General features: G+C 72.1%; 53 protein-coding genes, 1 other RNA gene and 2 riboswitches (2 of these 56 cut by a window edge). Of the genes, 25 read left to right on the top strand and 29 right to left on the bottom strand.

What is annotated here, in order from left to right:
• Positions 1–1644, top strand: partial view of a DHA2 family efflux MFS transporter permease subunit gene (locus tag ACIRS4_RS24695; RefSeq protein WP_404199760.1) — the 3' portion only. It extends 396 nt beyond the left edge of the window; the window shows 1644 of its 2040 coding nt (coding positions 397–2040); the start codon falls outside the window, past its left edge; the stop codon is at positions 1642–1644.
• Positions 1645–1660: 16 nt separating this feature from the next.
• On the opposite strand, the gene ACIRS4_RS24700 is transcribed toward ACIRS4_RS24695, so the two are convergent.
• Entirely contained in the window at positions 1661–2173 is a 513-nt protein-coding gene (locus ACIRS4_RS24700) for a GNAT family N-acetyltransferase (RefSeq protein WP_404199763.1), read from the bottom strand.
• 102 nt (positions 2174–2275) lie between these two features.
• Here ACIRS4_RS24700 and ACIRS4_RS24705 point away from each other — a divergent pair, with 102 nt between their 5' ends.
• A complete protein-coding gene (locus ACIRS4_RS24705; RefSeq protein WP_404199766.1) occupies positions 2276–2971 on the top strand; it encodes a hypothetical protein in 696 nt (231 codons plus the stop codon).
• Positions 2972–2976: 5 nt separating this feature from the next.
• Positions 2977–3708, top strand: coding sequence for a hypothetical protein (locus tag ACIRS4_RS24710; RefSeq protein ID WP_404199769.1), 732 nt, complete (start codon positions 2977–2979; stop codon positions 3706–3708).
• A 38-nt stretch (positions 3709–3746) separates the two neighbouring features.
• Here ACIRS4_RS24710 and ACIRS4_RS24715 read toward each other — a convergent pair whose 3' ends face one another.
• Positions 3747–4166: a DUF1992 domain-containing protein gene (locus ACIRS4_RS24715; protein ID WP_404199772.1), complete on the bottom strand. Its 420-nt coding sequence runs from the start codon at positions 4164–4166 to the stop codon at positions 3747–3749.
• Positions 4167–4267: 101 nt separating this feature from the next.
• Here ACIRS4_RS24715 and ACIRS4_RS24720 point away from each other — a divergent pair, with 101 nt between their 5' ends.
• Complete coding sequence (locus tag ACIRS4_RS24720) at positions 4268–4660, top strand: hypothetical protein (protein ID WP_130437003.1); 393 nt, start codon at positions 4268–4270, stop codon at positions 4658–4660.
• A gap of 21 nt (positions 4661–4681) precedes the next feature.
• On the opposite strand, the gene ACIRS4_RS24725 is transcribed toward ACIRS4_RS24720, so the two are convergent.
• The gene (locus ACIRS4_RS24725) at positions 4682–5353 is read right to left on the bottom strand and encodes an O-methyltransferase (RefSeq protein ID WP_404199775.1); all 672 of its coding nucleotides are present in this window, start codon (positions 5351–5353) and stop codon (positions 4682–4684) included.
• Between the two features lie 211 nt (positions 5354–5564).
• Entirely contained in the window at positions 5565–6734 is a 1170-nt protein-coding gene (locus ACIRS4_RS24730; RefSeq protein WP_404199778.1) for a steroid 3-ketoacyl-CoA thiolase, read from the bottom strand.
• A 171-nt stretch (positions 6735–6905) separates the two neighbouring features.
• Here ACIRS4_RS24730 and ACIRS4_RS24735 point away from each other — a divergent pair, with 171 nt between their 5' ends.
• Positions 6906–8141, top strand: coding sequence for a cytochrome P450 (locus tag ACIRS4_RS24735; protein ID WP_404199781.1), 1236 nt, complete (start codon positions 6906–6908; stop codon positions 8139–8141).
• Between the two features lie 26 nt (positions 8142–8167).
• On the opposite strand, the gene ACIRS4_RS24740 is transcribed toward ACIRS4_RS24735, so the two are convergent.
• The 7 genes from ACIRS4_RS24740 to ACIRS4_RS24770 all read right to left on the bottom strand — a co-directional run bounded on the left by ACIRS4_RS24740 (position 8168) and on the right by ACIRS4_RS24770 (position 15424).
• Positions 8168–8869, bottom strand: a complete 702-nt coding sequence (locus ACIRS4_RS24740; RefSeq protein ID WP_404199784.1) for a YoaK family protein — start codon at positions 8867–8869, stop codon at positions 8168–8170.
• Between the two features lie 310 nt (positions 8870–9179).
• Complete coding sequence (locus ACIRS4_RS24745) at positions 9180–9599, bottom strand: transglycosylase SLT domain-containing protein (protein ID WP_404199787.1); 420 nt, start codon at positions 9597–9599, stop codon at positions 9180–9182.
• A gap of 292 nt (positions 9600–9891) precedes the next feature.
• Positions 9892–10761: an ECF transporter S component gene (locus ACIRS4_RS24750; protein ID WP_404199790.1), complete on the bottom strand. Its 870-nt coding sequence runs from the start codon at positions 10759–10761 to the stop codon at positions 9892–9894.
• Positions 10722–12413 carry an ABC transporter ATP-binding protein gene (locus ACIRS4_RS24755; protein ID WP_404199793.1) on the bottom strand — a complete coding sequence of 564 codons (1692 nt, stop codon included), beginning with the start codon at positions 12411–12413 and terminating at the stop codon, positions 10722–10724. Before ACIRS4_RS24755 ends, ACIRS4_RS24750 begins: the two co-directional genes overlap by 40 nt.
• Positions 12410–13555: an energy-coupling factor transporter transmembrane component T gene (locus ACIRS4_RS24760; protein ID WP_404199796.1), complete on the bottom strand. Its 1146-nt coding sequence runs from the start codon at positions 13553–13555 to the stop codon at positions 12410–12412. The genes ACIRS4_RS24755 and ACIRS4_RS24760 overlap by 4 nt, the downstream gene beginning before the upstream one ends.
• On the bottom strand, positions 13548–14186 hold the full coding sequence (locus ACIRS4_RS24765) for an SCO2322 family protein (RefSeq protein ID WP_404199799.1): 639 nt from the start codon (positions 14184–14186) through the stop codon (positions 13548–13550). Before ACIRS4_RS24765 ends, ACIRS4_RS24760 begins: the two co-directional genes overlap by 8 nt.
• Positions 14183–15424, bottom strand: coding sequence for a prenyltransferase/squalene oxidase repeat-containing protein (locus ACIRS4_RS24770; RefSeq protein WP_404199801.1), 1242 nt, complete (start codon positions 15422–15424; stop codon positions 14183–14185). Before ACIRS4_RS24770 ends, ACIRS4_RS24765 begins: the two co-directional genes overlap by 4 nt.
• 136 nt (positions 15425–15560) lie before the next feature.
• Positions 15561–15639: riboswitch (cobalamin riboswitch) on the bottom strand.
• A 147-nt stretch (positions 15640–15786) separates the two neighbouring features.
• On the opposite strand from ACIRS4_RS24770, the gene ACIRS4_RS24775 reads away from it, so the two are divergent.
• Complete coding sequence (locus tag ACIRS4_RS24775) at positions 15787–16479, top strand: phosphotransferase (RefSeq protein WP_404199804.1); 693 nt, start codon at positions 15787–15789, stop codon at positions 16477–16479.
• Positions 16480–16488: 9 nt separating this feature from the next.
• On the opposite strand, the gene ACIRS4_RS24780 is transcribed toward ACIRS4_RS24775, so the two are convergent.
• The gene (locus ACIRS4_RS24780) at positions 16489–17547 is read right to left on the bottom strand and encodes an MBL fold metallo-hydrolase (RefSeq protein ID WP_404199807.1); all 1059 of its coding nucleotides are present in this window, start codon (positions 17545–17547) and stop codon (positions 16489–16491) included.
• 134 nt (positions 17548–17681) lie between these two features.
• Positions 17682–17903: a hypothetical protein gene (locus ACIRS4_RS24785; RefSeq protein ID WP_404199810.1), complete on the bottom strand. Its 222-nt coding sequence runs from the start codon at positions 17901–17903 to the stop codon at positions 17682–17684.
• Positions 17904–18095: 192 nt separating this feature from the next.
• Between ACIRS4_RS24785 and ACIRS4_RS24790 the strand changes: the two genes are divergently transcribed.
• Positions 18096–19553 carry an aldehyde dehydrogenase gene (locus ACIRS4_RS24790; protein WP_404199813.1) on the top strand — a complete coding sequence of 486 codons (1458 nt, stop codon included), beginning with the start codon at positions 18096–18098 and terminating at the stop codon, positions 19551–19553.
• Positions 19554–19557: 4 nt separating this feature from the next.
• Complete coding sequence (locus tag ACIRS4_RS24795; RefSeq protein ID WP_358799873.1) at positions 19558–19830, top strand: ferredoxin; 273 nt, start codon at positions 19558–19560, stop codon at positions 19828–19830.
• A 122-nt stretch (positions 19831–19952) separates the two neighbouring features.
• A riboswitch (TPP riboswitch) is annotated at positions 19953–20076 on the top strand.
• Positions 20077–20109: 33 nt separating this feature from the next.
• On the opposite strand, the gene ACIRS4_RS24800 is transcribed toward ACIRS4_RS24795, so the two are convergent.
• Complete coding sequence (locus ACIRS4_RS24800) at positions 20110–20781, bottom strand: TetR family transcriptional regulator (RefSeq protein WP_404199817.1); 672 nt, start codon at positions 20779–20781, stop codon at positions 20110–20112.
• A gap of 215 nt (positions 20782–20996) precedes the next feature.
• On the opposite strand from ACIRS4_RS24800, the gene ACIRS4_RS24805 reads away from it, so the two are divergent.
• Genes ACIRS4_RS24805 through ACIRS4_RS24815 form a run of 3 tightly spaced genes read left to right on the top strand, consistent with a single transcriptional unit; the run spans position 20997 to position 24243 of the window.
• Complete coding sequence (locus ACIRS4_RS24805; protein ID WP_404199820.1) at positions 20997–22448, top strand: glycosyltransferase family 4 protein; 1452 nt, start codon at positions 20997–20999, stop codon at positions 22446–22448.
• Positions 22442–23176, top strand: a complete 735-nt coding sequence (locus ACIRS4_RS24810) for a class I SAM-dependent methyltransferase (protein ID WP_404199823.1) — start codon at positions 22442–22444, stop codon at positions 23174–23176. Before ACIRS4_RS24805 ends, ACIRS4_RS24810 begins: the two co-directional genes overlap by 7 nt.
• Positions 23173–24243: a prenyltransferase/squalene oxidase repeat-containing protein gene (locus ACIRS4_RS24815; protein WP_404199825.1), complete on the top strand. Its 1071-nt coding sequence runs from the start codon at positions 23173–23175 to the stop codon at positions 24241–24243. The genes ACIRS4_RS24810 and ACIRS4_RS24815 overlap by 4 nt, the downstream gene beginning before the upstream one ends.
• A gap of 53 nt (positions 24244–24296) precedes the next feature.
• Here the strand turns inward: ACIRS4_RS24815 and ACIRS4_RS24820 are convergent, their stop codons facing one another.
• The 4 genes from ACIRS4_RS24820 to ACIRS4_RS24835 form a co-directional block, all read right to left on the bottom strand.
• On the bottom strand, positions 24297–24590 hold the full coding sequence (locus ACIRS4_RS24820) for a hypothetical protein (protein WP_404199828.1): 294 nt from the start codon (positions 24588–24590) through the stop codon (positions 24297–24299).
• Positions 24591–24631: 41 nt separating this feature from the next.
• Entirely contained in the window at positions 24632–25642 is a 1011-nt protein-coding gene (locus ACIRS4_RS24825) for an LLM class F420-dependent oxidoreductase (protein WP_404199831.1), read from the bottom strand.
• A 113-nt stretch (positions 25643–25755) separates the two neighbouring features.
• Positions 25756–26544, bottom strand: coding sequence for a hypothetical protein (locus tag ACIRS4_RS24830; RefSeq protein ID WP_404199834.1), 789 nt, complete (start codon positions 26542–26544; stop codon positions 25756–25758).
• A gap of 104 nt (positions 26545–26648) precedes the next feature.
• On the bottom strand, positions 26649–27608 hold the full coding sequence (locus ACIRS4_RS24835; RefSeq protein WP_404199837.1) for an N-acetylmuramoyl-L-alanine amidase: 960 nt from the start codon (positions 27606–27608) through the stop codon (positions 26649–26651).
• A gap of 251 nt (positions 27609–27859) precedes the next feature.
• Here ACIRS4_RS24835 and ACIRS4_RS24840 point away from each other — a divergent pair, with 251 nt between their 5' ends.
• Together ACIRS4_RS24840 and ACIRS4_RS24845 are read left to right on the top strand one after the other, a co-directional pair.
• On the top strand, positions 27860–29599 hold the full coding sequence (locus ACIRS4_RS24840) for an MFS transporter (protein WP_404199840.1): 1740 nt from the start codon (positions 27860–27862) through the stop codon (positions 29597–29599).
• Between the two features lie 132 nt (positions 29600–29731).
• Positions 29732–30382, top strand: coding sequence for a class I SAM-dependent methyltransferase (locus ACIRS4_RS24845; RefSeq protein WP_404199843.1), 651 nt, complete (start codon positions 29732–29734; stop codon positions 30380–30382).
• Between the two features lie 77 nt (positions 30383–30459).
• Here ACIRS4_RS24845 and ACIRS4_RS24850 read toward each other — a convergent pair whose 3' ends face one another.
• Complete coding sequence (locus tag ACIRS4_RS24850) at positions 30460–32811, bottom strand: LPXTG cell wall anchor domain-containing protein (protein WP_404199846.1); 2352 nt, start codon at positions 32809–32811, stop codon at positions 30460–30462.
• Between the two features lie 219 nt (positions 32812–33030).
• Between ACIRS4_RS24850 and ACIRS4_RS24855 the strand changes: the two genes are divergently transcribed.
• Positions 33031–33963: a hypothetical protein gene (locus ACIRS4_RS24855; RefSeq protein ID WP_404199849.1), complete on the top strand. Its 933-nt coding sequence runs from the start codon at positions 33031–33033 to the stop codon at positions 33961–33963.
• A 15-nt stretch (positions 33964–33978) separates the two neighbouring features.
• On the opposite strand, the gene ACIRS4_RS24860 is transcribed toward ACIRS4_RS24855, so the two are convergent.
• Positions 33979–34611: a response regulator gene (locus ACIRS4_RS24860; protein WP_404200129.1), complete on the bottom strand. Its 633-nt coding sequence runs from the start codon at positions 34609–34611 to the stop codon at positions 33979–33981.
• 92 nt (positions 34612–34703) lie between these two features.
• A complete protein-coding gene (locus ACIRS4_RS24865) occupies positions 34704–36008 on the bottom strand; it encodes a sensor histidine kinase (protein ID WP_404199852.1) in 1305 nt (434 codons plus the stop codon).
• A 339-nt stretch (positions 36009–36347) separates the two neighbouring features.
• On the opposite strand from ACIRS4_RS24865, the gene ACIRS4_RS24870 reads away from it, so the two are divergent.
• From ACIRS4_RS24870 to ACIRS4_RS24880, 3 genes are all read left to right on the top strand, one after another.
• Complete coding sequence (locus ACIRS4_RS24870) at positions 36348–37244, top strand: MaoC/PaaZ C-terminal domain-containing protein (protein ID WP_404199855.1); 897 nt, start codon at positions 36348–36350, stop codon at positions 37242–37244.
• 92 nt (positions 37245–37336) lie between these two features.
• Entirely contained in the window at positions 37337–38419 is a 1083-nt protein-coding gene (locus ACIRS4_RS24875) for a Zn-dependent alcohol dehydrogenase (RefSeq protein ID WP_404199858.1), read from the top strand.
• A 13-nt stretch (positions 38420–38432) separates the two neighbouring features.
• Positions 38433–39377, top strand: coding sequence for a 3-oxoacyl-ACP reductase (locus tag ACIRS4_RS24880; protein ID WP_404199861.1), 945 nt, complete (start codon positions 38433–38435; stop codon positions 39375–39377).
• 94 nt (positions 39378–39471) lie between these two features.
• Here the strand turns inward: ACIRS4_RS24880 and ACIRS4_RS24885 are convergent, their stop codons facing one another.
• Together ACIRS4_RS24885 and ACIRS4_RS24890 are read right to left on the bottom strand one after the other, a co-directional pair.
• Positions 39472–39651, bottom strand: coding sequence for a hypothetical protein (locus ACIRS4_RS24885; RefSeq protein ID WP_404199864.1), 180 nt, complete (start codon positions 39649–39651; stop codon positions 39472–39474).
• Positions 39652–39748: 97 nt separating this feature from the next.
• Entirely contained in the window at positions 39749–40954 is a 1206-nt protein-coding gene (locus ACIRS4_RS24890) for a hypothetical protein (protein ID WP_404199867.1), read from the bottom strand.
• Positions 40955–41261: 307 nt separating this feature from the next.
• On the opposite strand from ACIRS4_RS24890, the gene ACIRS4_RS24895 reads away from it, so the two are divergent.
• From ACIRS4_RS24895 to ACIRS4_RS24905, 3 genes are read left to right on the top strand one after another with little or no spacing between them, the layout of a single operon-like run.
• Positions 41262–42116 (top strand): Nif3-like dinuclear metal center hexameric protein, encoded by an 855-nt coding sequence (locus ACIRS4_RS24895; RefSeq protein WP_404200132.1) that lies wholly within the window; start codon positions 41262–41264, stop codon positions 42114–42116.
• Complete coding sequence (locus tag ACIRS4_RS24900; protein ID WP_404200135.1) at positions 42113–42856, top strand: zinc ribbon domain-containing protein; 744 nt, start codon at positions 42113–42115, stop codon at positions 42854–42856. Before ACIRS4_RS24895 ends, ACIRS4_RS24900 begins: the two co-directional genes overlap by 4 nt.
• A 2-nt stretch (positions 42857–42858) precedes the next feature.
• On the top strand, positions 42859–44490 hold the full coding sequence (locus tag ACIRS4_RS24905; protein WP_404199870.1) for a bifunctional RNase H/acid phosphatase: 1632 nt from the start codon (positions 42859–42861) through the stop codon (positions 44488–44490).
• A gap of 18 nt (positions 44491–44508) precedes the next feature.
• Here ACIRS4_RS24905 and yaaA read toward each other — a convergent pair whose 3' ends face one another.
• The 3 genes from yaaA to ACIRS4_RS24920 form a co-directional block, all read right to left on the bottom strand.
• Positions 44509–45291, bottom strand: coding sequence for a peroxide stress protein YaaA (gene yaaA, locus ACIRS4_RS24910; RefSeq protein WP_404199873.1), 783 nt, complete (start codon positions 45289–45291; stop codon positions 44509–44511).
• Between the two features lie 66 nt (positions 45292–45357).
• The gene (locus tag ACIRS4_RS24915; RefSeq protein WP_404199876.1) at positions 45358–45942 is read right to left on the bottom strand and encodes a hypothetical protein; all 585 of its coding nucleotides are present in this window, start codon (positions 45940–45942) and stop codon (positions 45358–45360) included.
• Positions 45943–45962: 20 nt separating this feature from the next.
• The gene (locus ACIRS4_RS24920; RefSeq protein ID WP_404199879.1) at positions 45963–46715 is read right to left on the bottom strand and encodes a MerR family transcriptional regulator; all 753 of its coding nucleotides are present in this window, start codon (positions 46713–46715) and stop codon (positions 45963–45965) included.
• 157 nt (positions 46716–46872) lie between these two features.
• Between ACIRS4_RS24920 and ACIRS4_RS24925 the strand changes: the two genes are divergently transcribed.
• The 4 genes from ACIRS4_RS24925 (at position 46873) to ACIRS4_RS24940 (ending at position 51833) form a co-directional block, all read left to right on the top strand.
• Entirely contained in the window at positions 46873–47448 is a 576-nt protein-coding gene (locus tag ACIRS4_RS24925; protein ID WP_404199881.1) for a Uma2 family endonuclease, read from the top strand.
• Between the two features lie 29 nt (positions 47449–47477).
• Positions 47478–47879, top strand: an RNA gene (rnpB, locus tag ACIRS4_RS24930) — RNase P RNA component class A.
• Between the two features lie 943 nt (positions 47880–48822).
• Positions 48823–49695, top strand: a complete 873-nt coding sequence (locus tag ACIRS4_RS24935; RefSeq protein WP_404199884.1) for a hypothetical protein — start codon at positions 48823–48825, stop codon at positions 49693–49695.
• 38 nt (positions 49696–49733) lie between these two features.
• Complete coding sequence (locus tag ACIRS4_RS24940; protein WP_404199887.1) at positions 49734–51833, top strand: AIPR family protein; 2100 nt, start codon at positions 49734–49736, stop codon at positions 51831–51833.
• Positions 51834–51860: 27 nt separating this feature from the next.
• Here ACIRS4_RS24940 and ACIRS4_RS24945 read toward each other — a convergent pair whose 3' ends face one another.
• The 3 genes from ACIRS4_RS24945 to ACIRS4_RS24955 form a co-directional block, all read right to left on the bottom strand.
• On the bottom strand, positions 51861–53477 hold the full coding sequence (locus tag ACIRS4_RS24945) for a protein kinase (RefSeq protein ID WP_404199890.1): 1617 nt from the start codon (positions 53475–53477) through the stop codon (positions 51861–51863).
• A gap of 80 nt (positions 53478–53557) precedes the next feature.
• Positions 53558–53749 carry a hypothetical protein gene (locus ACIRS4_RS24950; RefSeq protein ID WP_404199893.1) on the bottom strand — a complete coding sequence of 64 codons (192 nt, stop codon included), beginning with the start codon at positions 53747–53749 and terminating at the stop codon, positions 53558–53560.
• Between the two features lie 9 nt (positions 53750–53758).
• Entirely contained in the window at positions 53759–54607 is an 849-nt protein-coding gene (locus ACIRS4_RS24955) for a helix-turn-helix domain-containing protein (protein WP_404199896.1), read from the bottom strand.
• A gap of 251 nt (positions 54608–54858) precedes the next feature.
• Here ACIRS4_RS24955 and ACIRS4_RS24960 point away from each other — a divergent pair, with 251 nt between their 5' ends.
• A protein-coding gene (locus tag ACIRS4_RS24960; RefSeq protein WP_404199899.1) for an ATP-binding protein crosses the window boundary here: on the top strand, positions 54859–55257 show its 5' portion. The gene runs 15 nt beyond the window's last position; the window shows 399 of its 414 coding nt (coding positions 1–399); the start codon lies at positions 54859–54861; its stop codon lies beyond the right edge, outside the window.

The raw sequence follows: 55257 nt of genomic DNA on the forward strand, positions 1-55257 counted from the left end.
GCGATCGTCGGCGACATCGTCGCGCCCCGGGACCGCGGCCGCTACCAGGGGCTGTTCGGAGCGGTCTTCGGCGCGACCAGCGTCCTCGGCCCCCTCCTCGGCGGTCTGTTCACCGAACACCTCAGCTGGCGCTGGGTCTTCTACGTCAACCTGCCCGTCGGCGTCGTCGCCCTCGCCGTCATCGCGACCGTCCTGCGCATCCCCCGCAAGGCGACCGAGCACGTCATCGACTACCTGGGCACCTTCCTCATCGCCGCCGTCGCCACCTGCCTGGTCCTCGTGGCCTCCCTCGGCGGCACCACGTGGGGCTGGAGCTCGCCGCAGATCGTCGGACTCGCCGTGCTGGGCGTCCTGCTGGTCGTCGCGTTCGTGGCCGCGGAGCGCCGCGCCGCCGAACCCGTCCTCCCCCTCAAGCTGTTCCGCATCCGCACCTTCACCCTCTCCGCGGTCATCAGCTTCATCGTCGGCTTCGCCATGTTCGGCGCGATGACCTACCTGCCGACGTTCCTCCAGGTCGTCCAGGGGGTCTCGCCCACCCTGTCCGGCGTGCACATGCTGCCCATGGTGGTCGGCATGCTCCTGTCGTCCACCGTGTCCGGCCAGATCGTCAGCCGCACCGGCCGCTGGAAGGTGTTCCCGGTCGCCGGCACCGCCGTCACGACCGTCGGCCTGCTGCTCCTGCACCGGCTGGACGAGGGCAGCTCCACGGCCGAGATGAGCACCGTGTTCTTCGTCTTCGGCCTCGGTCTCGGCCTGGTGATGCAGGTCCTCGTCCTCATCGTGCAGAACGCCGTCTCGTACGAGGATCTCGGCGTCGCCACCTCCGGCGCGACCTTCTTCCGCTCCATCGGAGCGTCCTTCGGCGTCGCCGTCTTCGGCACGGTGTTCGCCGGCCGCCTCGGCGACAAGCTCGCCGACGCCTTCCGGGGCGTCGCCCTCCCGGCCGGCGTCTCCGTCGACGCGCTGGAGGCCGACCCGCGGGGCATCGCCGCACTGCCGTCCGCGCTGCGCCCGCCGGTGCTGCACGCCTACGCGTCCTCCATCACCGACGTCTTCCTGTACGCGGCACCCGTGGCCCTCGTCGGCTTCGTCCTCGCCTGGTTCCTCAAGGAGGACCCCCTGCGCGGCTCGGTCACCGCGCCGGACGTGACGGAGACCCTCGCCAGCAACCCCGTCGAACGCTCCTCCTACGACGAGGTCTGCCGGGCCCTGTCCCTGCTCGGCACCCGGGAGGGCCGCCGCGAGATCTACCGCACGATCACCGTCCGGGCCGGCTACGACCTCCTCCCGGTCGCCAGCTGGATGCTTCTGCGCATCCGCAGGTACGGCAGTGTCGAGCCGTCGCAGCTCGCCGAGCGCAGCTCCGTCCCGCTCGCCGTGATCCTGAACGGCACCCGGCAGATCGAGGAACGCGGGCTGGCCCGGCGCGAGGGCCTCGACCTGGTCCTCACCGACGACGGGTGGGGGGTCGCCCGCCGGCTGGCCGGGGCCCGCGAGGAGTCTCTCGCCGAACTGCTCGGCGACTGGTGGGGCCCGGACCGCCCCACCGACCTGACCCGCCTGGTGAAGGAGCTGGGCGGCGAACTGTGCGGATCGGACCGCGAACAGCCGCACGACGAGCGGCCGGTGACACGGCCGGCGTAAGGGCTGTCCCGTAGCCTCAGCGGAGGTCCTTGGTGAACCAGTGCTCGGCGTACTGGTCGTCGTTGTGCGGCTCGGTCTCCGCGTATCCGAGCCGGGCGTACAGGGCGCGGGCCTCGACCAGGTCGCCGCGGGTGTCGAGGATCATCCGGGTCGCCCCGAGCGCGCGGGCGCTCTCCTCGGCGGCGGCGACCAGCAGGGCCGCGCCGCCCCTGCCCCGGGCGCCGGGCACCAGGAACACCCGCGTCAGCTCGGCCGTCGCCGCGTCCAGCAGCCGTACGCCCGCGCTCCCGGCCGGCGCGCCCTCGTGCCGCGCGACCAGCAACAGCCCCTGCGGCGGCGTCAGTCGGTCCCCCTTGTCGGCGGCGATCTGCCGCTCCAGCTCGGCCGGGTCGGTCCGGCGCCCCTCGTGCAGCAGATACCAGCGGTCGCTGACCTCGGTGTAGTAGTCCCGCCACAACGCGGCGGCGACGGGGGAGTCCACGGGCTCCGGGGCGATGGTCCAGGGGGTCGCGACGGTCATGCCCGTCATTGTCGTGCCGCCGGGCGGCTTTGCTTGCCGTTTGTACGACGCCTTCCGGGCAACTCGGAATCGTGAACCGGCCCGCGGGGCCGACCACATCGGAAGGCAACCATGTCCACAGGCGTGATCATCGCTCTGATCGTGATCGTGGCGGCCGTCATCGCCGTCGCGGCCGTCCTGGCCGTGCGGTCCCGAGGGCCGCACGGAGGACGCAGCCTGAAGCAGCGCTTCGGGCCCGAGTACGACCGTGCCGTGGCCCGGCACGACGGAGACGTCAAGGCCGCCGAGCGGGAGCTCGGCACCCTCGTGGAGCGGCACGGCGAACTGCAGGAGCGTCCGCTGGAGCCCGCCGAGCGCGAGCGGTTCGAGGCCCGCTGGACGGCCGCGCAGGAGCGCTTCGTCGACTCGCCCCGTGAGGCGGTCGCCGAGGCCGACCGGCTGGTCTCGGAGGTGGCGGGCGCCCGGGGCTTCCCTGACGGCTCGCAGTACGACGAGCAGGTCGCCGCGCTCTCCGTGCACCACGCGCAGCATGTGAACGGCTACCGGCACGTGCACCACGTGGCGCGCTTCCACGCCGACGGCGGCGCGCGCAACGGCCAGGCCCCCGGCACCGAGGACCTTCGGTCCGCCATGGTCGAGGCCCGCGCCCTCTTCGACGACCTGGTGAAGGAGGGCCGGCACGGGGCCGGCCGTCACCGTGCGCCGGCCGGGGTGACGCAGGGCCGGGAGACCCACGCGCGGGACGAGCACCGCTCCGGCCTCCACCTGCCGCGAGGCTTCCACCGGCACCAGACGAAGGAGAGCTGAGAGGAATGCCCGACGTGACTTCGAGCGGCGATGACCGCAACCAGCCGACCACCCCGGAGCAGACCGGACGGCCCCGGGTGAACCCGGCGACGCCCGTCAGCCCCGTGGACCCCGTCCACAAGGACACCGATCCCGGCACGGGCACGGCCGACCCGACGACCGGCCGGGACGCACGGGACACGCGGGACGCACGGGACACCCTCCCGGGCGGGACCCCCGGCGTGACCGGCGCCGGCGCCGGCGCTGAAGAGCGCACCGGCATCGAACACCGCACCGGCACTGACGAGCGCACCGGGACCGACGAGCGCGCCACCGCCGACCGGCGCACCGACGCGGACGCCGACACGACCCGCACCGGGACGCCGCACACGCCGTCGGCCCGGCCGCGCTCCGCCGCTGCCGACGGCTCGCACGGCCCGCAGGGCTCCCCGCTGCTGCCGAACGAGGAGTGCGACGAGCTCGCCTCCCGGCTGCACCACGCGGTCGCCGGGTTCGTGGACCGGCCGCGTGACGCCGTCGAGGAGGCCGATCACGTCCTGGAGGAACTGGCCGCCCGCTTCACCGACGCCGTCAACAGCCGCCGCCGTACCCTGCGCGGCTCCTGGCAGCTCGCCGAGGGCGGCGACGCCCGGGGCGGCAGGAAGGGCGACACCGCCGCCACGGCCGTCGACACCGAGCAGCTCCGCCTGGCCCTTCGGGACTACCGCGAACTGACGGAGCGGCTCCTGCACGTGTGAGCGCGGATGCGACGCGCGTGCGTGTCGTGCACGACGCGTCAGCTGTTCTCCGAAGCCGCCTCCCGGCGCTCCCGCCACTGACGTACGACCGCTTCGACGTCGTACGGCCGCATCCCCAGCGGGGGGCCGGGCGGCGGCTTGAACATCATGTCGCGGAGTTTGACGTTGACGTCCGTGATGATCTTCCGGACGAGGCGTTCCGAGGGGGCGGCGTACGCCGCCGCGAGGGCGTCCTCCGCCTCCTTGCGCAGCGCGAGCGCCGGCGGAAGCACCGAGAGCCCCTCGCGCGCCATCTTGCGCTTGATCCACCACAGTTCGTCGTACGACGTGTCGGCGCCGGACTCCAACGGCTTTCCCGCGCCCGGGAGTTGATCGAACTCACCCCGGAGTTGCGCGTCCCGGATCTGCTTGTCGATCCAGGAGTCGAACGGAACACCGGGTGGCTTTCGCTCGGTCATGCGTCCATTGTGCCGGACGCGGCGGGGCCGGGCGATTTAGTATGCGGCCGCTGTGCAAGGTCACTTGCACGCCCCTGTCGGACACCTCACGAGGAGCGCACGTGCTCGAACTCACCATGGCCACCGTCTCGGGGACGGAAGAGGGTGCCACGGCCGGCATGCTCATGGCCGACGCGCCCAGCGAGCCGGGGGCGGTGCTGCGGGTGGGCCGGGACAAGTCCGTCTGCCGCCTCGTGACGCCCGAGGACTGGCTGTTCGTCTCCCGGGTCCATCTGGAGTTCCTCTGCGGACCGGAGGGCGTCTGGCAGGTCAGCTGGCTGCGCGGGTCCCAGCCGGACCCGTCCTCCGAGGTCCGGCTGGTCGTCGGCGAGTACGCCCAGACCATCCCCTACGGCGGCACGGTGCAGCTGCCGCGGGGCGGCGTCGGCGAGATCGTCGTCGTCGACCGCACCGGGCCGCGCAGCGTCAACGTCGGCTTCTTCCACGAGGCGTAGTCGCGGGGAGCCCCGGCAGGGCTACGCCAGCACGCGGGCCAGCGCGAACCCGTCGTAGCCCTTCGCCCCCACCGTCTGGACCGCGGTGCCGCTCAACCTCGGGTGCGAGCCGATGAGTTCGATCGCGGCGCGGGTCCCGCGGACGTCGTCCGCGTCGCTGGCCGCGTCGACGACCCGGCCGCCGCGCACCACGTTGTCCAGGACGATGAGACTGCCCGCGCGGGTCAACTTCAGCGCCCATTCGAGGTAGTGGGGGTTGTTGACCTTGTCGGCGTCGATGAAGACCAGGTCGAACGGGGGCGGGTTCTCGTCGGCGAGCAGCGGCAGTGACTCCAGGGCCGGGCCGACCCGCACCTCGACCTGCTTGTCGAGGCCCGCGCGGGCGATGTTGCGGGCGGCGACCTCCGCGTACTTCGGGTTGTACTCCAGGGAGATCAGCCGGCCGTCGGCCGGCAGGGCGCGGGCCAGCCAGATCGTGCTGTACCCGCCGAGGGTGCCGATCTCCAGGATCGCGCGGGCCCCCTGGATCTCGGCGAGCAGCTGGAGCAGCTTGCCCTGCGCGGCCGTGACGCTGATCGGCGGCAGCTCGGCGGCGTCGCTGTCACGCAGGGCCGCGGAGGTGACCTCGTCGTCCGGGGCGAGGTGGTCGGTGAAGTAGGCGTCGACGGCGTCCCATACCTGCGACTCGCTCATGCGCTGCTCTGCCTCTCGTGAGAACTCGACACGTGACATCTACTTAGGAACCCTAACGACTCCGTCAACGCCTCACACCGCGTCAGGGTTCCGGGTGATCGAGATCCAGCCGTCCCGCCGCCCCCGGATGTCAGCCGTTCGGCGGCGCGGGACGAGCCGGGGCGGGGCGGCCGACCCGGCCGCCCCGCCCCGTTCCACTTCCGGCGTGGCATCACATCCGCTGGATGATCGTCCCCGTGGCCAGGCCGCCGCCCGCGCACATCGTGATGAGGGCGAACTCCTTGTCCGTGCGTTCCAGTTCGTTCAGGGCCGTGGTGATCAGGCGGGCGCCCGTCGCTCCGACCGGGTGGCCCAGGGCTATCGCGCCGCCGTTGACGTTGACCTTCGACATGTCCTGATCGAAGACCTTCGTCCAGGACAGCACCACGGACGCGAAGGCCTCGTTGATCTCGACGATGTCGATGTCCTTCAGGGACATGCCGGCCTTGCCGAGCACCGCCCGTGTCGCGTCGATGGGGCCGTCCAGGTGGAAGTGGGGGTCCGCACCGACCAGGGCCTGGGCCACGATCCGCGCCCTGGGCTTCAGCTTCAGGGCGCGGGCCATCCGTTTGGACGCCCACATGATCGCCGCCGCGCCGTCGGAGATCTGGGAGGAGTTGCCGGCCGTGTGCACCGCCGTCGGCATGATCGGCTTCAGTCGGGCCAGGGCCTCCGGGGAGGTGTCGCGCAGGCCCTCGTCGCGGTCGACCAGTCGCCACATGCCCTGGCCGGCGGCCTGCTCCTCCTCCGTCGTGGGGACCTGGACCGCGAAGGTCTCGCGCTTGAAGCGCTCCTCCGACCAGGCGTTCGCGGCTCGCGTCTGGCTGAGCAGGCCCAGCGCGTCGACGTCGTCGCGGCTCAGCCCACGGTGCCGGGCGATACGTTCCGCCGCCTCGAACTGGTTCGGCAGGTCGACGTTCCACTCGTCGGGGAACGGCTTGCCCGGGCCGTGCTTCGAGCCCGAGCCGAGCGGCACGCGCGACATCGCCTCCACCCCGCAGGAGATCCCCACGTCGATGACGCCCGCCGCGATCATGTTGGCCGTCATGTGCGACGCCTGCTGCGAGGAGCCGCACTGGCAGTCGACCGTCGTGGCCGCCGTCTCGTAGGGCAGGCCCATCGTCAGCCAGGCCGTGCGGGCGGGGTTCATGGACTGCTCGCCGGCGTGGGTCACGGTGCCGCCGACGATCTGCTCCACGGCGTCGGCGGGGATGCCGGTGCGGCCGAGGAGTTCGCGGTAGGTCTCGCCGAGGAGGTAGGCGGGGTGAAGATTGGCGAGCGCGCCGCCGCGCTTGCCGATGGGGGTGCGGACGGCTTCCACGATCACGGGTTCGGCAGCCATGGGTGCGGATCCTCCCGGAACTAGTACGTGTTCTAGTTCTGCTCTGTGCAGTCTGCGGACGTGACGTACGTCACCGCAAGGGTCTTGCAAGCTTCAGGGCCCTGAACTACCGTCTCCGCACCCTGTTTCTGATGAACCGTCAGATGACCGGTCCGACGGCTGGAGCTGCCCATGCACTGTCCAGCGCTTCCCGACGGGTTCGACTTCACCGACCCCGACCTGCTGCAACACCGCGTTCCCCTGCCAGAGTTGGCCGAGTTGCGCCGGGCCGAACCGGTCCGCTGGATCCCCCAGTCGGCGAACGTGGCCGGCTTCCAGGACGAGGGTTACTGGGCGGTGACCCGCCACGCCGACGTCCGGTACGTCTCCACCCACCCCGAGCTCTTCTCGTCCACCGTCAACACCGCCATCATCCGTTTCAACGAGCACATCCGGCGTGACTCCATCGACGCGCAGCGGCTCATCCTGCTGAACATGGACCCCCCCGAGCACACCAGGGTGCGGCAGATCGTGCAACGCGGGTTCACGCCACGGTCGATCCGCGCGCTGGAGCAGCGGCTGCGGAACCGGGCGGCCGACATCGTCGCCGCCGCCCGCGAACTCGAGGGCCCCTTCGACTTCGTCGCCTCCGTCGCCTGCGAACTGCCCCTCCAGGCCATCGCGGAACTGATCGGCATCCCCCAGGGCGACCGGACCAAGATCTTCGACTGGTCCAACAAGATGATCGCCTACGACGACCCCGAATACGCGATCACCGAGGAGGTCGGCGCGCAGTCCGCCGCCGAACTCATCTCGTACGCCATGACCATGGCCGCCGACCGGAAGCAGTGCCCGGCGCACGACATCGTCAGCACCCTCGTGGCAGCCGAGGACCAGGGCAACCTCAACTCCGACGAGTTCGGCTTCTTCGTGCTGATGCTCGCCGTCGCAGGCAACGAGACCACCCGCAACGCCATCACCCACGGCATGCACGCCTTCCTCACGCACCCCGAGCAGTGGGAGCTCTACAAGCGGCAGCGGCCCTCCACCGCCGCCGAGGAGATCGTGCGCTGGGCCACACCCGTCTTCGCCTTCCAGCGCACCGCCACCCAGGACACCGAACTCGGCGGGCAGACGATCAGGAAGGGGGAGCGGGTCGGGCTCTTCTACGCCTCCGCCAACCATGACCCCGAGGTGTTCGACCGGCCCGAGGAGTTCGACGTCACCCGAGACCCCAACCCCCACCTGGGCTTCGGCGGGGGCGGGCCGCACTTCTGCCTGGGCAAGTCGCTGGCGGTGCTGGAGATCGACCTGATCTTCAACGCCATCGCCGACGCCATGCCGGGGCTGCGACTGGTCGGCGATCCACGGCGGCTGCGGTCCGCCTGGATCAACGGGGTGAAGGAGTTGCCGGTCACCCTGGGGTGACGCCCCCGAAAGGGCCCGGGTTCGGCTCAGTCCCTGCCCGACGCCGTCACCGCGAGCGCCGCCGACGCCAGGGACGCCAGCAGCAGCGGGACGCCCATGCCGTGGTGGAGCACCAGCCACGCGCCCAGCACCGCCCCGGCGAACAGCGCGGAGACCGCCGCCGTGCGACGCCGGGTGCGGCCGCCGCTGCCGCCGGCGACGTGGGACTCGGCGGCCAGGCCCGTCAGGGTCATCGTCACGACGGTGGTCGTGGTCAGGGCCGGCACGTTCAGTTCGCGGACGGTCGCGTTGCGCAGGCCCATCGCGAAGGCGGTCGTCGCGATGAGCGCGTACGTCGTGCCGGTCGCCCCCTGCGGCGCGGTGAACGCCACGGCGGACGCTGCGCCGAGGAGGACCGCCTCCACGCCCAGCGTCCAGCGCGCGAAGGCGCGACGGGAGCCGTCCCCGGCGCGCCTGGCGACGCGGCCCCCGATCACCGCGCCCAGCAGGAAGCAGGCCAGCGAGGTCGCCGAGTGGTGGACCGAGAAACCGGGTGCGCCGGCGGCGGCGAAGCCGAGGATGACGACGTTGCCGGTCATGTTCGCGGTGAAGACGTGCCCGAGGCCGAGGTAGCTCACCGCGTCGATCAGACCGCTCACCCCGGTGAGCGCGAGCAGCACGACGACCAGGCGCAGGCCGCGGGCTTCGGGATCCTCGCCCGTGGCGGACCGGGGCTGCTCGGTGGTCATCGCTCCAGTGGACCATGGGCGGGCGAGGGCGGGGCGGGAGCGCGCGGCGGAGCGGGCCGGGAAACGCGGAAGGCGGCGGCCCCGGGGGATCAGGGGGCCGCCGCCGCTCAGGGGTGCCGCGCGGGGGCGTGCGGGTGGCGCTTGCGCCGGTCCGTCAGTGCGGCTGTGCCGCCGGTGCGGGACGGGCGCGTGCGGTGGTTCCGTGCGCCCGGCGTCCGTGTGTGGCGGGCTGCCGCAGGGTCGGTGCCGGGGTGGGGCCGACGCTTGCGTCCGGTTCGCCCGGCGGGTGCCGTCGCTTTGTCCGGGTGGCTCAGTACCAGCCGTTGGCCTGCCAGAAGGACCACGCGCCGACCGGGCTGCCGTAGCGGGAGTTCATGTAGTCCAGGCCCCACTTGATCTGGGTCTCGGCGTTGGTCTTCCAGTCGGAGCCGGCCGAGGACATCTTGGAGCCGGGGAGGGCCTGGACGAGGCCGTAGGCGCCGGAGGAGGAGTTGGTGGCGTCGACGTCCCAGTTGCTCTCGTGCTGGACGATCTTGCTGAACGCGTCGAACTGCGCGGCGTCCGGGATCATCTTGTGCGCGATCGCCTGGGCCTCGGCGGCCGAGGGCGCGGCGGGGGCCGCCTGGGCCGGCGCCGCGGTCAGGGCCATGCCGGCGGTGGCGGCGGCCACGGCGACGGCGGTGAGGGTCTTCTTCGGGGAGGCGATGCGGCGGATGACGGAGACGGGCACGGAGAACCTTCTTCTTCGGGGACTGACGGCGTCGCGGCCGGCGGCGGAACCGTGGGTGAGCGGCGACCGGCACGCGTCGGCGCCGAGGCCCGGAGGCTCGTCGGCGCCGTGCGACGTCATCCAGAGAAACAGGCCCGGAAGGTGCCCGCAATGACCCCTTTTACTAGTGGTGGCCGCATGTGGGTGTGCCCCCGTGGTGGAGGTGCGGCGCTCCCTGTGCAGGTCGGAAACGGTCTCTGCGTGTGCATGGCATCCGGTATGTCCGACTAAAGAGGATCGTAGGTGATCCGCGTCATGTGGGCCGGTTCACCGGCCCCCGGTCCTCGAATGTGACCGCGGTCTCGAACGCGGCCCGCCGGGTGGCCCTCCGCAGCGCCCTGAGCACCGCCGGACCGAGGGTCACGGTCAGGACGACGGTGACGATCGCGCGGCCGAGATCCCAGCCGAGGGACGTCGCCAGGCAGTAGGCGGCGAAGGAGGCCAGGTTCTCCGCGACGGAGGCCGCCGGGTCGAACGCGATGGTCGTGGTGCCCGCGCCCAGGAAGGGCCAGCCCTGCATGTTCATCGCCGTGCCGTAGGCGAAGGCCGCCAGGAAGCCGTAGCCGGCGAGCAGCGCGAGCTCCGCGCGCCCGCGCAGCCCGTCCCGGCCAGGGAGCAGGCCCGCGCCCATCGTGAACCAGCCCATCGCCAGCATCTGGAACGGCATCCACGGCCCGACCCCGCCCGTGAGCAGCGCCGACGCGAACATCGTCACCGAGCCGAGGACGAAGCCGAAGCCCGGCCCGAGGACCCGGCCGCTCAGCACCATCAGGAAGAACATCGGCTCGATGCCCGCCGTGCCCGCGCCGATGGGACGCAGCGCGGCGCCCGTCGCCGCCAGCACTCCCAGCATCGCGACGGCCTTCGCGCCGAGCCCCGACTCCGAGATCGTCGCCGCGACCACCGCGACCAGCAGCGCCAGCAGGCCCGCGAACAGCCACGGCGCGTCCTGGGCGTGGGCGTTCACCGTGGAGTCCGGCGGGGCCAGGAAGGGCCAGGTGAACGCGACGGCGCCGACGGCGCTGACGAGCACCAGCGCGAGAAGGGAACGCGGGCCCAGCCGGACCGCGCGGGCCTGCCGGGTCACCTGAGCGCCTCCCGCACCTGCGTCACCGTGAGCCACGGCTGCGGGGCCAGCACCTTCGTCACCTGCGGGGCGAAGGACGGCGAGGAGACCACCACCTCCGCCGTCGGACCGTCCGCGATCACCTCGCCCTCCGCCAGCAGCACCACCCGGTGCGCCAGCTCGGCGGCGAGCTCCACGTCGTGCGTGGCCAGCACGATCGCGTGACCGGCCGCCGCCGACTCCTTCAGCACGGCGACCAGGCGGGCCTTGGCCGCATAGTCCAGGCCGCGGGTCGGCTCGTCCAGGAGGAGCAGGGGCGGCCGGGCGGTGAGGACGACCGCGAGCGCGAGGGTGAGGCGCTGCCCCTCGGAGAGATCGCGGGGGTGGGCGTCGTCCGCGATGCCCGGCAGCAGCCCGCAGACCAGGGCGCGGCAGGTGCCGGGGGCGGCCTGCGCGTCCCGGTCGGCCGCCGCGCACTCGGCGGCGACCGTCTCGGCGTAGAGGAGGTCACGCGGCTCCTGCGGGACCAGGCCGACGCGGCGCACGAGATCGCGGGGCGCGGTGCGGTGCGGGACCGCGCCGCCGGCCCGCACCGTCCCCGCGGACGGCTCGACCAGGCCGACGAGGGCGCTGAGCAACGTGGACTTCCCGGCGCCGTTGCGGCCCATGAGGGCGACGGTCTCGCCCGGGGCGATGGCGAGATCCACGTGACGGAGCGCCTGCACCCGGCCACGGCGGACGGCGAGGCCTACGACCTCGGCGGGAGCGCCCGCGGGCAGGGGAGCGTCGGCGGGCTTGCGCCGGCGCCACCACGGCGGCGCCGAAGGGGACCGGCGCGGTGGCGGCTCGGGCCCCTCGGGGGCCGTCCCGGCCGCCGTGCCTTCCGGTTCCCGGTCCGCGAGGCGTTCACGCAGGCCGAGGGCGCGGCGGCGGGCGTCGCGGACCGTCAGGGGGAGCGGGGACCAGCCGGCCAGCCGGCCGAGGCCCACCACCGGCGGGAACACCGGGGACACGGCCATGATCTCCGCCGGCGCGCCCAGGACGGGGGCCGCGCCGGGGGCGGGCAGCAGGGCGACCTGGTCGGCGTACTGCAGGACGCGTTCCAGTCGGTGTTCCGCCAGCAGCACCGTCGTGCCGAGGTCGTGGACGAGGCGCAGGAGGACGGCGAGGACCTCCTCGGCGGCGGCCGGGTCGAGCGCGGAGGTCGGCTCGTCCAGGACGAGGACGCTCGGGTGCGGGGTGAGGACCGAGCCGATCGCGACCCGCTGCCGCTGGCCGCCGGAGAGGGTCGCCAGGGGGCGGTCGCGCAGGGCGGCCAGACCGAGCAGGTCGAGGGTCTCCTCGACACGGCGGCGCATCACGGCCGGCGGGAGGCCCAACGACTCCATGCCGTAGGCGAGTTCCTCCTCCACGGTGTCGGTCACGAAGTGGGCGAGCGGATCCTGGCCCACCGTGCCGACGACGTCGGACAGCTCACGCGGCTTGTGGGTGCGGGTGTCGCGGCCGGCGACCGTGACCCGGCCGCTCAGCGTGCCGCCGGTGAAGTGCGGGACCAGACCGCTCACCGTGCCCAGCAGCGTCGACTTGCCGACTCCCGACGGGCCCGCCAGCAGCACGAGTTCACCCTCGGGCACGGTGAAGTCGACGTCCCGCAGGGTGGGTTCGGGGGCTCCGTCGTACGTCACGGAGACGTTCTCGAAGCGGATCACGACGGTTGCTCCTGGCGTGGTGCGGGGGCGAGGAAGGCGGGGAGGAGGCCGACGAGGACCGCCGCCGCCGGCCACAGCGGCAGGGTGGGCGCGGTCAGCGGCACCACGCCCGGACGCAGGCCCTCCGGGTCCGTGGCGGCGGCCGCGAAGAGGAGCGCGGCGACGGCCGCCCCGGACCCGGCGACCAGACACGCGCGCGGGGTCCAGCGGTCGGGGCGGTAGCGCGTACGGGGGGAACGGCGGCCGCCGAGGCGGAGACCGGCCAGGGCGGCGACGAGACCGGCGAGCAGAAGAGGGAGGCCGTACACCCCGCCGACGGCCGTCAGCAGACCGTACGTCCCCGCGCACACCCCGAGCAGGCCGCCCAGGGTGAGGGCGGTGGTCGTGCGGCGGACGGCGGCGGGGACCTCGGCGGTACGGCCGTAGCCGCGGGCGTCCATCGCGGCGGCGAGGGCGACGGAGCGCTCCAGGGCGCCTTCGAGGACGGGCAGCGCCACCTGCAGCAGGCCGCGCAGACCGCTGTCCGGCCGGCCGCGCAACCGGCGTGCGGAGCGCAGGCGCTGGACGTCGGCGATGAGATGCGGGGCGAAGGTGAGCGCCACGACGGCGGCGACCCCCGCCTCGTACAGCGCGCCGGGCAGGGACTTCAGCAGGCGGGACGGGCCGGCGAGGGCGTTCGCCGCGCCCACGCAGATCAGGAGCGCGGCCAGACGCAGTCCGTCGTACAGCGCGAAGAGCACACCCTCGGCGGTGACCCTGCCGCCGAGGCGGATGCCCTGGGCCCAGTCGGGCAGCGGGACTTCGGGCAGGGTGACGATCACGTGCGTGCCCGGGACGGGGGAGCCGAGGGCGACGACGAAGAGGAGCCGGATGAGCAGAACGGCGAGGGCCAGGTGCAGGAACGCGGAGTAGCTGCGGGACCAGGGGGTCTGGGGGCGGCAGGTGAGGACGACATAGGCGGAGGTGGTGAGCAGGAGGGCGAGGAGGAGCGGGTTGGTGGTGCGGGTGGCCGCGGTGCCGAGGGCCAGGGACCACGACCACCAGGCGCCGGGGTGGAGTTGAGCGGGGGTTCGCTGCCGGGGAGTGGACCCCGGGGCCGGGGGCCGCTCGTCCCGGCGCTGCGGAACGCCGCCGCTACGCATGCCCGCGCCGCCGGGACTGCCACACCGCCGCGCCCGCCAGGGCGGCTATGAGGGCGCCCCCCGCGTACAGGCCCAGGGACGGGCCCTTGTCCTGAACGGGCTTCCCCGAGGGGGCGGGGCTGGTCCCGCGGGCGGTCACCTGCTCCCCGCAGCCCGTCCTCGGGTAGCCGGTGATCGCGCAGAGCAGGGCGTTGGCGTCGTAGCGCAGGGGCTTGGCGACCGCGGCCAGGGCTTCCGCCGTCGAGGCGTCCCCCGGGACGCGGGCACAGGCCGTTCGGGGGTGCGGCGGGGTTTCCCCGGAAGGGGCGTCCGCCGGCGTGCCGAAGTCGACGACCAGCGCCACCCGCTTGGCGCCGTCGCGCGGAGGCGTCGTGGCGCAGATCGCCGCGAAGGACGCCGTCCCGCGCGGCCGGGAGGCGTCCGCCGAGTCCGCGCTGACGGCGAAGCGGAAGCCCTGGACGTCGCCGTCGGCGGGGCGGGCGGTGGAGGGGCCCTGGGTGGCGTAGGTCCACCGGTCGCCGGTGCGCTCCCAGAAGGACCAGTAGCGGTAGCCGGCGGCCTGGGCCGGCCCGGAACCGGCCAGGCTCCACAGCAGCGCGGCCGCCACGAGGGCGGCGCAGCGCCGTATCACGGCCGCTGCTTCCGGCGGCCGCTGATCAGGAAGCCGATGCCGATGCCGGCGACGAGGAAGACGCCGACGGTCCACAACACGCCGTAGCCGTCGTCGGAGTCCTCGCCCTTCGCGTCGTCCTCGGCCTTGTCGCCCGGTTCGTCCGTCGCCGTCTTCCCGCTGTTCTCGGCAGGCTGCGGCGCCGGGCCCGTCGCGTTCAGGGCGGCGACCAGGTCCGTGCCGCCGAAGACGCGCGGGTCGCTGCCCGTTGCGTGGGCGGCGAAGATCAGCTGGGCATAGGCGGCGGGACCGCTCTGCTTCGCCCAGGCGGCGGAGTTCTTCTCGAGCCAGGCGAGAGGCTTCTCCGCCTGCTCCGCGCCGCCCTGGGCGGCGAGGGCGACGACCGCGTCGGCGGTGTTGCCGTAGTCCGGCTGGTTCTCGGCGCCGGGGAGCACGGACATCAGGTGGTTGTCCTTGGCGACGGACTTCGCCAGGTACGCCGCCCCGCTCGCCGCGGCCTGCTGCGCACTCGCGCGGCCCGTCCCGGCGCAGACGGCGTCGCTCTTCCGGCCGGCTCCGGGGGCCATGCCCAGGCCGAGTGCGCCGAGGACGCCGGCGGCCGTCGCGTCCGCGTTGGCGGTCAGCTTGCCCTGCTTGTCGGGCTGGTAGGCGAAGGCGCCGCCCGCGTCACAGGGGAGCGCGAGCTTCAGCAGGGCGTCGTAGGGGGAGTGGCCGCCCTTGACGACCTCGGCGGGCTTCTCGCCGGCCGCCGTCAGCGCGCCGATGACGACGGAGGTGGAGTTGGCGTCGCTCGCGCCGCCGGGGGCGTAGCCCCAGCCGCCGTCGGCGTTCTGCGCCGACTTCAGCCAGCCGACGGCCTTGTCCACCTCCGTGTCGTGCCCGCCGAGCGCGGCGAGGGCCTGGACGGCGGCGGCCGTGCTGTTGCTGTCGACCATCAGCTTGGCGTCGCACGGCTTCGCGGGGTCGGCGCGGAACGCGGCGAAGGCGCCGGTGGCGCATTGCTGGCCGGTCAGCCAGTCCACTGCCTTGTCCGCGGGCCGCACACCCACGGTGTCCTGGGCGAGCAGCGCGAGCGACTGCCGCCAGACGCCGTCGTACGTCGGGTCGGCGTCGCCGTACAGGCCGGACGGGATCACCGGCGTCGGGGACGGCGAGGGGGACGCGGCCATGGCGGGCGTGGCGGCGCACGTCAGTGCGGTGGCGGCGGCCAGGACCGCGGCGCTGCGGCGGACGTTCATGGTCGGCGGGTTGCCTCTCCCTGTGGGGAGCCGGGCAGCGCGGGACATCCCGGCGGCTCGGCTCCGTGAACCTCGACGGTGCCGCACGCCGGCGGGACGCCGACGCACGCGAGCCTCACTTGCCCGTCCGAGGCGATCCGGCTCACCGGCCCCCGCGTGCGACTTGCGTCCGGGACGGTTCACGGTTGCGGGGTCAGCGCCGGATTTACACCGGCTTTCCCCCGTACGGGTGTGATGACGACGCGGCTACTGTACTCGGCGGTACGAATGCCCCCGCGGGGTGGCTGTCGCGGGCAGGTGTCTCGGCCGGTGACGGCCGCCGGGCGGGTGGGGGCGACACGGACGGGCGAGAGGGCGGGGCGATGAGGACCACGGGGGGCGCGCCGGGCCGACTGCTCGGCTCGGGCCGTACGGCCGACGTGTACGAGATCGACGCGGCGTGGGTGCTGCGCCGGGAGCGCGCGGGGTACGGGGACGCGGCGGCCGAGGCGGAGATCATGGCGCACGTGCGCGCCCACGAGTTCCCGGCGCCGGCCGTGCGGGCCGCCGACTCGGGGAAGCGGGACCTGGTGATGGAGCGGTTGGACGGCCCGACGATGCTCCAGGCTTTCGCGGCGGGGGAGTTGGGCGCGCAGGAGGCGGGAGCGATCCTCGCGCGGCTGCTGCGCGAGCTGCACGGCGTCCCGGCCCCGCGCACTGCGGGCGCCCGCGTCCTGCATCTGGATCTGCACCCCGACAACGTGATCCTGACCGGCGACGGCCCCCGGGTCATCGACTGGTCCACCGCGCGGGAGGGCGACCCGGCGCTGGACTGGGGGATGTCGGCGGTGATCCTCGCCCAGGTCGCCGTCTCCGCCGAGCCGATCGCGGCCCCGGCGCGCGCGATGCTGGGCGCGCTGCTCGTCGACCCGTCCGATCTCACGGAGGAAGGGCTGACGGAGGCGTCGCGGCGACGGGCGGACAACCCGACGATGCGCGCCGAGGAGATCGAACTGCTGGGTGCAGCAGGCTCGTTGGTCCGCTCCCTGGCCTCCCTGGCCTCCCTGGCTCCCTGAAGGCGCCCCTCACACCGCCGCGTACGTCACCGGGTCGCTGCCCGTGACGGGTTCCGCGCGGCCCTGCTTCACCAGGCGTCGCAGATGGGCCTCGGCCTCCGAGACCGCGATGTTCCGCGACCCGTGGGGGATCTGCTCCCAGGGCCGGTTCCACTCCATGCGTTCGGCGAGCTGCCAGGGGGTGAGGGGTTCGGCGAGGAGGGTCAGGAGGCCGGTGAGGCGGTCCTCGTGGTGGGTCAGCAACTCCCTCACCCGGGACGGTGCGTCGGTGAAGGCGTGCTGGTGGGCGGGGAGGATCTCGGCGGGGGCGAGGCGGCCGACGCGTTCCAGGGAGTCGAGGTAGTCGCCGAGGGGATCGGTGACCGTGGCGTCGTCGGGGTCCTCGTACAGGCCGATGTGCGGGGTGATCTCGGGGAGCAGATGGTCGCCGGAGAACAGCCGCCCCTTCCCCGGAAGCCGTGCGGGGTGCTCCTCCTCCAGGTGGAGGCAGACATGGCCGGGGGTGTGGCCCGGGGTCCAGATCGCGCGCAGGCGGCGGCCGGGCAGGTCGAGGAGCTCGCCGGGGACGATCTCCCGGTCGGGCAGGGCGGGACGCAGGCCGGGCAGGGTGCGGCGGGAGGAGCTGCGCAGGGGCGCCACATGCTCCTCCGGGGCTCCCGCGGCCTCCAGCTTGTCCGTCATGTAGGTGAACCAGCGCTCGGGGCGCGTCGAGCGGGTCCGGCGCACGATCGAGGCGTCGGCCGCGTGCATCGCCACCCACGCGCCGGACGCTTCCCGCACCCGCCCGGACAGGCCGTGGTGGTCGGGATGGTGGTGGGTGATGACGACCCCGTACAGCTCGCCGACGGAGGTGCCGCAGGCGCCCAGCCCGGCGGTGAGGGCGTCCCACGAGGAGGGGTCGTCCCAGCCGGTGTCGACCAGCACCGGACCTCGGTCGGTGTCGACGACGTACACGAGGGTGTGGCCCAAGGGGTTGTCAGGAATGGGCACTTGAAGGGAGCGGACACCCCCGCCGTGATCCCTCGTCGACGGCGCCCCCGGATTCCGACCGCCCTGGCTGCTGCGCATCGCACCCTCCGTCCCACGGCCACGGCCCACTATAACTAGAACCGGTTCCAATGGGTGCCCAAGTCGACCGACGTGGTGGTGGGTCGGTGCGCGATCCGGATGGATGTGCGTGTGAGCCGGGTGCGGCGGCGGTCTCAGAGCTTGGTCATCTTGGTGTACGGGCTCAGAATGCGCCGCTGCTCGGAGCCGAAGTCCACGAGGGCCGCGATTCCGTCCTCGAGGCCGATCACCCGGCCGAGGCCGTGCACGTCGTGGGTGACCTGGTCGCCCATGGCGAAGTGCTTGGGGGCCGGAACGACCGGGGCCCTGAAGGGGCTGGTGGGCAGGTGACGCTTCGGTGCCGCAGACTTTGTCATGGTTCAGTATGGGCCCGCGCGGCCGCCGCCCGCTGTGGTCTGCGGCACAGATTGGCATCAGGGTGGTCACGGTCCGCCCTCGACGGGCCCCGCGTCCTTGATCGTCGGGAAGGCGCTGCTCAGCCCCGTGGACTCCTTCAACCGGAACTGGTATCAGTTTCTGAAACACCGTCAGAAACGAAGGCAGTCGCCATGGCCGAGTTCCTGGAACACCGACAGCTGTTCATCGGCGGGGAGTTGACCGACCCGCTCGGCGAGGACGTCATCGAGGTGATCTCCCCGCACACGGAGGAGGTCATCGGGCGGGTCCCGCACGCCTCGCGGGCGGACGTGGACCGGGCGGTCGCGGCGGCGCGGCGGGCCTTCGACGAGGGCCCCTGGCCCCGGATGTCCCTCGACGAGCGGATCGCGGTCGTCTCCCGCATCAAGGACGGGATCGCCGCCCGCCACGACGAGATCGCCCGCGTGATCTCCTCCGAGAACGGCTCCCCGTACTCCTGGAGCGTCCTCGCCCAGGCGCTCGGCGCGATGATGGTGTGGGACGCGGCGATCACCGTCGCGCGGGACTTCCCCCACGAGGAGCGGCGCGACGGCGTGCTGGGGAAGATCCTCGTGCGCCGGGAGCCGGTGGGCGTCGTCGCCGCCGTCGTCCCCTGGAACGTCCCGCAGTTCGTGGCCGCCGCCAAGCTGGCGCCCGCGCTGCTCGCCGGCTGCACGGCGGTGCTGAAGCCGTCCCCCGAGTCGCCGCTCGACGCCTATCTGCTGGCCGAGATCACCCGGGAGGCCGGGCTGCCGGAGGGCGTGCTGTCGATCCTCCCCGCCGACCGCGAGGTGAGCGAGTACCTCGTCGGGCACCCCGGCGTGGACAAGGTGTCCTTCACCGGGTCGGTGGCGGCCGGCCGGCGCGTGATGGAGGTCGCCGCCCGCAATCTCACCCGCGTCACCCTGGAGCTCGGCGGCAAGTCGGCGGCGGTCGTCCTGCCCGACGCGGACCTCGCCACCGCCGTCCCCGGAATCGTCTCCGCGGCCTGGATGAACAACGGCCAGGCCTGCGTCGCACAGACCCGCATCCTCCTCCCGCGCTCGCGCTACGACGAGTTCGCGGACGCCTTCGCCGCGGCCGCGAGCGCCCTCGTCGTCGGCGACCCGCTCGACCCGGCGACCCAGGTCGGCCCGCTGGTCGCGCGCCGCCAGCAGCAGCGCAACCTCGACTACATCCGCATCGGCCAGGAGGAGGGCGCGAAGGTCCTCACGGGTGGCGGCCGACCGCCCGGCCTGGACCGCGGCTGGTACGTCGAGCCCACCCTCTTCGGCGACGTCGACAACACGATGCGCATCGCCCGCGAGGAGATCTTCGGCCCGGTCATCTGCCTTCTCCCCTACGGGGACGAGTCCGAGGCCCTGAAGATCGCCAACGACTCCGACTACGGGCTCAGCGGCAGCGTGTGGACGGCCGACGTCGAACACGGCATCGAGGTCGCGCGCCGGGTCCGTACCGGCACGTACTCGGTGAACACCTTCAGCCTGGACATGCTCGGCCCGTTCGGCGGCTACAAGAACTCCGGGCTGGGGCGCGAGTTCGGACCCGAGGGGTACGGCGAGTACCTGGAGCACAAGATGATCCACCTGCCGGCCGGCTGGGAGGGCTGAGGCGATGGGCGCCCCCGCCGCGAGAGCGGATTCGAGCGTGGGCGCGGGCGACCGCTGGCACGTCGAGGTCGACCGCTCCCTGTGCATCGGCTCCGCCCAGTGCCTCCACCACGCGCCGGGCGGCTTCCGGCTGGACACCGCCCGGCAGTCCCACCCGGTCGACCCGGACCCGGACGCGAACGAGCGGGTGCTGGAGGCGGCCGAGAACTGCCCCGTGGAGGCCATCGCGATCACGCTGCGGGAGAGCGGGGAGGCGGTGTTCCCGCCCGAAGAGTAAAAAGTCCGCTTCGGGGGGTTTCATTCCTGTCCGGGAGTTCTATCCTGTTATTGGCCTACGGGACGAGTGAGGGAGTCCGACCGGAGTAGCCGACTCGGGCGTGACGCCGAGGCATTCGCCGAGGCATCCGCTGGGGCCGACATCGACGGTAGGGCTGAGAGGCCGAACGGCAGCAGTAGGGCCGGACGGCGACCCCCAGCACCTGATCCGGTTCATACCGGCGAAGGGAACCCGTCTCGTAGGTCCTTTCGTGTGCCCGCACCTCCTGCGGCGAGGGTGCTAGTCCCCGTTCTCCGCGGCCGGGCCCATGACCTCGGGCAGGTCGATCAACCGGCACACCGTTTCGATGTCGATGCGCACCTGGGCGATGGAGGCCCGGCCCGAGAGCCAGGTGATCAGGGCCGAGTGCCAGGTGTGCTCGATGACCCGGACGGCGGAGAGCTGCTCGGGGGTGGGGCGGGCGAGGCCCATCGCGTCGAGGATGATCGCCGTGGTCTGGCGGGAGACCTGGTCCACCTCGGGGGAGACGCTGCGGTCGGCGAAGGTGAGGGCGCGGACCATCGCGTCGGCCAGATGGGGCTCACGCTGGAGGGCGCGGAAGGCCCGCATCAGGGTCTCCGCGACCCGCTGCGCCGGGGTGTCGCCCCCCGGGGGCTTCTTGCGCAGGGTGCCGTGCATGCGTTCCAGCTGGTCCTGCATGGTGGCGACCAGCAGGTGCACCTTGGAGGGGAAGTAGCGGTAGAGGGTGCCCAGGGCGACCTGGGAGGACTCCGCGACCTCCCGCATCTGCACCGCGTCGAACCCGCCCCGGCTGGCCAGCTGCGCGCTCGCGTGCAGGATGCGCCGGCGGCGGGCCTCCTGTCGCTCCGTCAGCGGCGGGGAGGGGGGCTCGCCCGGGCGAGCGGAGCCGTGGGGGGAGGAGTGGCGCTGGGTGCTGGCTTCCGCAGGCATGGTGCTGGTCCCGTTCCGTGACAGTCGGTGAAGGCTGTGATCACACAGCAGAACCAGGGCCTCCGGTCGTGGTGTGAATCACCTGATCCACTGCTCCCAGGGTCCTTACCTGCCGGTAGATTCAGAGCCTCCCGAACGATCAAGTCTGAAACTTGTTCTAGATTAGCGTCCCGACGTAGTCTCGCGGGACAGTGCAGGCAGAAGGGGGCCCCGGAGTGACCGCTGAGGCCAGTCAGGCGGGGCCCGCACCGGCCCTCGCCGCGGACGGCGGGCGACCGCTCGACATCGCGCTCCTCACCTATAAAGGAAACCCGTTCTGCGGCGGCCAGGGCGTCTATGTCCGCCACCTCTCGCGCGAACTGGTCCGCCTCGGCCACCGCGTCGAGGTCATCGGCTCCCAGCCCTACCCGGTGCTCGACGCCCTCGACGTCCTCGGCGAGGAGCACGCCGGCCGGCTCTCCCTGACCGAGCTGCCCAGCCTCGACCTCTACCGCCAGCCGGACCCCTTCCGCACCCCCGGGCGCGACGAGTACCGCGACTGGATCGACGCGCTGGAGGTCGCCACCATGTGGACCGGCGGCTTCCCCGAGCCGCTGACCTTCTCCCTGCGGGCCCGCCGTCACCTGCGCGCCCGGCGCGGCGAGTTCGACGTCGTGCACGACAACCAGACGCTCGGGTACGGGCTGTTGGGCGACGTCGGCGCGCCGCTCGTCACCACGATCCACCACCCCATCACCGTCGACCGGCAGTTGGAGCTCGACGCCGCCGAGGGCCTGCAGCGGCGTTTGTCCGTGCGCCGCTGGTACGCGTTCACCAGGATGCAGAAGCGCGTCGCGCGCCGGCTGCCGTCCGTGCTCACCGTCTCCGGCACCTCCCGTCAGGAGATAGCCGACCACCTCGGCGTCCGCGGCGAGCGCATCCACGTCGTGCACATCGGCGCCGACACCGACCTGTTCTCCCCGGACCCGTCCGTGCCCGTCGTCCCCGGCCGGATCGTGACCACCTCCAGCGCGGACGTGCCGCTCAAGGGCCTGGTCTTCCTCGTCGAGGCGCTGGCCAAGGTTCGCGCCGAACACCCGCACGCCCACCTCGTCGTCGTCGGCAAGCGCCCCGAGGAGGGGCCCGTCGCCCAAGCCGTCGAGCGCTACGGCCTCGAAAGCGCCGTCGAGTTCGTCAAGGGCATCTCCGACGCCGAACTCGTCGACCTGGTCCGCTCGGCCGAGGCCGCCTGCGTGCCGTCCCTGTACGAGGGGTTCTCCCTGCCGGCGGCCGAGGCCATGGCGACCGGGACGCCGCTCGTCGCCACCACCGGCGGAGCGATCCCCGAGGTCGCCGGGCGCGACGGCGAGACCTGCCTGGCGGTCGCGCCGGGCGACTCCGGCGCGCTGGCCGCCGCCCTGAGCCGGCTCCTCGGCGACTCCGCGCTGCGGGCCCGCCTCGGCGCGGCCGGCCGCGCGCGCGTGCTGGAACGGTTCACCTGGGCGCGGGCCGCCGAGGGGACGGTGGTCCGCTACCGCGAGGCCGTCGAGCGCGCCGCAGGCGGGCGTCCACCGCGCTCCGCCGCCCTCGACCCGACGGCGGCGGTCCGCGCGGCCGGCGCGGGCCGTGCCACCGCCGCCGAAGCTGTTGACGTTGTATCCGATCGCGAAAGCAGGGCCACGTGCTGACCGTCGACTTCTCCCGGTTCCCGCTCGCCCCGGGCGACCGAGTCCTGGACCTCGGCTGCGGGGCGGGCCGGCACGCCTTCGAGTGCTACCGGCGCGGCGCGCAGGTCGTGGCGCTGGACCAGAACGCCGAGGAGATCCGCGAGGTCGCCAAGTGGTTCGCGGCGATGAAGGAGGCCGGCGAGGCCCCCCAGGGCGCCACCGCCACCGCCATGGAGGGCGACGCGCTCGCGCTGCCGTTCCCCGACGAGTCCTTCGACGTCGTCATCATCTCCGAGGTGATGGAGCACATCCCCGACGACAAGGGCGTGCTCGCCGAGATGGTCCGGGTCCTCAAGCCCGGCGGCCGCATAGCGATCACCGTCCCGCGCTACGGGCCCGAGAAGGTCTGCTGGACGCTGTCCGACGCCTACCACGAGGTCGAGGGCGGTCACATCCGCATCTACAAGGCGGACGAACTCCTCCAGAAGATCCGCGAGGCGGGGCTGAAGCCGTACGGCACCCACCACGCGCACGCGCTGCACTCGCCGTACTGGTGGCTCAAGTGCGCGTTCGGCGTCGACAACGACAAGGCGCTGCCCGTGCGCGCGTACCACAAGCTGCTGGTCTGGGACATCATGAAGAAGCCGCTGGCCACCCGGGTCGCCGAGCAGGCGCTGAACCCGCTCATCGGCAAGAGCTTCGTGGCCTACGCGACCAAGCCCCACCTCCCGGCGGTGGACGCGCGGTGACCACTCCCCGGACAGAACACCTCGTCCTGCCCGGGGTCCTGACCGCCGGGCAGGCCGCCGCGACCGTCCGCGGCATCCTCGCCGAGCAGCGGGAGGACGGTGCGATCCCGTGGTTCCGGGGCCACCACCTCGACCCCTGGGACCACACCGAGGCCGCCATGGCCCTCGACGCGGCCGGTGAGCACGAGGCAGCCGAGCGGGCCTACGACTGGCTCGCCCGGCACCAGAACGAGGACGGCTCCTGGTACGCCGCCTACGCCGACGGCGACTTCGCCGACGTCACCGACCGGGGCCGGGAGAGCAACTTCGTCGCCTACATAGCCGTCGGCGTGTGGCACCACTACCTGTCCACCGGCGACGACACGTTCCTGGACCGCATGTGGCCGGCCGTCTACGCCGCCGTCGAGTACGTGCTGGATCTCCAGCAGCCGGGCGGGCAGATCGGCTGGCGGCGCGACGACGACGGCACGGCGACCGCGGACGCGCTGCTGACCGGGTCGTCCTCCGTCCACCACGCGCTTCGGTGCGCCCTCGCCATCGCCGAGCAGCGCGAAGAGCCGCAGCCCGACTGGGAGTTGGCGGCCGGTGCGCTGCGGCACGCCATCCGGCTGCATCCGGAGCGGTTCCTGGACAAGGGGCGCTACTCCATGGACTGGTACTACCCGGTGCTGGGCGGGGCGTTGACCGGTGCGGAGGCCAAGTCCCGTATCGAGGCGGACTGGGAGCGGTTCGTCGTGCCCGGCCTCGGTGTGCGGTGCGTCGTGCCCAACCCGTGGGTGACGGGCGGTGAGTCGGCCGAACTCGCCCTCGCGCTGTGGGCGATGGGCGAGTCCGACCGGGCGCTGGAGATCCTCCAGTCGATCCAGCATCTGCGGGACGCGGAGTCGGGCCTGTACTGGACGGGGTTCGTCTTCGAGGACCGGGCCGTCTGGCCCGAGGAGTTGACCACCTGGACGGCGGGGTCGCTGCTGCTGGCCGTCGCCGCGCTGGGCGGCCACGAGGCCACCTGCGCGGTGTTCGGCGGCGAGCGGCTGCCGACGGGGCTGGACCCGGACTGCTGCGGTTAGCGGCCGCCCCGCGCCCTGACCGGCGCGGGGTCCCTGCCGCCGGGTGGCCGTCCTCAGTGGCGCTGGACCCGGTTGGCGATCGCGTGGCCCACGAACAGGTACACGACCGCTGCCAGGCCGTAGCCCGCGACCACCCGCGCCCAGGCCTCGTCGAAGGTGAACAGGTCGTGGGACCAGCCGGCCAGCCAGCGGGCCACGTCGTGCACGAACTGCACGAACTCGTTGCCCTGGTTGGCGCCCAGCAGGTACATGAGAATCCACAGGCCCAGGATGAGGGCCATCACGTCGGCCACGACCGCGATGACCGTGCCGGCCTGATTCGCGCCGTTGCGATATCTGGGAGACATGTACTTCGGTTTGCCGCCCGCACCGGCATGAAACCCGGCCCTCAGGAGTTGAGTTCGGCCAGCGCGCGCAAAGTGGGCGGGTCCGGGGCCACCACCAGCAGGTCCGTCACCGGGCCCTTGCGCCACGTCTCCAGCCGCTCGGCGATCCGTTCGCGCGGGCCGACCAGGGAGATCTCGTCGGCGAACGCGTCGGGGACGGTCAGGACGGCCTCCTCGCGCCGCCCCGCCAGGAACAGCTCCTGGATGCGCCGGGCCTCCTCCTCGTAGCCCATGCGGGCCATGAGGTCGGCGTGGAAGTTGCGGGTGGCGTGGCCCATGCCGCCGATGTAGAAACCGAGCATCGCCTTGACGGGGAGCAGCCCCTCGGCGACGTCGTCGCAGACCAGCGCCCTGACCAGGGGCGCGACCCGGAAACCCTCCGGCAGCTCCGCCACCGCCGGCCCGTACGCCTCGGGGCGGTCGGGCGACCAGTACAGAGGCAGCCAGCCGTCGGCGATACGGATGGTCTGGGCCACGTTCTTGGGGCCCTCCGCACCCAGCAGCACCGGCAGGTCGGCGCGCAGGGGGTGGGTGATCGGCTTCAGCGGCTTGCCCAGTCCGGTCGCGTCCGGGCCCCGGTAGGGGTGGGAGTGGAACCGGCCGGCCGCCTCCACGGGCCCGCGCCGGGCGAGTACCTGCCGTACGACGTCGACGTACTCGCGGGTCGCGGTCAGCGGCGAACTCGGGAACGGGCGGCCGTACCAGCCCTCGACGACCTGCGGGCCCGACAGGCCGAGCCCCAGCAGCATCCGCCCCCCGGAGAGGTGGTCCAGGGTGAGCGCGTGCATCGCGGTCGTGGTCGGCGAACGGGCCGCCATCTGCGCGACGGCCGTACCCAGCTTGATCCGCGACGTGCGGGCCGCGATCCAGGTGAGCGGGGTGAAGGCGTCCGAGCCCCACGACTCCGCCGTCCACACGGAGTCGTAGCCGAGCCGCTCCGCCTCCAGGGCCAGCTCCACATGACCGGAGGAGGGACCGCGCCCCCAGTAGCCGAGCGCCAGACCGAGCCGCATCACTGCCTCCTGACGGTACGTCAGACGACGGGTGAGAGGCGACTGTACGGCAACGGCCCCCCGCCCGGAAGGGCGAGGGGCCGTGCGTCGCGGTGCGCGGGAGCCGTTCGCGGTCAGCCGCGCTGGATCCCCGAGGTGTCGCGGAGCACGCCGCGGCGGCCGTCCTGGGTCTGCGCGATCAGGCCCTGCGCTCCCTGCTCGACGGCCAAGTACCAGGTGCCCGGAGCCAGTTCGGCGATCGGCGTCGGCGCGCCGTCCTCCGCGTACAGCGGACGCGGCACCGGCACGGCGAACCAGAACGGCGAGAAGTCGGCGGCCGGGGACTGCGCCGGGCCCTGCGGGCCGCCGAACGCCGGCTGACCCTGCTGCTGGCCCTGCGGCGGCGTCTGACCGCCGAACGGCGACTGCTGCGCGCCCGGGTAGCCGTAACCGGCGGGCGGCTGCGCGCCGTAGGGCTGCGGGGCCGCCGGCTTCGGCGCGGGGATCAGCGCGCCCTGGAGGGCGGGGACCAGAGGGGTGGCGACGGCCGCGCCGGCCAGGACGAGGGCGGCGATGAAGCCGAGGATGAGACCGGCTCCGGCGTCGACGCTGTCGGGGACGCCGACCAGGGACCAGAAGAACGTCCAGGCGGACAGCAGCGCGAAGCCCGTGCCGACCATGCCGAGGTCCAGCCCGAGCACCTTGCGCTGCTGCGGCATGACACGGTTCAGGACGATCAGGGCGGCGCCGATGACGGCCCCCATGTACGTGCCCAGGCCCGTTCCCAGGCTCTCCCAGGAGTTCTGGCTGCTCGAGTAGCCGGTGACCGAGACGGAGTAGTAGGCGAGGAACGACGAGATGAACAGCAGCACCGCTGCGCCGATCACCACGCCGTCGCCTCTAGTGAGGGAGCGGATATTCACTTCAGGTCCTTCGTCAGTCGTCTCGTCGTCGATACTGGCTCGGTAGAGGGACGACATTATCGTCCGCACGATCAGGCTGTCCGCCGGGATCAGCGCGCCGACCGCTACCCGCGCAGGAAACTCACGATTCCCTCAGAGATCCCCTGCGCCGCTTTCTGCCGCCAGGCACCGCTGGTCAGCAGCGCCGCGTCCTTGGTATCGCGCATGTTGCCGCACTCGATGAACACCTTGGGAACCGTTGACAGATTGAGACCGCCCAGGTCCTTACGCGTGACGATGCCGTCGCCGTCGCCGATGTAGTTGGAGGGCGCGGTGCCCGTGGCCCGGCCGAAGTCGGCGGAGACCAGCCGCCCCAGCTCGCGCGAAGGGCCCACGATGGCACGGGTGTCGGCGCCGCCCGAGCGCACCTCGCCCGGAAGGATCACGTGGTAGCCGCGGTTGCCGCTTCCGGAGCCGTCGGCGTGGATCGAGACGACCGCGTCGGCGTGCGCCGCGTTCCCGATCCGGGCCCGCTCGTCCACACACGGCCCGTACGGCCGGTCCCCGTCCTGCGTCAGCTTCACGGTGGCGCCGCGCTGTTGCAGCAGGGCGCGCAGCCGGTGCGCCACGTCCAGCGTGAACGCGGCCTCGCTGTAACCGGAGTTGGTGGAGGTGCCGGTGGTGTCGCACTCCTTGCGGTTGGTGCCGATGTCCACCTTGCGGTTGATCTCCGCGGTGTGCCGGTGGTTGGCGGGATTGTGCCCGGGGTCGATGACGACGACCTTGCCCTTGAGCGAGGCTTCCGCGGACCCCGAAGCCGACCCTGGCCCCGAACCCGATCCGGAATGCGCGCCGGCGCCGATCCCGCCGTTCGCGGAAGTCCCGTCGGACGGGGCGGTCCGCCCGCTCGGCGCCGTGCTCTTCCCCCGGCCGGGCCCGCCGTCCTCCGGCCCGCCCAGTGTCGCGTACGCCCCCCACCCCAGCAGCGCCCCGGCCGCGACGACGGCGAGCGCCACGGCCGACGCCCGGCGCTTGCGGGAAGGGCGGGGGTGCGGGGAATCGAAGTCAGGGCCTGCGTTGGACACGCCTGCCACCCTAACGGGCACCCCGGACCACGCCCGGGAAGCCGCAGGACGCGACGCCGGGGCGCGTCCGCGGGCCGCCCGGCAGGACCGTCCCCTTCCGCGCCGGGCGAGGGTCAAGAGAAGGTCAAGGATTCGTTAGTGTGGCGAAACATCGGAATAGTTGCTCACGCATACGGGGTTCATGCTGCACGTATCCCGCGATCCTCATCCGCGCATCCCGTAAGCCCACCTCAGGCCGGAGGCCCCGCTTCATGACGCACACACCGACCGACCCACCCCGCCGCGCGGCGAGCGGCGCCCTCGTGCCGGTGCTCGCCTTCGCCGGCATCGTGGTCGCGGTGATGCAGACCCTGCTCGTCCCGGTCATCAAGGACCTGCCGCAACTGCTCGACACCGAACCCAGCGACGCCACCTGGGTGCTCACCTCGACGCTCCTGTCCGGCGCCGTGGCCACGCCGATCATGGGCCGTCTCGGGGACCTGTACGGCAAGCGGCGCATGCTCGTCTCCAGCCTCGCCGTGATGGTCGTGGGCGCACTGGTCAGCGCGATCACCAGCGAGCTGATGACGATGATCGTCGGCCGCACCCTCCAGGGCTTCGCGATGGGCGCGATCCCGCTCGGCATCGGCCTGATGCGCGACATGCTGCCCCGCGAGCGGCTCGGCTCCGCCATGGCCCTGATGAGCTCCTCCATCGGCGTCGGCGGCGGCCTCGCGCTGCCCGCCGCCGCCCTGGTCGCCCAGCACGCCGACTGGCACACCCTGTTCTACGGCGCGGCGGGCCTCGGCGCCCTCGCCATCGCCCTCACCCTGATCGTCGTCCCCGAGTCCCCGGCCCGCGCCACGGGCTCCTTCGACCTGCCCGGCGCGCTCGGCCTCTCCGCCGGCCTCGTGCTGTTCCTGCTGCCGATCACCAAGGGCAGCGACTGGGGCTGGACCTCCGGCACCACGCTCGGCCTGTTCGCCGCCGCCGCCGTCGTCCTCGTCCTGTGGGGCGTCATGGAACTGCGCCTCGCCGCCCCGCTGGTGGACCTGCGCACGACCGCCCGGCCCGCCGTGCTCTTCACCAACCTCGCCTCCATCATGGTCGGCGTCAGCTTCTACGTCGTCTCCCTCGTCCTGCCGCAGCTGCTCCAGCTGCCGAAGAGCACCGGCTACGGCCTCGGCCAGTCGATGGTCGTCGCCGGCCTGCTGGTCGCCCCGCTCGGCCTGACGATGATGTTCACCGCGCCCGTCTACGCCCGCCTGTCCGCCAAGTACGGCCCCAAGGTCACGCTGATCCTCGGCATGCTGATCATCGCGATCGGCTACGGCGCCGGCCTCGGCCTGATGAGCGCCGCCTGGCAGAGCCTCGTCATCGCGGTCGTCCTCGGCGCCGGCATCGGCCTCGCCTACTCCTCGCTGCCCGCGCTGATCGTCGGCGCGGTCCCCGCCTCCGAGACCGGCGCGGCCAACGGCCTCAACACGCTGATGCGGTCCATCGGCACCTCCGTGTCCAGCGCCGTCGTCGGGATGGTGCTCGCCAACACCGCGAACACCGTGAACGGCGTCGCGATCCCCACCCTGCACGGCTTCCGCGTCTCCTTCCTGATCGCCACCGCCGCCGTCGCCGTCGGCCTGCTCCTCGCCCTGTTCCTGCCCGGCCGCACCCCGGCCGCCGAGCCGCGACTGCGCGCCAGCAGCGAGGAGGACCTCAACCTGGAGCGCGCAGAGGAGGCCCTGCGGGGCTTCCGCGGCCGGGTCCTGGACGCCGACGGCGCACCGGTCGCCGGCGCCCGGGTCACCCTGATCGACCCGCGCGGCCGCCGCGCCGGGGCGACCCTGTCCGGCGGCGACGGCGGCTACGTCATCGCCGTCCCGGCCCAGGGCGCGTACGTCCTCGCCGCGAAGGCCTCCGGACACGCTCCCCTCGCCTCCTCGGTGACGCACGCGGGCGACGAGCGGGCCGTGGGCCTGGATCTGTCGCTTCCCGGCGAGACGGTGACCGCTTAGGACCTGTTCCGGGTTTCCCGCCTGCGGCGCGACGCCTGGCACGGCTCCCCCACACGCACCCCCGGTCCGACTGCCGACCGGGGGTGCGGCAGCATGGGGCGGCAGACGTACGTACGACCGAAGAGGAGCCCCATGACCGCGGCGCCCGAGCCCGAGATCCTGGCCGCGTTCGAGGCCGCGAAGGGATTCATGCCCGTCGACGAGGGGCTGGCGCTGTACGCGGCGGCCCTGGACGCGGGCTCGCTGGGACTGCCGCTGCTCGAAGTCGGCACCTACTGCGGGCGCTCCACGATCCTGCTCGCCGACGCCGCCCGCCGGGCCGGCGTCACCGCGCTCACCGTCGACCACCACCGCGGCAGCGAGGAGCAGCAGCCCGGCTGGGAGTACCACGATCCGCAGACCGTCGACCCCGAACTCGGCCTGATGGACACCCTGCCCGCATTCCGCCGCACCCTGCACCGGGCCGGCCTGGAGGAGCACGTCGTCGCCCTCGTCGGCCGATCCCCCCAGGTGGCGAAGGTGTGGGGCGCCCCGCTCGGGCTGGTCTTCGTCGACGGCGGTCACACCGACGAGCACGCGAACGCCGACTACGACGGCTGGGCCCCGTATGTCGCCGACGGCGGCCTCCTCGTCATCCATGACGTCTTCCCGCACCCGGAGGACGAGTTCACCGGCCAGGCCCCCTACCGCGTCTACCTGCGCGCCCTGGAGTCCGGGGCGTTCACGGAGATCTCGGACACGGGCTCGCTGCGCGTACTGCGGCGCACGGGCGCGGGGAGCTGAACGAACACGGGAACGGCCCCCCATCCCGGTGGTACGAGGATGTGGGGGCCGTTCGCGCTCATCCGCGCGGTGTCTTCCTACTCGCCGGCGCCACGCCTGCGCTTGATCCACACGAGTGCCGCGCCGGCGGTCAGGAGAGCCGCGGCGGCCCCGGCGATCGTCAGGACCTGGGTGCCGGTGTCGGCCAGGCTGCCGTCCGTGTCACCTCCGCCGGTCCCTCCGGTGGGCAGGGGGGTGTGGCCGCCGTTGCCGGACGGGGCCGGCGCCGGGGTGTGGGAGGGAGCCGGCGATCCGGTGGGCCGGTCGGTCGGCTTGCCGGTGGGCTTGTCGGTCGGGCTGGGCGACGGGTTGGGGCCGGGCTTGCCTCCGCCGGGCTGACCGCTGTTGTCGCCGCCCATCACCGTGACGCCGGTCGCCTGGTAGTCGAGGGCCTCATGGCGCGAACCCTTGGTGACGGAGGGCAGGTTGGGCTTCTCGGCCTGGAAGCGGGCCTTGCTGACCTTCTCCTGGGGCTGCTGGGTCAGGTCGACGCCGCCGACCGTGTAGACCCAGATCTCGCCGCCGACGGGGATCTCGTACTTGAAGTCGCCCTCGGTGAACGACCGCTTCATCTCCTTCCAGACGGTCATCTTGTCCCAGGCGGCGTTCTTGCCGCGCAGAGGCCAGCGCTGCACCTGGTTGCGGTCGATGATGCCGGCGAAGGAGCCGCCGAACGCCTTCTTGTCCCGGGCGACGGTCTGGCGGACGTACTCGGCGGCGATCCGGGCCTTGTAGACGCGCCGCAGGTCGGCGTACTTGGCGTCCTCGTTGACCTGCCTCTGGACCACCGGCAGGATCGTCCGCCCGTAGACGTCCATGTTGTGGGCGGTCTGCTCCTTGGTCAGGGTGCAGGGCATCCCGCCACCGGGGCCGGGGGTGTTGTACTCCTGTGCGACGCTCTTCACCTCGAGCGGGGCGCTGAGGATGTAGGCGCCGTCGTCCTCGATGCGGACCTCGGCCTTCTTCGGGACGATCCAGTTGCGGGTGGAGCCCATGCAGGGCTTGCCGTCGACCTTCGTGATCCCGTCCCAGAACCGTTTGCCCGCGTCGGTCTTCGGGTCCTCGGCGCGACCGAAGTCCCGCTTCATCTCCATGTCGGCCTCGAGCAGGATCCGGCCGGCGTCGGTCTTGTCGAACGGCGCCTTCATGATCGTGTTCGGGTCGTCCGGGTTGAGGTTGACCCAGAAGTGGTCGGGGGTCAGAGCGAGCCAGGTGAAGAAGGCGTCCGAGATGAGCTGGGCCTTCTCCTCGCCTCCGTAGCCGGGCGTGGTCTCCTCGTCGGCGTTCTTCGCGCTGAAGGAGTAGGAGAGGTTCCCGGTCTTCGTCTGCCCGATGTAGGAGATGTCGAGGGTGGAGAAGTCGACGCCGCCGGGGCCGCGCAGGCTGTTGCCGGGCTGCTGGATCAGGCCCCGGGCCCGTTCGCTCTGACGGCGGGCGTCCTCGGGGGTGGGCGCGGACCGGCGGGCCATGTCGCCGCCGGAGCCGAAGGAGGGCCGGTTCGGGTCCGGCGTCATCAACTGGTTGCTGTTGGGGGTGTACTTGCCGACGGTGAACCGCGGGTTCGGCGTGGCGGCGTGCCGGTAGTGCTGCACGCCGGCGGCCCGGTACTTCTCGATCGTCTTCGCGTCGGGCTCCTGCCCGTTGATGTAGACGACCCGCCAGCCCCGGCGGACGAGTTCGGCGTCGATCTTCAACTGCCGGGCGTCGTAGCCGATCCCGGACTTGATCTCGTAGACGGTTCGGGTGCGCTGGTTGACCGCGTCGAAGACCCGGCCGTCCTTCATCACGTCCTTGCCGAGGGTCCGCTCGAGGTCCTTGTACAGGTTCGGGTTGAGGTCGCGGAGGTTCTTCTGGCAGATCCAGTCCACGCCGCCGAGGTCGAAGTACTTCACCACCTCGGACTCGAAGGCGTTGCCGCGCTTGTTGTTGCCCTCGTTGCGGGAGTAGACGTTGTTCAGCCACTCGTTGAAGGTTCCCGCGTAGGGCTTGGCGCCGGCCTGGTTCTGTCGCCAGGTCGTGACGGCGTTCTCGGGTGTCCCCCAGGCGTACTTCTTCGGGTCGTTCCCGGCCGGCAGGTCGATCAGACCCGGATCGGTGAGCGCCTCGATGCCCTTGGCGAGGTGGTCGTAGCCGTAGAAGCGGTCCTCGGCGTTCGGCGTCTTCCACTGGTTCGCACCGGCGGGTCTGTAGCCGGGCAGCTTGTACGTCGGCGGCGGCGTCGCGCTCGTGCCGTACTTGTCCATGCAGCGGCCGAGCATCGGCTTCGGCGGTGCGGCGTCGGCGCTGTCGCGGACGCCGGGCAGCGGACCGGCGACCAGCACGGTCGCACCGATCGCGACGATCGCCGCCCGCATCCTGAACCAGCCGCGTACGCGTATCGCAGAATGCATGTGTCTGTCCCTCGTGGGGGCGGATCTGAACCCCTGTGCGCAGGGCGAGGGTAGGCAACCGGGCGGTGCACGGCCCCCGTTGACGTCACCGCCTGCCCGGCACCCTAGCGGCTGACGACCCGTCGAACACAGGAGTTGCACAGGCAAGCCGTGCAACGAACACGCATCGGTGAGGCCCACTTGGCCCCGCCGCGGGTTTGCGGCCTACGCTTGCCGGCCATGACCGCCGACGCGCACCCGCCCGCTCACGAGCAGCTCCTCGAACGGTGGCTGGACGATCTGCAGGTGCTGGCCGCACGGCTCCAACAGGTCCATCTCCCGGGCGACTTCCCCTTCGACTACACGCCCGCCTCGCTGGCCGAGGTCGAACACGAACTGCTCGACGAGGACCCCGACGACGGCTTCCGCCGGGCCGCGACCGCCTACCTCGGGGAAGTGCTGATGGACGTCTGCGGCGGCCGGTGGGACGTCGACCCCGACACGGGAGGCGAGGACGGCGATCCGCTCGTACGCCCCGCCCCCGCGCTCGGCCTGCCCCCGCTGTCCGTCGGCGTCCTCATCGACGTCGCTCTCGCCGAACGCTCCGGCGAGGTGTTCACCCGCGAGCGGGAACGACTCGCCGACGCCGTGTCCGGCCTGCGCCGCACCGCCCCCGGCTGGGAGCCGGTCAAGGAGCGCTCTCCCCTGGACCCGATCGGTCCCCAGCCCCTGGACGACTGGCTCCGGCGGTGGCTCGCCGACCGGCAGGCCGCCCACCCCGACTGGGTGCGGCAGCTGACCGGTGCCGGGGAGACGAGGGAGTGGGACTTCTCGCCGGCCGGCCTGGACGCCCTGGAACGACAGGTGCGCGACCGGTACCGCACCCTCGCCGACTTCGACGCGGACCGGGAGGGGCCGTTCCTCCAGGGCGCCGTCTGGTACCTGGGACAGGTCATCTGCCTGCACCACGACAGCACTTGGGTGCACTGGGCGATCGAGCCCGACGCCCCGCGCGGCAGCCACCACCACGCGGACAACCCCTGGTCCGGCATCCCCTTCACCCACCAGCCCCACAGACGCCAGGCCCGCCCCTGTGACCCCCTCGACATGCTGCGCGGCCTAGTCCGCTACGGCACCGCTCACCGCCTGGCGGGTCTCGTCGCCGAGATCTAGGACGGGCGGCGGAACTCAGAGCCAGCCCTGTCGACGTGCCTCCCGCATCGCCTCCATGCGGTTGCGGGTGCCCGTCTTGCCGATGGCCGAGGAGAGGTAGTTGCGGACCGTGGACTCCGACAGGTGCAGCCCGGCCGCGATGTCGGCCACGGTCGCGCCGTCCACGCAGGCCTTGAGGACGTCGCACTCGCGGCCCGTCAGCGGACTGGGCCCGGCGCTGAGCGCGGCGGTGGCCAGCGCCGGGTCGACGACCGTCTCGCCGGTGAGCACCCTGCGGATCGCCGCCGCCAGCTCCTCCACCGGCCCGTCCTTGACCAGGAACCCGGCGGCTCCCGCCTCCATGGCCCGGCGCAGATAGCCGGGCCGGCCGAAGGTGGTCAGGATCAGCACCCTGCAGTCGGGCGCCTGCGCGCGCAGTTCGGCGGCGGCGTCCAGGCCGCTCATGCCCGGCAGTTCGATGTCGAGGAGCGCGACGTCCGGACGGTGGAGGAGGGCCGCGTCCACGATCGCGTCCCCGGCGCCCACCTGCGCCACGACCTCGATGTCCGGCTCCAGTCCCAGCAGCAGGGCCAGCGCCCCGCGCAGCATTCCCTGGTCCTCCGCCAGCAGCACCCGGATCGACGTGCCGGGGCGGTGGTCACGGGGCATCTCGTTCACGGGCCAAGCGTAGGACCGCCCGCCGGGCACGACACCGGGTACGGCATCGCCCGCCGGAGTTTCCGGCAAGCCGGCGGACGCAGTCACGGTGCGGGGGCCGGGGAGGGGGCCAGGAGCCTCTCCGCCGCATGCGAGGAGAGCTCCGCCGTGCTCTCGGACGGGAGTTCCGCCGTGATCGTGTAACCGCCGTGGGGTCCGGGTGCGGCGGTCAGCGAGCCGCCGGCCGACGCGAGGCGCTCACGCAGGCCGATGAGACCGTTGCCGCCGCGACGCTCGCAGGGGTCGCCCGCGCCCGCCGTACGGTCCGCGCCCGCGCCGCAGTTCCCGCCCGCGCCGCGGTCCGCACCCGCGCCGGTCCCCGTGCCGTTGTCCGTGATCGTGAGACGGGCGCGCTCCGGCGTGCCCGACACGGTGATCCGGCAGGCGGTGGCGTCGCTGTGGCGGACCACGTTGGTGGTCGCCTCGCGCACCACCCAGCCCAGCAGGGCCGCCGTCCGCGGCGCGAGCGCCGGGCCCGACCGCGTCACCGTCGGCTCCACGCCCGCCGCCGTCAGCGCCGAACGGGCCCGGTCCAGTTCGGTGGCGAGACTGCCCTCGCGGTAGCCGGTGACCGCCTCGCGGATCTCGGTCAGCGCCTGGCGTCCCACCGACTCGATGTCGGTGATCTGGAGGAGGGCCGCGTCCATGGCCGTCGGAGCCAGCCGTCGGGCCGCCTCCGACTTCACCACGATCACCGACAGGGTGTGCCCGAGCAGGTCGTGCAGATCGCGCGAGAACCGCAGCCGCTCCTCCTCCACCGCCCGCCGGGCCAGCGCCTCCCGGGCGGCGCGCAGATCCCGTACGGCCTCGGAGAGGGACAGGATCGCGGCCGTCACCATCGTCGAGATCCAGGTCGCGTACGCCGTGTCCAGGCCGCTCCAGCCCTGGTGGAGGTAGGACACCACCCCGGCGAGGACGGCCACGGCGATGCCCGCGACCCGTAGGGTCCGGCCCCTCAGGGCCGCGCCGGCGGCTAGCCCGAGCAGCGGGAAGAACAGCAGCCAGTTGCCGCCGTAGGCGCCGGCCAGACCGCAGGTCACCGCCGCCATCGCACCCAGGGCCACCCGGGTGCGGACGGCCTCGCGGTGCGGCTTGGAGAAGGAGCGCACGGCGACGTAGATGTAGAGGGAGTTGAACGCCAGCAGCCCCAGGCTGCCGATCCAGGGGTCCGGGGTGTCGCCCTGGAAGAGGTTGGAGAAGGCGCCCATCCCCAGCAGCAGCCACGGCAGCAGGGAGAAGGCGTTGGGCGACGGGCCGTCCGGGCACTCCCGCTCCTCCCGTGCCGAGGCGCGCCACGCGTGCCATCCGCACGTGACCGAATGGCGCAGCCTGACTCGCGTCCGCTTCATGACTTCGTCCCCCTTCGCCGGGTTGTCCCCGCGCCGTCCGTCGTCCGGTTCCCGACGCTACGGCCGCGGGGGCCAAGTCCGGCAGGGGCGGACGTACCGAACCCGGCGGGACAAATGTCATCGGTTCCGGGGTTTTGGGTCCGGGCAACTCTGCTGCCGGAGACGACATCTGACATATCGTCAGGAGTATTCACAAGTACCGGGGCCTCGGCTATACAGAGGACGCCGCACTGGAACGCGTTCCAGAACGATCGGGTTCCGCGGCCCCATGACGACCTCGGTGCGGCCGACGGTGCGGACGGCCGTATCGGGGTCTTACGCCGCCCGGTCAGGAGCCCCATGCCCATCGACGCAGCCAAGGCCCTCGCCGCCGAACCCCGGTCCGGCGACATCTCCTGGGACCGCAAGGACGTCCTGCTCTACCACCTCGGCATCGGCGCGGGCGTCCCCGCCACCGACCCCGACGAACTGCGCTACACCCTGGAGTCAAGGCTGCACGTCCTGCCGAGCTTCGCCACCGTCGCCGGCTCCGGCGCGCCCGGTGTGATCAGCGGACTGTCCCTGCCCGGCGTCGACGTCGACCTCTCCCGCGTCCTGCACGGCGGCCAGACCCTCACCCTGCACCGGCCGCTGCCCGCCGAGGGGACCGCGACCGCCACCGGCAGGATCGCCGCCGTGTACGACAAGGGCAAGGCCGCCGTCCTCGTCATGCGCACCGAAGTCGCCGACACGGACGGCCCGTTGTGGACCAACGACGCCCAGATCTTCGTCCGCGGCGAGGGCGGCTGGGGTGGCGACCGCGGTCCCTCCGCCCGGCTCGATCCGCCCGAGGGCGCACCCGACAGGACCGTCGAACGGCGGGTGCGCGAGGACCAGGCCCTGCTGTACCGCCTCTCCGGGGACTTCAACCCCCTGCACGCCGACCCCGAGTTCGCGAAGCTCGCCGGCTTCGAGCGGCCCATCCTGCACGGGCTGTGCACCTACGGGATCACCCTCAAGGCGGTCGTCGACACCCTGCTCGACGGGGACGTGACCCGAGTCCGGACGTACACCACGCGCTTCGCCGGGGTGGTCCACCCCGGGGAGACCCTGAAGGTGCGGATGTGGCGGGTCGCGGGCTCACCGGGTCCGGCGTCCCCTTCGGCCTCGCCGGGCGGGGCGGTGCGGGTCGCCGTGAGCGCCGTCGAACGGGACGACGCGCCCGTCCTCGCCGACACCGTCGTAGAACACCTCTGAGCCCGCCGGGGGAAGGCCTCTGCGGCCGCCGGCCCTGCCCCGGATCCCGTTTGACACCCGTCCACAACGAAGCCGTCGAGGGGAGCCGCGCCATGCGCGCAGCGGTACTGCACGAGATCGGCCAGGACAAGCTGGAGGTCCTCGACGACGTCGAGGCGGTGGGCTTCGGCCCCGGCAGGGTCAGGATCCGGGTGCGCGCCACGGGGCTGTGCCACTCCGACCTGTCCGCGATGAGCGGGGTGCTGCCGCAACCCGCGCCGTTCGTGCCCGGCCATGAGGGCGCGGGCGAGGTCCTGGAGGTCGGCGAGGGCGTCACCCGGGTGAAGCCCGGCGACCGGGTGGTGGTGTGCTGGCTGCCGGCCTGCGGCGCCTGCCCCGCCTGCAAGCGAGGCCAGACCGAACTGTGCCTGGCCGGGTTCATGAACGCGGGCACGCCCAACTTCCGCCGTGCCGACGGCGGTTCGGACATCTTCGGCTTCGCGGGGACCGGCACCTTCGCCGAGGAGGTCGTGGTCGACGCCGGCTGCGCCGTCCCCATCCCTGACGACGTGCCCTTCGACATCGCCGCGCTCATCGGGTGCGGGGTGACCACCGGGCTCGGCGCGGCACTCAACACCGCCGACGTGGAAGCCGGTTCGTCCGTCGCCGTCATCGGCTGCGGAGGCGTGGGAGTGTCCGCGATCCAGGGCGCCCGGCTCAAGGGCGCCGCCGAGATCGTCGCCGTCGACCCGGTCGCCGCCCGCCGCGAGGCGGCGCTCACGTTCGGTGCCACCCGCGCCGTTTCGCCCGAGGAACTCGGCGACGCCAAGCAACAGGTCACCGGCGGCGAGGGCTTCGACTACGTCTTCGAGGTCGTCGGCCGCTCCGCCACCGCCCGCACCGCCTACGAGACCACCCGGCGCGGCGGCACCCTCGTCGTGGTCGGCGCCGGCGCCATGGACGACTTCCTCCAACTCAACATGTTCGAGCTGTTCTTCGACGAGAAGCGCATCCTTCCCTCGATGTACGGCGGCGGCGACGTGCTGCGCTCCTACGAGCGGACCGTCGCCCTGTGGCGGGCCGGCCGGATCGACCTCGAGGGCCTGATCACGCACCGCGTACCGCTCGCGGAGATCAACGAGGCGCTCGACCAGATGCGCACCGGGGCCGCCCTGCGCACCTGCATCGAGATCTGAGAGCGGGCGGGTCATGTCTCTTCCGCTCGAAGGGCTCTCGGCGATCGTCACCGGCGCCGGACGGGGCCTCGGCCGGGCCGAGGCGCTCGAACTGGCCCGGCTGGGCGCGGCCGTCGTCGTCAACGACTACGGCAGGCCCGGCCGCGACGGCTCCGGCGAGGCGTCGGCCGGCCCCGCCGAGGAGGTCGTGGCGCAGATCCGCTCGGCCGGCGGGACGGCGCTCGCCCACGCCGGAGACGTCTCCGACTTCCGCGTCGCCCGCGAACTGGTCCAGAGCGCGATCGACGCCTACGGCAAGCTCGACGTCGTCGTCAACAACGCGGGCATCCTGCGCGACCGCATGGTCTTCTCCATGACGGAGGAGGAGTGGGACTCGGTGATCCGGGTCCACCTCAAAGGGCACTTCAACACCACCCGCTTCGCCGCCGCCCACTGGCGCGCACGGTCCAAGGCGGCCGACGGTCCCGTCCACGGGCGGATCGTGAACACCTCGTCGGAGGCGTTTCTCGCGGGCTCCGCCGGACAGCCCAACTACGCGGCGGCGAAAGGCGGGATCGTCGGGCTGACGACGTCCACCGCCCTCGCGCTCGCCAGGTACGGCGTCACCGCCAACGTCATCTGCCCGCGCGCCCGCACCCGGATGACCGAGGACGTCTTCGCCGGGCTCGGCCGCCCCGAGGAAGGGCTCGACCCGCTCGCCCCCGAGCATGTCGCCCCGCTCGTCGGCTACTTGGCCTCGCCCGCCGCGGGCCGGATCAACGGGCAACTGCTCGTCGTGCACGGCGGGATGGTCGCCGTCGTCGAACGCCCCCGGGTGCGGGCGAAGTTCGACAGCAAACAGGAGACGTTCAGCTACGAGGAGCTGGACGCGGTGCTCGGCGCGCACTACGCGGAGCAGGCGGACGGGGAGACCTTCGCGGCGGCGGAGGTGCTGGGCCTGCGGCGGGGACGGGAGTAGAGCGGCTCGGCGCCCCCGGTGGAGGGGTTCGGAGCGATGGGCATACGGAGGGGCCCCGTCCGTCTCGGTGACGGACGGGGCCCCTGGGTCTGCCTCAGGCAGCCGTGTCGGCCCTCTCGTCGGCCGGCTTGCGGTGCCGGCCGCGCGGAGAGGCCCCGCCCTCGTGGGACGAGACCTCGCCCCGGTGCCGGCCGTGACCGACGACCCCGGAGGCGTCGGCGGACAACGGCTGCTCCTGCGGCTGCCGCGGCTGCGTGATGCTTGCGTCGCTCATCGGAAGACTTCACCCCGTCAAAACATGATCCTTCTTACAGCCGGGCGAGTGTATCCGGAGCCCGGCGGGGTGGATCCAGGCGACCACGCCACCGCTGCTAGTTCGTTACAAGGCGGTCCAACGGGGCCTGTTGGAGGGGCACCGGGCGGGGGACGACGGGTTCGGCGGGGGTGAAACATGAAGAGGGTGCAGGAGATGCGGGGAGTGCGGAGAGCTTCGGCGTCGGTGTGAAGGCCGCCGCCGGCGGAGACTGGTGTGCGGGTTCCTGGGCCGGCGGGGTCAGCAGCGCCACCCCGCAGGGCTCCGCCGCCGTCGCGTACGGCAGGCGCAGCACGCCGTCCTCGGTCCAGAGCCCGGCGCCCGCCAGCCACCCGTCCGGCGCGGCGAGGCGGTGCAGCCGACGGTCCTCGGGGCGCCACACCCCGACCCAGCCGCCGTGCGGCCCGTCGACGCGGAGCGCGACCGCACAGCTCTCCGGGCTCAGGACCTGGCCGGGCTGGATCGCGAACGGCGTCACCCGGAAGTCGGGCAGACGCAGCGTTTCCGGGAAGCGCACCGGCAGCGCGCTGCCCAGCACCCCCCAGCCCAGGCGGGCCACGCCGGGGGAGGCCGCGTCCGAGCTGACGAGCAGCAGTCCGCTGTCGGGGGCGGCGAGCAGGACGCGGTCGTCGCTGTCGGGCGCGATCTGCAACAGCGGCGAGACCTCGCCCCCGCGCGCCAGGTCCACCACGATCGACTTCGTACGGCCGTCGGCCCTCCGGTCCAGCGCCAGCATGCGGCCGGTGCGGTCCAGCCAGACGCCGCCCGTGCAGCGGCCGTCGATCTCGGCGACCTGCTCCGGGCCGAAGGCCCCGCCCGCCACCAGCCACAGCGCGGTCCTGCCCCGGCCCGCGGCGAGGGCGTACGCGCGCCCGCCGCAGGGCGCCGGCGGCAGCAGGCGCAGGGCGCCGCCGTCCGGGCACTCCACCGCGCCCAGCGGGAGCTCGCCCGTGCCGGGGCCGGTCGGGTACAGCAGGGAGAAGACGTGTCGTCCCTGGAACCGGCGGTGGATGAGGACCCGTCCGTCGGCGAGCGGCTGCACCCGCGTGCCGGGCTCCTCCGGCTGGTTGCCCGGCAGCGGGACGGCGTACGGCTCCGGGCCGTCCAGCGTCCAGCGCTCCGGGAACCAGCACGCGGGATCGCCGCCGGGGGCACGGGTCAGGCGGGCCGCGTAGGCGCCGTCCGCCGTGATCACGCAGTCCGCGTGCGACGGGGGGTCGTCGTCGTCCTCGGTCTCGGCGGGTTCGATGGCACAGACCGTCATGGTTCGGTCACCTCCGGCGACGAAGCTAGTTTTCGTACGCGGGGGTGGGGGATCGGCGGACGGGGGCTTCGCTCGTAAGAGTGGCGCAGAACCGATTCGCCTCTGGCGGTTGAACGGGGTGTGCGTGCTCGGGGCCCGCGTCCGCCGCCCGACCGACCCGGCCGACTGAGTCGGTCGACGGGCTCCCTCCGCGGCTGCGCCCCGGACCCCGCCGGCGGCCGTGGCGGCCCCCGGGGGTGTCGAACCGGCCCCCGTGCAACCGCGCGGTACGGGCGTCCGATGGGCCAGGTAGCCTTTTCCCGTGTCGCTGCCTTGTCTGTCTGATGTGATCGCCGCTCTCGAGAATCTGTGGCCCGCCGAGCGGGCCGAGTCCTGGGACGCGGTCGGAACCGTCGTGGGCGAGCCGGGGCAGAAGGTCGGCCGGGTCCTCTTCGCCGTCGACCCCGTCCAGGACGTCGTCGACGAGGCCGTGAAGCTGGGCGCCGACCTGCTGGTCACGCACCACCCGCTCTATCTGCGCGGCACCACCACCGTCGCGGCCTCCAGCTTCAAGGGCCGCGTCGTGCACACCCTCATCAAGAACGACATCGCCCTGCACGTCGCCCACACCAACGCCGACACCGCCGACCCCGGCGTCAGCGACGCCCTCGCCGGCGCGCTCGGCCTGCGCGTCGTACGGCCCCTCGTCCCCGACCCCGCCGACCCCGACGGGCGGCGCGGCCTCGGCCGGATCTGCGAGCTCGACCACCCGCTCACCGTCCGCGAACTCGCCGCCCGCGCCGCCGAGCGGCTGCCCGCCACCGCGCAGGGCATCCGCGTGGCCGGCGACCCGGACGCCGTCGTACGCACCGTCGCCGTCAGCGGAGGCTCCGGCGACAGCCTCTTCGACCACGTCCGCGCCGCCGGCGTCGACGCCTTCCTCACCGCGGACCTGCGTCACCACCCGACGTCCGAGGCCCGCGCCCACAGTCCTCTCGCGCTGCTCGACGCGGCGCACTGGGCCACCGAGTGGCCCTGGTGCGAGCTGGCCGCCGCCCAGCTCGACGAGATCTCCGACCGGAACGGATGGGGCCTCAGGGTCCACGTCTCCCGCACGGTCACCGACCCCTGGACCGCCCACGCGGCGTCCACCGCCACCGAATCCCTGGGAGCCCCCAACTGAACGCCGCGCCCGCCGACCAGATCCGACTCCTCGACGTCCAGTCCCTCGACGTCCGGCTCCAGCAGCTCGCCCACCGGCGCAAGTCGCTGCCCGAGCACGCCGAGATCGAGTCGCTGACCAAGGACCTCACGCAGCTGCGCGACCTCCTGGTGGCCGCGCAGACGGAGGAGAGCGACACCGCCCGCGAGCAGACCAAGGCCGAGCAGGACGTCGACCAGGTGCGCCAGCGCGCCGCCCGCGACCAGCAGCGGCTGGACTCCGGCGCCGTCACCTCCCCGAAGGACCTGGAGAACCTCCAGAAGGAGATCGTCTCCCTCGCCAAGCGCCAGGGCGACCTGGAGGACGTCGTCCTGGAGGTCATGGAGCGCCGCGAGGCCGCGCAGGAGCGCGTCGCCGAACTGACCGAGCGGGTCGGCTCGGTGCAGGCGAAGATCGACGAAGCGAACGGCCGCCGCGACGCCGCCTGCCAGGAGATCGACGGCGAGGCCGCCTCCGTCACCAAGGACCGCGAGGTCATCGCCGGCTCGGTGCCCGCCGACCTGCTCAAGCTCTACGACAAGCTGCGCGGCCAGCAGGGCGGCATCGGCGCGGCCAAGCTGTACCAGCGCACCTGCCAGGGCTGCCGCCAGGAGCTGTCGATCACGGACGTCAACGAGATCCGCAAGGCCGCGTCGGACACCGTCGTACGGTGCGAGAACTGCGGCCGCATCCTGGTGCGGACCTCCGAGTCCGGCCTGTAGCCGTGGGCGCGCGGGAGTTCGTGGTCGAGGCGGACGGCGGTTCCCGGGGCAACCCGGGGCCCGCGGGCTACGGCAGCGTGGTCGTCGACGCGGCGACGGGGGAGACCCTCGTCGAACGGGCCGAGTACATCGGTGTCGCCACCAACAACGTGGCCGAGTACCGGGGCCTGCTGGCCGGACTGCGCGCCGCCCGCGAACTCGACCCGGACGCGGTGGTCCGGGTGCGGATGGACTCCAAGCTCGTCGTCGAGCAGATGTCGGGCCGCTGGAAGATCAAGCACCCCGACATGAAGCCGCTGGCGACGGAGGCGGCCCGGGTGTTCCCGCCCGGCCAGGTCACCTACGAGTGGATCCCGCGCGAACGCAACAAGCACGCGGACCGGCTGGCCAACGAGGCGATGGACGCGGGCAAGCGGGGCGAGCGGTGGGAGGCCGGGCCGCTTCGCCCCGGAGCGGCGCGAGCCGACCTGCGGGCGGCCCGAGCCGTGGCAGGCCCGGCGGAGCCCGACCTTGCCGCGTCGGCCGAGCCCGAGGTCGCCGCCCTCGACACTGCTGAGGACGCCTCCACGGGGGCCGGTGTCGGTCCTTCCGGCACTGGCTCCGCCGGCGCTTCTGCCAGTAGCTCCGACGGTGCCTCCGCTGCAGCCGACGCCGGCAGTCCCGCCGCGGCGGCCCCGGCCGGTGCTGGCGGCCCCGCCGTGTCCGCCCCGGTTGGTACTGATGTTTCCGTCGGGGTCTCGGCTGCAGTCGACGCCGGCGGCCCTGCTGCCGCTGAGGCTCCGGCCGGTCGTGGCGGCCCCGCCGTGTCCGCCCCGGCAGGCACCACCGACGCTTCCGTCGGAGTCGCGCCCCCGGCCGGCACCGGTGCCACGACCACGCCCGCCACCGCCGCAGCCACGACCAGGCCCGCCAAGGCCTCCGCCTCGACCACGCCCGCCACGGGTGCCCCCTCTGCCACCTCCTCCACCCCGCAGCCCTCCGTCGGCTGGGGTTCCGCTCCTGATCTCGGGGCTCCCGCCACCCTCGTCCTGCTGCGGCACGGCGAGACGCCGCTCACCCCGCAGAAGCGGTTCTCCGGCAGCGGCGGCAGCGATCCCTCCCTCTCCGCCGTGGGCCGGGAGCAGGCCGAGCGGGTCGCCGCGGCCCTCGCCCGGCGCGGGACCATCCAGCACATCGTCGCCTCCCCGCTGGCCCGGACCAGGCAGACCGCCGACGCGGTAGCGGCCCGCCTCGGTCTGCAGGTCACCGTCGAGGACGGCCTGCGCGAGACCGACTTCGGCGCATGGGAGGGGCTGACCTTCGGCGAGGTCCGCGAGCGCCACCCCGAGGACCTCACCAGGTGGCTCGCCGACCCCGAGGCCGAACCCACCGGCGGCGGCGAGAGCTTCGCGGCCACCGCCACCCGGATCGCGGCCACCCGCGACAAGCTGGTCGCGGCCTACGCGGGCCGCACGGTCCTGCTGGTCACCCATGTGACACCGATCAAGACCTTCGTACGGCTCGCCCTGGGCGCCCCGCCCGAGTCACTGTTCCGCATGGAACTGTCGGCGGCCTCCCTCTCGGCGGTGGCGTACTACGCCGACGGCAACGCGAGTGTCCGACTGCTCAACGACACGTCTCACCTGCGCACGTAGGGAAGACGGCGGGCCCCCTCAGTGGATCTCCTCCACCAGCACGTCCAGCGTCCACGCCGCCCCCGCCCGAGCCGGCGCCTTCTCCTCCACCGTGTAGCCGAGGTCGCGCAGCGCCACCACCAGCTCGGCCGGGTCCTTCGGCGCCGACCCCGTCGCCAGCAGGCTGCGGACGATCCGCCCCTTCGTCGCCTTGTTGAAGTGGCTGACCACCTTCCGGGTCGGCGCATGCAGCACCCGCACGCTCGCCGTGCGCGCCGCGACCTCGCCCTTCGGCTTCCACGCCGCCGCGTACGCCGCCGACCGCAGGTCCAGCACCAGCCCGTCGCCCGCCGCCTCCGGCAGCACGGCCGCCATCGGCGTACGCCAGTACGCGCCCAGCGCCCCGAGCCCCGGCAGCCTCACGCCCATCGAGCAGCGGTACGAGGGGATGCGGTCCGTCACCCGTACGGCTCCCCACAGCCCCGAGAACACCAGCAGCGACCTGGCAGCCCGCCGCTTCGCGGCCGTGTCCAGCGAGGCCAGGTCCAGGGCGTCGTAGAGGACGCCCGTGTAGATCTCCCCGGCCGGACGCGCGCCCGCCGTACGCAGCTCCGCGTTCTTCGCCACCTCGCCGCGCAGGCCCTCGCTCAGGCCGAGCACCTCGCGCGCCTTCTCCTCGTCCCCCGCGCACAGCTCGACCAGCTCGGTCAGGACGGCCTCGCGCGCGTCGGCGAGCCCCGGCAGGGCCAGAGCATCCGGCTTCAGCGGTGCGCCACGACCGGAGGCGGCCTTTCCTTCGGACGGGGGCAGCAGGACGAGCACGAGCGTTTCTCCTTCGGTCAGGCTCCACGGCCAGGTTCAGTCAGCCTCCACGGCCGAGCCTCCGCGTCAGCGTACGGGGTGCGCCCCAGCCCGCCTCATCCCGTCCCGGACGTCCCTTACGAGCTCTCCCGCGTCGTCCGCGTGCAGGCGCACCACACTCACCTCCCGCCGGCGACCGAAGAAGCCGGCGTGGAGGACCGGATCGGTCAGCTCCAGGGTGATGGAGGTGACCGAGCCCACCGGCAGATTCAGCTCCCGCGAAGACCCCCCGGCGGCCGCGTGCGTGGTGAGCGACTCGTGCCGTACGGCCGCGATCCGCTCCAGCGGAACCATCAGATCGACGTGGACGGCATGACGTACGCGCAGATTGTCGCCGTACAGGACGTGCGGGCGCACCCGCCAGGCCGCGTACAGGCCGATGACGACGACCACCGTGTACAGGTCGAGGACCAGCACGACCGTGTGCACGACGGGCCACGCGCGCAGCAGCAACGACATGACGACCGTCTCGACCACGCACACGAACGCGAGCCCCGCCGCCATCGCGCCCTGCCCCCGCGCGTACCCGAACGCCCGGCCGTCCCCGACCCCGTGCGCCCGCCGGGCCGCCCAGAGCCACAGACTCACCAGCAGCCGAAGCTCGTGCCGCACGAGCGCGGAGGCCGCCGCCCTCACGGCCGGCCGTCCCGCGCGAGGAGGCGCAGTGCCCGGCGGATCGCCTCCGCCTGGGCGGGGGCGAAGTCGGCGTACAGGGCGCGCAGGAAGGCGTGGTCCTGGTCGACGTCCGCGGTCTGCGGGAGCAGCTCCCGAGGGGTGCACTCGGCGAGCCGGTGGGCGGCCGCCTCCACGCGGGGGTCGTCGGGATCGGCGTCGGCGAGCGCGTCGAGCAGCGCGTACGCCTCGTGGGCGCGGGCCGCCGCCTCCGGGGACGCCACCACCGCGCCCACCGCCGCCATCAGCCGCTCCCGCTCCTCGGGAGCCGCGGCCGTATCGATCAGCGCGAGCACCTCGCGGTCCCGGGCGGCCATGGGGGAGTCGGAGGCGGGTATCCCGGCGAACAGCGCGGCCAGCTCGGGTGAGACCGGCCCCTCGGGGGGCAGCTCCTCCGCCTCGAGCAAGGCCCGCAGCCGCTCCCGCCGTTGACGCAGGGCCGACTCCTGCCGGGCCAGGTCGTCGTCCAACTCGCTGAGCACCTCGACGAGGTCCTTGCCCGCGTCGTCCGCGAGTACGTCCCGCACCTCGGCGAGCCCCAGCCCCAGCTCGGTCAGCCGTCGGATCCGGGCGAGGGTCACGGCGTGCCGGAGGGTGTAGTCCCGGTACCCGTTGGCACGCCGCTCGGGTTCGGGCAGCAGCCCCAGATGGTGGTAGTGCCGGACGGTCCGCGTGGTGACGCCGACGGCCTCGGCGAGTTCTCCGATCCGCATGCCACCAGTACAGACGTTGACGTCGCGGCAGGGTCAAGGCCGCTCTCCCGGTCACGGGGGCGATCCTGTGCCACGATCGAGGGAACGGTTTCCGATCCTGCGGACAGGTGATCCGGCGATGTCCCAGTCTGGCGAGCGACCGAAGGAGGGGCGTGACATGACGGCCAGGGCCCACGAGCCGCTCACGCAGGAAGAAGTCCTGCTGGAGGGCTTCCTCGCCCTGGACACCCCGGAAGGTTTCCGGGCGGAACTCGTCGAGGGGGAGATCGTTGTGACGCCGCCGCCGGACGGGGATCACGAGGATTACATCGGGCTCATCGTGAGCCAGGTGATCAAGCGGTCCACGATCGACATGCAGTTCTCCGGGAACAAGGGGCTAAGGCTGGGGAAGGCGGAGGGATGCCCGAATCATGTGATCCCGGACGGCACGTTCGCACCACAGGCACTGCGGCTGTACCGGGGCGCAGACCCCTGGATGCCCAGCCAGGGCGTCGCCATGGTGCTGGAGGTGACATCCACCAGGCCGCGGGCTGACCGTGAGGTCAAGCGCCGGTGCTACGCGCGCGCCGGCATCCCCCTCTTCCTGCTCGTCGACCGGGAGACCTCGGAGGTCACGCTTCTCAGCGACCCGAAGCAGGACGACTACCGTCAGCGCTGCACGCTGCCTTTCGGCAAGCCGCTCGCGCTCCCCGAGCCCTTCGCCTTCGACCTGGACACGTCCGACTTCCTCTGAGAGCCCGGTACCATGGTCGACACGGCAGACGAGCCGGGCGGACGGCCGCGTGAGGTCCCTCAGGGGGCTTCCCGAGGAACGTCCGGGCTCCACAGGGCAGGGTGGTGGCTAACGGCCACCCGGGGTGACCCGCGGGACAGTGCCACAGAAAACAGACCGCCCGGCGCTCAGGCGCCGGGTAAGGGTGAAACGGTGGTGTAAGAGACCACCAGTGCCCAGGGTGACCTGGGCAGCTAGGTAAACCCCACCCGGAGCAAGGTCAAAAGGAAACACCCCGGTGTTTCTGCGCGGACGTTCGAGGGCTGCCCGCCCGAGTCCGCGGGTAGACCGCACGAGGCCGGCGGCAACGTCGGCCCTAGATGGATGGCCGTCTCCCCGGCCGCCGCGAGGCAGCCGGGCGACAGAACCCGGCGTACAGCCCGACTCGTCTGCCGCCAAGGGCACCTAACCAGGGAACATGCTGGTCAGGAGCTCTCCTTGCCAGGTCAGGAGCTTGATCGAACCCCGGTCCGCACCGGTTCAAGCCGGACCTCACTGTCACGAACGTAGCCACCCACGCGGTCCCTGTGGGCACTCGCCCTGATCACTGGGCTGCGGTGATTCTCTGAGCACTACTGCCCGGCTTGCCCGAATGCAAGGCACCCTCCATCAGCGGGCGACTGCAATTTCCAGGGTGCGCCGTTTTACGCAGGGGACAACGCCCTGCGCGCACCGTTGACCGGGCGTCAGGTAATCGGTGGGTCCGTAGGCTTGGTCTTTGAGGAACTGGGGGAAGGCATAACGGAGTTGGCGGAGCAGCGAGACCTGGGGACGTGCAAGCCGGTGGCTGGAGCTGGCGCGCTACCATCCCTCTGAGTCTGGCTCGGTGTGGTGGCAGGCGGTTCGGGGGAGTGGATGACATTCGCACAACCAAGGCGGGCAGAGTTACTGTCTCCGGCACGATCGCCGCGGCTGGCGGTCCTCACCCCCGCCAGGGGCTTGCTCAGTCTCCTGGATCGGGACCCCACCGGGGAGAGGTCCTACTCTCAGACCTGTCGTGACTGGCCCGAAGCCAAGTCGCATCTAGCGATCCTGCTCGCTCCTCCCGACCAGCAGAGCGATGAATCTGGCCACGAGGACAGGCAGCGGATCTGGGGACTGGGCATAGTCCGTCCCGCTCACGAGACCGACTTGGACCGAAAGGTCTTCGTCACTCATGCTCGAAGGTTGCGGAAGCCGGTTCCTGTCTCAGAGCTCTGGTCCGCCGCTGGAGTGGGAGATGACTCACTCTCCGTGTCGTTACCGGAAAGCGGCCCTGTCACGGTCGGCGCGGACGTCGTGTTCGCCGGTCTCCAGCGGATCTCCGCTGCCTTAGCAGAGGAAGTCCAGAGGCTGATGCCTCTGCTCGACGATGGCGAAGGCTCGACCGACCAGGAGCTTCGCTGGCGCGATGAGCGCGATGCGCTGCTGCTCTTCGTCAAGATTGCCGGGTTGACCGCGAAGGATTTCACACGGGCACACGGCTGGGACAGGACAGCCGCCGAGGAGAGCTACATCAGCGGGCTCAACGGGGTTGCGGTGCAGCCGACGTTCGACGACAAGCGCGAACGGGTGGCGGAGCGGCTCAGCGGTATCGGAGTCGCCGTCGTGAAGGCGTTCGCGAGCCGCGACAATCGCCGAAGTTATGACCTGGAAGCCACGTCGATCATCGATCCGCGGGTGATCGGCGGCGCTGAGGGCTCCCTCGACGCCTTCTACTACCACTACGACACCGGAACGGTTGTCGTGTTGCGCTACTTGAGTCCCGGGCCGAACGGGACCTTCTCGCCCGACGCTAGGCGCAGCCTGCACGAACTCCACGGCCGAGTCCACAGGCCGGAACAAGGTACTCGGCATAGGACCGACGATTACAGCTTGCTGGAGGATCCCCTCTTTCTCCGCATTCATGACCAAGTGCCTTTCACCTCTGCCCTGCACCGGACGAGTTCCGGCGCGATCTACCCCTACGGCCAGTTCGCGGCGGCGATCCCGGTCGCGGCGGAGACCGGTCTCCCCGGTCCTTCCGCGGATGTGCTCACCCGCCACCTGGTACCGACCGACTTTGCAAGCCTGGTCCGCGACGGTTGGTTCGGCGCTCGTGGCGTGCCCTTGGAGGCCGCCTCGGACTGGGTGAAGGCCTCTGTCGAAGCGGTCGGCGCCGTTTTGGTGGTTGTCGACTTCAACGGGCGGGCGCGTGGCAACGGTTCAGGGCTCGGCATAGGGTCTTAGGCCATCACAAGACACAATCATTGGGAGAGCGGCTATCCATGGTCACCTCGGGGGCGGACACACCTCGCCAGGTCACGCAGGTGCGCGAGCAACTGCATGAGACGTTTGACGGGGTCATAGACGTCAGCGACATCGCCCACTTCCGAGGCGACAACTACGAACAGCGTTTTCTCTCCCGCGCCCTTGCAGCCCTCGCGGTACGACGCGTGGCCAAGTGCAGCGTGGCCGAGGCGGCCCGGTTCGTCACTGACGGCATCGCGGACCAGGGAATGGACGCCATTGCTCCCCTGCCAGACAGCGGGCGGGCTCTGCTCGTCCAGGCGAAGTGGAGCGACAAGGGCACGGCGACCTTCGACGTGGGCGCCGCCAAGGCGATGGTGGACGGTCTGAACCGCATCGAGAACGAGTTGTACGACCAGTTCAACCAGCGTGCCGGCGCGCTCGCCTTGGAGGCCCGACCGTTCATCATCAACGAGCGAGCCACTCTGGTCATCGCGCTGATGGGCACTGTAGAGCCCTCTCCACCCGCGCGCGAGGTTCTCGACAACGCTCTCGACGAATTCAACAAGCATGGCGCCCGCATGAGCGTCGAGGTGCTGTACGCCGCTGACTTCCATGATCAGATCCATGCGGATCTTCGGCCGGAGCCTATCTGTCTGGACGTACGCCTTGACGACTGGTACCAGCAACAGGGACCACTAAAGGCCTATCAGGGCACGGTCTCCGCCGAGAGCGTCGCCGAGTGGTACGAGACGCTCGGTACCGGTCTGTTCGAGCAGAATCTCCGGGCCCCGCTCGGGCCCACCGTCACCAATGCGGAGATCGGTCTGACCCTTACCTCCGATCCGACCAGATTCTGGCACCTGAACAACGGCATCACCATGATCTGCGACTCGCTCACGGCGAAGAACGACAGCGCCAGGGCACCGCAGAGCAAGCCGACCACCCTCACCGTGACGGGGGCGAGTATCGTCAACGGCGCTCAGACGGTACGGGCTGTCGCCAGGGCCATGCACGAAGACGGTGAGGCCGCGGCCAACGCCACTGTGAGCATCAAGGTCATCAACACGCAGAATGACCGGGAATTCGGCGTCCAGGTCTCGCAGGCGGCGAACCGGCAGAACGCCATCGAGCAGCGCGATCACATCGCGCTGGAACCGGTGCACCAGGCAATCAAGGCCAACCTGCGGGCCGAACTGCGCAAGCAGTACGTGATCAAGCGGGGCGAGCCGGTTGCCGCGCCCGAGACCGGTTGTTCACTGGACGAACTCGCTCTCGCACTCGCGTGCCTGTACCCGGATGCGGAACAGGCCGCCCGGGCCGCCAGTTCGACGGAGAACCTCTGGGAGCAGGGCCCAAAGGGGAGCCACACCCTGCTGTTCAAACGCGAACCCTCCCCGCAGAAGGTGTGGCGCTCCGTGCTCACGCTGCGCGCGGCACGGAGCGCGGTCTACGAACTGGGCAGTGGTCAGAACAGCCGCGAGGCCGCGACCACCGAGCATGGTGGCTTTCTCGTCACCCACCTGCTCTTTCAGCATCTCGGCGCCACGAGTATCGATGACCCCGACTTCGACTGGGACAGCGAGGTCCTGGAGAAGATTCCCGCCCTCGTACCGGATTTGGTACGACGGCTGACGCACGAAATCGTGACTCGTTACGGGCCGCGTCCCCAGATCAGGACCGCCTTCCAGACCGCGGGGACGTGCCGGGAGCTCGCGAAGCATGTCCTCGGCGACCTGGCCGATGGCGTCGCCGTTCCCGCACCTCCCGTGAAGGAGCGCAAGCCGCGTCGTCCCAACACCGTGCCGCTCCTGGTCGACCGCCGTGTCATCAAGGACGGAGCGCCTCTCCGGTACGTGGCTCTGAACGAGCCCGAGCGCGACGCCATGGAGGAGTGGCTTGTCCAGGACGAGCGGCGGCGCCAGGCGACCTGGGTCAATCACCGGACCAAATCGATCCTGTGGGCGTACGACGAGAAGCAGTACTCGCCGTCCGGGCTGGTGTCGAAGATGTGGGCGGACGCCGACTGGGGCGACCGCCCGGTTGCCAATCAGGGAACAGCTCGCTGGTTCCAGTCGGACGGACTGAGCCTGTGGGATCTGGCTCAGCGCATCCACAGCGAAGAGGACGAGGCCTGACGGCGTGTACACCGCATCGGCAGGACGTCAGTAGGGGCGCGGTCCCTCGGGGCCGCGCAGCCGGGCGAGGAGATCAGCGATCTCGCGGGTCTCCTCGTCGTCCTCGCCGAGGAGGACGCACATGTCCTCGTGGAGGGCGTCGAGGACCCCCTCGGCCTCGGTGCGGCGGCCCTCGGAGAAAAGGAGGAGGCCGATGCTGCGGCGCAGGTCGAGAGCGGTCTCGGAGGCGTCTCCGGCCGCGTCGGACACGACTTCCAGCACCTCCTGGAACTCCTGCAGGGCGGCGGTGGCCTGGCCGAGGTTGGCCCGGCAGTGGGCGGCGCGTCGGCGGCACTCCAGCGCGCTCTCGCTGGACGGTCCCGAGGTACGGGCGTAGACGGCGGCCAGCGCGTCGAACTCGGGCAAGGCGCGCCGGAAGTCCTCGCCGGCCATGAGGACCGCCGCGCGCTGCCGCCGCAGACCGAGCACACGGGGGTTGTGCGCGCCGAGAGCGGTGGCCGCCGTGGCGATCACCGCCTTGAGGACGTCCGCAGCCTGGGCGAACCGTCCGCTTTCGGCGAGGTCCGCGGACCTGGCGTAGGCGTCCCGGATCGAGTCCCGGAGCGCGGTGTCGACGCGTGCCGGGACAGGCACCGGAGTCGCCGGCTCGGGTGAGAGCGCGGGCGTCGTGGTCCGCCGCAAGGGTGCGTTCGGCTGCCGGTAGACCACCGTCGGGTCGGGAACCTCGGAAGGGGAGCCGCCGTGGGTGGGGGCCACGGGTTCGGCTGCCGATCCCGGTTGCGGCAGGTGCGCTGACAGACGCTCGTACACCGCGTACGCGTCGACGGGACGCTGCTCGGGCACCTTGGCCAGCAGGTCCAGGGTCAGCGCCTCCAGGTCCTCCGGCACCTCGGGCCGCAGGGTGCGCAACGGCTTCGGCGGCACGTCCATGTGCTGGTGCAGGAGCTGGTAGTCGTTGTCGCCGCTGAACACCGGCTCTCCGGCGAGGAGTTCGTGCAGCACGCAGCCGAGCGCGTAGAGGTCGCTGAGTGGGGTGATCTGCGCGCCGTCGATCTGCTCGGGCGGCATGTACCGGCTGGTACCGATCCGGCTGCCGGTGGCCGTGAGCCGGGTGACGTCCGTGTGCAGCAGCTTCGCGATGCCGAAGTCCAGCACCTTGACCGTGCCGTCAGCGGCGATCAGGACGTTGTCCGGCTTCAGATCACGGTGCACGACCGGGATGGCGTGCGCGTACGACAGCACGGTGCAGATCTGCGCCGCGATCGACGCGGCCCAGCTCACCGGGAGCCGCGCCGCCGCTCCGTCCTCCGCGCCTGCCAGCACCCTGCGCAGGGAGATCCCGCGCACGTACTCCATCACCAGGTACAGCCGGTCGTACGACGTCTCGTCGAGTACCGCGTCGAACACCTGCGGCACGCCATGGTGGCCGATGCGTGCGGTGACGCGCGCCTCGCGTTCGAAGCGGCGGGCGAACTCCTGTGCCTGTACGGGCGATGCGACGACGTCGGGTCGGATGAGCTTGACCGCGATCTCTCGGTCGAGGATGGCGTCGTAGCCGCGCCAGACCGTGCCCATACCGCCGGACTCGATCTCGTCGATCAGCTCATAGCGGCCCTGCTCGCCGATTCTCCTGCCCTGCGACACGCTTTGCGCCCCCCGTCGTCCTGATGCCACGTCAGTCGATCGCTGTACACGGTACCTATCGGCGGGGCACGCGGCAGGGGTTACAGCAGGTGGTCGGCTTTGCCGGCCTTGATATCGGTGATGAGGGTGCGCAGGGCTTCGAGGGAGTCGGTTAGGTATCGGTCCTCTTGGCCGTTGACGGCTATGTAGCCGTTGCCTTCGGCGTCCGTGCCGAGGCGGAAGCAGGAACTGCCTTCGGCGCAGAAGGGGGATTCCCAGGTGATGTCGGGCACGGGTGCTCCTCACAGTTGGCGTGCGAGTTCACGAATGAAGTCTCGGGACTGCTCTGGCGGCAGTGCCAGACCTTCCAACAGATCGAGCTGTGCCCGGTATTTCGCCACCTGCCCTTCGGCGTGGAGGAAGGTGGGTCCGTGGGAGCTGTCCACCTGCACTGTATCGAGCTGCGGTACGGGTCCTTCCATGTAGACGACGGTCTGCCCGGCTCCAGGGAATGCGCCGTGGGCGAAGGGGACGACGAGCACGGTGACGTTGTCCAGTTCGGAGACCTCCACCAGGTACTGCAACTGGGCGCGAGCCACGTCGGTACCGCCGAACTGCATCCGCAGCGCGGCCTCGTGGATGACGGCGACATACGGGATCGCAGTGTCACCGGTGATCACCTGCTGGCGTTCCGAACGCAGCGCGAGACGCAGAGCAACCTCGTGCTCGGGCAGGGCAGGAACCGCAGCGCGGAAGATGGCCATCGCCTGTTCTGATGTCTGGAGCATGCCTGGCACGTGCACGGTGTTGGCACCGCGCATGCGTACAGCGCTGCTCTCCGATTCTGCGATGTCCAGCAGGCCTTGGGGCAGGGTGCCTCGATAGCGTTCCCACCAGCCCGTACTCGACTCGGCCATCTCGACGAGAGCATTGACGTACGCCTCATCGGTCACATCGCAGTTGCAAGCCAGTGTGCGCAGGCGGTCGGCGCTGATACCCCGGACTCCTGACTCGATGTTCGAGATCTTTCCTCGGTCCACACCCAGTAGGCCCGCCGCGAACTCTGCGGACATGCCTGCCCCCGTACGGATACGCCGCAGCTCACTTCCCAGTCGCTTCTGCCGTTCCGTGGGGGTCGTCCTCGGGGGCATGGAGTTCCTTCCATCCAGTTGGTCCACTCGATCGCACTCGAAGGCCACCCAAGCTCTTCGTGGTGAATTTTCTTGAGCGCGTGGAAAATTTACCACCACCTCCTCTACTGTCGGTATCGCGCACGCTACACACCGCAATGCCGGAAGCGCACCGCGCGCGCATGCCCGTCCGCCCTGGGACGGGTGTGCCCGCGACCAGGGCGGTAGGCCACCGGCGACCTCAAACCCCTCACAGAGTCGTGGAGTTCGCCATGCCGGAGATCCCCCTCGTCCCTGCCCACTGGCGCTTCCCCGCCCATCCCGCCTCCGTACGGCGGGCCCGGCACGCGGTCGCCGAATCGCTGCCGGATGCCCTCCGTCCACAACTCGGCTACGACCTGGGCCTGTTGACCTCGGAGTTGCTCACCAACGCCATCCGCCACGGCGCCTGCGGGGAGGACGGGGACCTCGTCGAACTCGTGTTGTGGCCGGCCGACGGACACTACTGGCTCGCCGTCTCCGACCCGGGTTCCGGCAAACCCGAACTGGCGCACCCGGGCGCCGACTCCGAGAGCGGTCGAGGCCTGATCCTCGTCGAGAGCCTCGCCACTGCCTGGACGGTCCGGCCCCGCCCCACGCGCGGAACGTCCGTGATCGCGGGGCTCTCCTTC

This window comes from Streptomyces sp. NPDC101166 (genome assembly GCF_044768125.1).
In the GTDB taxonomy this organism is placed as follows: domain Bacteria; phylum Actinomycetota; class Actinomycetes; order Streptomycetales; family Streptomycetaceae; genus Streptomyces.

Bases quoted from the DNA above. Each gene is read 5' to 3' on its own strand.
- ACIRS4_RS24875 (WP_404199858.1), top strand. From the start codon at position 37,337: ATGCGCGCAGCGGTACTGCACGAGATCGGCCAGGACAAGCTGGAGGTC.
- ACIRS4_RS24865 (WP_404199852.1), bottom strand. From the start codon at position 36,008: ATGAAGCGGACGCGAGTCAGGCTGCGCCATTCGGTCACGTGCGGATGG.
- ACIRS4_RS24785 (WP_404199810.1), bottom strand. From the start codon at position 17,903: ATGACAAAGTCTGCGGCACCGAAGCGTCACCTGCCCACCAGCCCCTTC.
- ACIRS4_RS24735 (WP_404199781.1), top strand. From the start codon at position 6,906: ATGCACTGTCCAGCGCTTCCCGACGGGTTCGACTTCACCGACCCCGAC.
- ACIRS4_RS24710 (WP_404199769.1), top strand. From the start codon at position 2,977: ATGCCCGACGTGACTTCGAGCGGCGATGACCGCAACCAGCCGACCACC.
- ACIRS4_RS24860 (WP_404200129.1), bottom strand. From the start codon at position 34,611: ATGCCCCGTGACCACCGCCCCGGCACGTCGATCCGGGTGCTGCTGGCG.
- ACIRS4_RS24840 (WP_404199840.1), top strand. From the start codon at position 27,860: ATGACGCACACACCGACCGACCCACCCCGCCGCGCGGCGAGCGGCGCC.
- ACIRS4_RS24885 (WP_404199864.1), bottom strand. From the start codon at position 39,651: ATGAGCGACGCAAGCATCACGCAGCCGCGGCAGCCGCAGGAGCAGCCG.
- ACIRS4_RS24700 (WP_404199763.1), bottom strand. From the start codon at position 2,173: ATGACGGGCATGACCGTCGCGACCCCCTGGACCATCGCCCCGGAGCCC.
- ACIRS4_RS24850 (WP_404199846.1), bottom strand. From the start codon at position 32,811: ATGCATTCTGCGATACGCGTACGCGGCTGGTTCAGGATGCGGGCGGCG.
- ACIRS4_RS24795 (WP_358799873.1), top strand. From the start codon at position 19,558: ATGGGCGCCCCCGCCGCGAGAGCGGATTCGAGCGTGGGCGCGGGCGAC.
- ACIRS4_RS24855 (WP_404199849.1), top strand. From the start codon at position 33,031: ATGACCGCCGACGCGCACCCGCCCGCTCACGAGCAGCTCCTCGAACGG.
- ACIRS4_RS24780 (WP_404199807.1), bottom strand. From the start codon at position 17,547: ATGCGCAGCAGCCAGGGCGGTCGGAATCCGGGGGCGCCGTCGACGAGG.
- ACIRS4_RS24715 (WP_404199772.1), bottom strand. From the start codon at position 4,166: ATGACCGAGCGAAAGCCACCCGGTGTTCCGTTCGACTCCTGGATCGAC.
- ACIRS4_RS24740 (WP_404199784.1), bottom strand. From the start codon at position 8,869: ATGACCACCGAGCAGCCCCGGTCCGCCACGGGCGAGGATCCCGAAGCC.
- ACIRS4_RS24770 (WP_404199801.1), bottom strand. From the start codon at position 15,424: ATGAACGTCCGCCGCAGCGCCGCGGTCCTGGCCGCCGCCACCGCACTG.
- ACIRS4_RS24825 (WP_404199831.1), bottom strand. From the start codon at position 25,642: ATGCGGCTCGGTCTGGCGCTCGGCTACTGGGGGCGCGGTCCCTCCTCC.
- ACIRS4_RS24845 (WP_404199843.1), top strand. From the start codon at position 29,732: ATGACCGCGGCGCCCGAGCCCGAGATCCTGGCCGCGTTCGAGGCCGCG.
- ACIRS4_RS24955 (WP_404199896.1), bottom strand. From the start codon at position 54,607: ATGCCCCCGAGGACGACCCCCACGGAACGGCAGAAGCGACTGGGAAGT.
- ACIRS4_RS24935 (WP_404199884.1), top strand. From the start codon at position 48,823: ATGCCTCTGCTCGACGATGGCGAAGGCTCGACCGACCAGGAGCTTCGC.
- ACIRS4_RS24800 (WP_404199817.1), bottom strand. From the start codon at position 20,781: ATGCCTGCGGAAGCCAGCACCCAGCGCCACTCCTCCCCCCACGGCTCC.
- ACIRS4_RS24775 (WP_404199804.1), top strand. From the start codon at position 15,787: ATGAGGACCACGGGGGGCGCGCCGGGCCGACTGCTCGGCTCGGGCCGT.
- ACIRS4_RS24870 (WP_404199855.1), top strand. From the start codon at position 36,348: ATGCCCATCGACGCAGCCAAGGCCCTCGCCGCCGAACCCCGGTCCGGC.
- ACIRS4_RS24890 (WP_404199867.1), bottom strand. From the start codon at position 40,954: ATGACGGTCTGTGCCATCGAACCCGCCGAGACCGAGGACGACGACGAC.
- ACIRS4_RS24725 (WP_404199775.1), bottom strand. From the start codon at position 5,353: ATGAGCGAGTCGCAGGTATGGGACGCCGTCGACGCCTACTTCACCGAC.
- ACIRS4_RS24820 (WP_404199828.1), bottom strand. From the start codon at position 24,590: ATGTCTCCCAGATATCGCAACGGCGCGAATCAGGCCGGCACGGTCATC.
- ACIRS4_RS24790 (WP_404199813.1), top strand. From the start codon at position 18,096: ATGGCCGAGTTCCTGGAACACCGACAGCTGTTCATCGGCGGGGAGTTG.
- ACIRS4_RS24760 (WP_404199796.1), bottom strand. From the start codon at position 13,555: ATGCGTAGCGGCGGCGTTCCGCAGCGCCGGGACGAGCGGCCCCCGGCC.
- ACIRS4_RS24925 (WP_404199881.1), top strand. From the start codon at position 46,873: ATGACGGCCAGGGCCCACGAGCCGCTCACGCAGGAAGAAGTCCTGCTG.
- ACIRS4_RS24705 (WP_404199766.1), top strand. From the start codon at position 2,276: ATGTCCACAGGCGTGATCATCGCTCTGATCGTGATCGTGGCGGCCGTC.
- ACIRS4_RS24940 (WP_404199887.1), top strand. From the start codon at position 49,734: ATGGTCACCTCGGGGGCGGACACACCTCGCCAGGTCACGCAGGTGCGC.
- ACIRS4_RS24730 (WP_404199778.1), bottom strand. From the start codon at position 6,734: ATGGCTGCCGAACCCGTGATCGTGGAAGCCGTCCGCACCCCCATCGGC.
- ACIRS4_RS24920 (WP_404199879.1), bottom strand. From the start codon at position 46,715: ATGCGGATCGGAGAACTCGCCGAGGCCGTCGGCGTCACCACGCGGACC.
- ACIRS4_RS24880 (WP_404199861.1), top strand. From the start codon at position 38,433: ATGTCTCTTCCGCTCGAAGGGCTCTCGGCGATCGTCACCGGCGCCGGA.